We start from the raw sequence: 43,811 nt of genomic DNA, 5'->3' as shown, positions 1-43,811 counted from the left end.
GCTAGCCGCCGCGTGCGTCCCGGCAATCCGCCCGAACACCGCCCCGGCCATCATGCCGCCGCCCTCTCTCTCGTCATACCGGCGAATGCCGGTATCCAGAGGGGCGGGGCCCCCTACCCCACCACGCTCGCCGCTGCATGCCCCCCCAACCCTGCCCTCCGCCCGGCCCGGACAACACCCTCCCCCGCCGGGTTGTTCTTGCAAGGCGCCCAACCGGCTGCAAGTCGCATGACTGGCTACCCGCGCAACGCCAACCCGCGTGGGTATCCCTGCGCCGCCTCACCCGCTACAATGGCGCCACCCCCAGACAGGAGTGAGTCCCATGCCTGAGACGCCTGATTGGTACATGGAGTTCGTGGGCGCCGTCGTCGCACGGCTACCGCGCGACATTGACGAGGCCGCCGCCCGCCGGTGGCTCGGCTCCCCCGACCAGCTCGAGGAGGCCCTCGCCGGTGCCCTCATCGTCGCCGCCGTCGGCGCCATAGACCCAAACGCCCCCTTCGCCAACGACAAGACCGCCGAGGGCTTCGAGCTCCTCGAGGACGTGTCCGAGCCCGCCCTCCTCGGCTCCGAGAACATCGGCGAGATGCAGATTTTCGGCGACGACGAACCCTTCGCCGTCGGTGACGACGTTGTCGACCGGGTCCGCGCGATGTCCCCCAAGCTCGGTCAGCGCCACTGCGAGTACCTGCTGGCCCACCCCGAGATGATCCCGGAGGAGTACAACCGCTACCCCCTCGTCTTCGGCGGCACCCTCTGGCGTGACGGCGCCGGCAACCACCTCGTCCCGTGCCTGCACCGCAGCCGCGGCGAGTGGACCATTATCTTCGGCATCATGGAGATGGGCATGGACAGCACCGACCGCATGGCCGTCCCCGTGGGTGAGGCCCCGACTGCCGCGACCGCCACCCCTGAAGCCCCCGCCGCAGCCGCCGTCGACGACTCCTACAACCCCAACGCCCCCTTCGTCAACGACAAGACCACTGAGGGCTTTGAGCTGCTGGAGGACGTGTCGGAGCCGGCGGAGTTTTCCACGGAGACCATCGGCGAAACGCAGGTCTTCGGCGATGATGAGCCCTTCATGGTGGGTGACGACGTAGTTGACCGCGTGCGGTCTATGTCGCCCAAGCTCGGGCAACGCCACTGCGAGTTCCTGCACGCCCACCCGGACATGATCCCGGAGGCGTACAACCGCTACACCCTCGTCTTCGCCGGGACCCTCTGGCGAGACCAGGCGGGTAACCACCTCGTCCCGTGCCTGCACCGCAGCCAGGGCGAGTGGAAGATCATCTTCGGCATCCTGGAGATGGGCATGGACAACACAGACCGCATGGCCACTCCCCTGTAGCGGAAGGCGTCGGGAGCCCTACGCCACCGGCGCCAGCGCCACGCCAACGCCGATCATGCTGTCCCGCGTGACCAGGGCGACAAGCTCTTCCTCGGTCATGTCCTCGGTCCCCGGCGGCCGCTGCGGCAGCACCAGGTAGCGCAGGTCCGCTGCGCTGTCCACGACGCGCACCTCGGTGTCGCCAACGTCCAGCCCGAACTCACGCATCACCCCCCGCGGGTTCACCACCGCCCGCGAGCGGTAGGCAAAGCTCTTGTACCAGTCCGGCGGCAACCCAAGCAGCGACGTCGGGTAGCAGGAACAGAGGGTGCAGACCACCAGATGGTGAACGGCGTCGGTGTTCTCCAGCACGGCCAGCTTGGCGGAGCCCACCAGCGGGTAGCCCAGCTCCAGCAGGGCGCCCTCCGGGTCCGACAGCAGCCGGCGCTTGTAGTCCGGGTCCGTCCACGCCCGGGCCACCACCCGAGCCCCGTCCACCGGCGACCGCGCCTCTTGGAAGTCGATGAGCCGCTGCACCTCCGTCCGATCGACGATGCCCTTCTCGGCCAGCAGCTCCTCCATCGCGAGGACCCGCCGGGCGCGCTCGCTCAGTTCGACGTCCTCCAGCATGCCCTCATGCTCGTGGCCGTCGTGGCTGTGGCCATGCCCGTGGTGGGTGTGAGTGCTCATGCCCTTCCTCCATCACTGCCCGGCGCGTCGGCCGGCTCTAGCCAGTGCTCATAAACGTCAACGAGCAGCCTGTCGCCCGAAGGCCCGTTGGCTCGCTCGCCCCAGAGGTCCCTCATATCAAACTCGACAAGGTACAGGTCGCGCTCCGGTTCTCCGTCGGCGCCGTAGGCCAGCGTCTCCGGGTTGGGGTACAGCCCGGACAGCGCATACACCCGCCCTACCCTGCCCTTGATGTAGGCGGGCGTCCGGTGGTGAGCGTCCATCTGGGCGTCGCCCACCCGCACTAGGTCGCCGGGCTGAAAGCGCGCCATGCTAGCCCCACTTCTCCCGGAGCCCCTCGGCTCGCGCGTCTATCTCCTCCTGCGTCACCAGCCCCTTTTCCACCAGCAGCGTCTCCAGCGACGCCGACCAGCGCTCGTAGTACGAGAGCCTCTCGTACTCCTGCGGCGCGATGGACTCGATGCCGCGCCGCAGCTCGTCGGTGGTGATCAGCCGCTTCTCCCGCAGCACCCCGACCATCGCGTGCGTGTGCCGCTCCCAATCGGAGAGGATGTGCTGCGACTGGTCGATGGGGTCGTCGTTGGGCCTGCCGCCCATGTCGTGAACGCCGCTCATGGCGCCCTCCGTTAAGCGATGTTGCCCGCACTGTAGGCTGACACGGGCAGCTTGTCCATTCCCGCAGCGAGGTCGCAAAATGGGTCCAGCGACAGCAATCAACGCCGACACGGCGAACTGGCGGTGAATTCTGAACTAGTTGGCTGCCGAGCCTGTACGAATGTGCGAACAGAGGATCCCTCCTGCAATGCTCCATGGGGAGGCATGGGGACAGTGTAGTCGAGGGTGGCTTCACTGCCCGTAACCTCAATCCGCTTGACGAAGTTGCGGATCAGGGCCTTCCGCTCCGGGAAGTCCGCTCGCTGAAGCAATGTATGGAAGTCCTGTACATAGCCCTTGACCTCCTTAGCTGTCGGTAGCTCCCGCTTACGCTCCTGCAAATGCGCCTGTGCCTCGTCCCGTGCGGCGTTGAGCTGGTCCTGGCGGGCGCGCAGAGCCAGGATGCGCGGAGAAAGGGCCTCCAGCGTCAAGTGCCCGCTCTCTAGAGCTTCGTAGAGCCGCTCCAGCCTGCTCTCGACGTCGGCCAGTTCCGCGTCGAGGGCCTTCAGGCTCCCTGCCGCCTCGTGGGCGATGGCGTCGATGTCCTCGGCCACCAGGGCCACCAGCTTGGTGATGGTCTCCTCGGTGAGGATACGCTCCCGCACCTTAGCGACGATGAAGGCTTCCAGTTTGGCGGCGTTCAGGTACCTGGCCTTGCAGGTGCCGGCGCCCTGGCGGTGGAGGGTTGTGCAGACGTAGTAAGCGTACCTGCCGCTCTTGGCCGCCTGCCCGGTGAAGGACCTGCCGCAGTGGCCGCAGCGCAGCAGCCCGCTCAGGAGGAAAGGGCTCCCCACGGAGGCGGGGCGCTGGACAGCGGGCGCCCGGTCATGGAGGGCCCGCTGGACGGCGTCGAAGGTCTCGCGGGAGACCAGTGCGGGCCAGGTTCCCTCAACTCGAACGGGGTCGCTGGCCTTGACCCCCTTGAGCATCCGGCCCCAGACGGCGGTGCCGGTGTAGACCTCGTTGGTGAGGAGGTAGTGGAGGGTGGTCCGGTGCCAGCGGCGGCCCTTGATGGTGATGCCCCGCCGGTTGAAGTCGGCGCAGAGTTCCTTCAAACCATGACCCCGGAGCGCCTTCTCGAAGGCGTCCTTGACGACGGGCGCGGCGTCGGGGTCGACCTCCAGGCTCGGACGCTCCTTCGCCCCATCTGTGACCTTGATCTTCCGGTACCCGAACGGGGCCACAGGGCCCAGGTAGAAGCCCCGGGACGCGGACTCGCGCATGCCCCGGGCTACCTCCTGTGCAAGGTTCTCCGAATAGAACTCGTCCACGCTCTCGATGATGGCCTCCATGAGCTTGCCGGTGGGGGTGTCGTCGGCGTGCTCGGTGATGGAGGTGACACGGATGCCCCGACGGCGGAGCATGGCCTTGAAGGCGACGGCGTGCTCCCGCTTGCGGGTGAAGCGGGAGAACTTCCAGACAAGGATCTCCTGGAAGGGGTCGTTGGGCTTGCCCGCTTCGTCGAGCATGATGCGGAATTGGCCCCGGTCGGCGCCGCGCCCGCTCTCCGCCTCATCCACGTACTCCCGGGCCACGACGTAGCCGTTCTTCTTGGCGTAATCCCGCAGGGCCCGCAGCTGGGCGGACACGGAGAGGTCCACGTCCTGGCGGTCGCTGGACACGCGAGCGTACAGGGCGACGGGGGTCAGAGGCTGGCGTTTGCTCATGGTCAATTCTCCTTTGGCTAACGTATACGGGTCACTCGAAGTGCCGGATAGATGTTGTACCTCTTGCCATCAATTGCTATGAGGGCTGTGTCTTTGCCGGGAAACCTGTTGTCTGAAATCTGTGTAGTCATGTTGCGGATGGTGACATCTCTTTGAGATTGAACTGGAAATTCCGGTTGCCGGTCCAACTCCTGCCTTCTTGCCAGCAGGTCAGCAAGCATGCTTTGCCGATCAAGTGGCGATGGGAGACCTCCGAAAGCTTGCGGGGCGAGATGGCGACGCAGATGCCCAAGCCCGTGGGGATATCCTCGAAGTTCCAGCGTGGCCAGACGCCCTCGATTGGCAAGTGACGGCTGCCGGGCAAGTCCACGCCAGTGAAGAGGCCTATGATGCAATCGCCGGGTTCGATTGTCTTCACAAGGTAGCGCTTCGGTGGCGGGAACCCGGGTATGTGCAACTTCGGCACGAGTCGTGCCAAAAGGTCGCGTTCCGCGAGCTCGGCCCGCTGTTGCTCGGCCTGTGCGGACTGCGCATTCGTAGCCTGCTCGTCTTTTCGCTGACAATCCGTGCACAAGGGGCTTGGCGTGTTCAGCGCGTCTTTGGCGGAGGCGCCGTGCAGGTACTGGTGCAAAGTTTGCCAATCCGGATAGACGCGAAAGACGGGAATCTCTTGCTGCTCATACACCTTGCGTGTCACGTCATCAAGGTCGTGCCAGACGACCACTTCTGTCACGGCCCTTGTGCCGTCTACGTTGTAGACCGCTACGTCTGGTAAGGTCCGCCGCTTCTGCTCTATTCCGTCTTGCTGCTGGAGCATTTTCTCCGCTAGAACCGTTGCGCCGGGGGTAGCAAGATCCTGTTCAATAGGCTGTCCACACCGAAGGCACTCCCATTCAACCAAGTACGGTTGATTTGCCCGGATGGCCGTTTCGATGCCCTTGGCAATGGCGGCGACTGCGGCCCTATGAAGTGCGCGGTCGCGGTCGCACGGGTTTTGCGCCTCATGTCTGAAGTGCCAATTTCGCTGAGGGCCCTGGATGGGGATCATTCGTGCGTCGCAGCCGAAGCAGTACGCGGCAACTCCCTTGACGGCTGCGTCGATATGCACCAGCTGATCGTCGTCGGCGTAAGCAATTGGGTACTGGACCTCGGTAGTCATCGTTCACCTAGCGCTACAGTGATTAAAGTTTCGGTCAGATTCAGCGAGTGGATACCGCGGCCCTCTTCGCCGTACTTGCGAGCGCCCAAGTAGCCATTTCTGTTGGCGCAGTCTTGCAGTATTCGCAGCTGCGCCAACGAAGACAGATTCAAGTCTTGGCGCTCGCTAATCACGCGGGCGTAGAGGGCGGCGGGGGCTAATAGCTTGAGCTTGGTCACGGAGGTCCCCCTTCACTAATTTTCCTGTTTGGCCGGACGCTGAGCGGACACTGCTCAGGTTCCCCATTAAGTGATCTGCCATATTGTATCCCATGTGGACTTGTCATAATGCACACCGACGCACCGTCGCGCAACCCTATTTCCCGCCAGTTTCTAGGCTTCCTGCGGCGCAAGGGCGAAAGTTGGCTCCAAGTGATCGGGGTTGCGCCACACGGCACCCAGCGGCCCATACTGCTCTAGGGCCTCGGTGTGCGTCACCCAGAGGGGGAGCTTCACCCGCCACGCGCGCATCTCCCGGCGGGCCACTGCGTGAAAGCGGGCCTCGGCCAGGGCATCGTCGAAGACGATGAGGACCAGGGGGACGACGCCGTGGTCGTCGACGGGCCGCTTCTCAGCGTAGTAGCGGAGGTAGGGGGCGAGGCGCGCCGCCATGGTCCCCGGCCGCACAGCCCGCCGCTCCCACTCCAGGAAGAAGGCCTGCCGCTTCCCGACGGCGCGAAGGACGCCGAAAGCGTCGGGGTGGATGGAGCGCAGTTCGTTCCCGTGGCGGAAGTGCCGGGTCGCCCGGTGGGGCGGGTCCATCTGCCGGAACCGCCAACCTGCGGTGCGGGCCTGCTCCGCCATGCGGGCTAGGAAGCGGTGCACGGCGGTGGTGTGGGCCAGGTGGCGGGCCAGGAGCCGGCTGCGCCGCCCCTCGACGTTCCGCCAGCTGAAGGGCGCATTCGGCTTCAGCGACTCCCCGCTCCACTGGCCCTGCAGCCGTGGCGCCGCCGTGCGGTCCCGCCGGGCCAGCACGGCGAGTCCCTTTCAGGTCGGGGCCAACCGCTCCCGCCCTTCTATAGGATAGCGACACGCAAGGGCCGCGCGGGTAAGGGTGACGGTGAGCTGGGACGTCCGGACCTTGGTGACCCCCAGCATGCCGCTCAGGTCGTCGGCGGTGAGCCACGGCCAGTCGGCCACGAGGTCGAGGGCCCGCTTCTCCGCGGGCTTCAGGAGGGCGGGCAGCAGGTGCTCCGGCGCCCGGTCGGGGAGGTCGGGGACATCGAGGTCGTCTAGGAGTCTCTCCCGCGCCAAGGGCTGCTCCTGGGGCAAGAGGCCGTACGTCCCAGCCAGCGGCAGGGCCTCGGCGAGGCTCAGGTCCCGGGGCATGGACCGGAGCTGCCAGACCCGGTCCTGGGCGGTGGCCCACGGGATGTTGGCCTCCTCCGTCAGGAGGACGGCGTCGCGGGACGGGAGGAGCAGCCGGCGGGCGTGGTGGAGCCGGACCTCGTCGGGGACCAGCACCAGGAGCAGGTCGAAATAGGGCGCCTCCAGGAGCCGCCACACCCGCTTGGAGAAACCGGTCTTGTCGGCCGTGGGCCCCTGCCGGAGCAGCCCGACGACGCGGCCGTCGGGGAGAACGGCGGCGGCGTCCAAGGGGTTGGCGCGGTACCACTGGAACTCCCGGATTCCGTCCGCGGCGCCGGCGATCATGCACGCCAGGCGGTAGAGCACGGCGACGGCGTCGAGGCGGCCCAAGAGGAGCCGCTGCCAGTGGCCGGAGACGGGGTGCTGGCGGAGCACCTGGTCGAGCGACACGAAGTCCGCGTGGGCTAGGTACCGCAGCCCCGCCGGGGTGACGCACAGGCGGCGGGTGGACGTGATGGCCTCGGTGGCGTGGCGAACGGAGGCTACAAATCCACGGCCTTCGAGCCGCGCCACGGCATCGTAGGTGGTGCGGTCGGCGTTGCCCGAGAGCAGGGCCAGCTCCAGCCGGTCCAGGAAGGGCATGGCGGCGAGGTGGCGCAGCAGCTTGATGTCCCGTGGGTTGTGTCGCATGGCAGGTCTTGTCACCTCCTCTCGGTGATTGACGGCTGGCTTTCTTGCCACCGGGCTTTCTCCAACGCAGTGCGACGTCACAACGTGCAAGCGTCAGTGTGCGGGGTCGCAGCGAGGCAATGAATCCAATGGAAGGGGGTGCAGTGGCGCACCCCCGCAGAAAGCCAGACCGCAAGCACATTTGAGGCGGGTTGGCCGGTAGTACAGAGAAACGAAGTTGGTCGCAAGCGGACCTGGGAGTGGTGGCGTAGCTGGGAAGTCGAGGGGCGGGGCCCCGGGACGGGGGCCCGCCGACTCCGTGCGTCTAGGGGCGATGGCGGGGATCTGCAAGTTTGCTCCTACGACTTGCAGCATGTTGGAGGGGAGCGGAGTGGCAGGGAGAGTAGCTGGAAGTAGCAGGTCGCAGAGGAGGCGGTGGAACGGGAGGGCAGATTCCAGCAGGGTCGCCGTCCAGTGTCGAAAGGCGCCGACGGGTGGACGTTAGATGGAGTGCTGAAGTCTGGCATCGGTCACGGGTGGCTCTGGTGTGCGGAGCCCGGGGATGGACGGGAGCGGGGCAGAGCGGCGAAAGGGGTGCTGCCCGGAGCGCGGGCATGATTGCGCCCAGGAGGGGAAGGAAGGGTACGTGAGGCAGAACGAGTGGGAGTCATGGAAGGGCAGGGACCACCGAGGCTAGTTGTCGACGGGTGGCACGAGAACGGCGCCCGGTGAGTCTTGCGGGTCCTTCGACCCCACGTCAGCAACCTCCTCGAGGTGGGCGCGGGCGATCAATCGGGCGAGGATGCGGAGGCCGCGTTCCCAGGTCTCCCGGTCTTCAGCCGCGAATTCGATGGTGATGCCAGGGTCCCTTGGCATGGATTGGGCTCCAAGTCTGTAGAGTGCTTCGCCTGCGCAACGCGCCTGCGGGCATTTCCCAGTGTCCGGCCATGCACGTTGTGACGTAACGCAGCGGAAGGGAGTGCGTCCAAGCACCTGGTGAGCTTCCATTTGCCCCGGCGCGAACGCTACAATCTGGCGCACGCCACGCTGTCGCGGGAGGGAAGATATGCCACCACGTAACGATCCACCACCAACCGGGAGTTGCGACGGCGGGTGTGGGGGTAGAACTAATCGCTCCTTTGTTGCCACGCATGATCGAATTGCTGAGTCGTTCGTCATCAAGATGGAGTACGGGAGCATTGCAGCATTCTCGGTTGCACACGGGTATGGTCCGACAGGCCGAATGGCTCACTAACACCGCGCTCGACTCGAAGCTGCGTACCAAGAGGAGCACGCCCACATGACTACCACCCGCCGTCGCAAGATTGCTAACTCGAACGCAGCGCCGGTCGCCGACGCTGCACCCGAGACCCAACTGTGGCGCATGGCCGACGCCCTTCGCGGCAGCATGGACGCCGCCGAGTACAAGCACGTCGTCCTCGGCCTTGTCTTTCTGAAGTACATCTCGGACGCCTTTGAGGAGGCGCACGCGCGGCTGGTGGCTGACCAAGCCCAGGGCGCCGATCCGGAGCACCCGGACGAGTACCGCGCACAGCAGGTCTTTTGGGTGCCCGGCGAGGCGCGTTGGCCCAATCTGCAGGCACACGCGCGTCAACCCACCATCGGGCAGGCTGTCGACGCCGCAATGACTGCCATTGAGCGGGAGAATGAAGCGTTGAAGGACGTGCTGCCCAAGGACTACGCCCGGCCCGCCCTCGACAAGGAGCGACTTGGCCGCGTCGTGGACCTGGTCAGCAACATCCAAGTGGGCGGCGCCGAGGCCCGCGCGACCGACGTCCTCGGCCGCGTCTACGAGTACTTCCTCGAGCAGTTCGCGCTGGCTGAGGGACGCAAGGGCGGTGAGTTCTACACGCCACGCTCGGTCGTCCGGCTGCTCGTCGAGATGCTGGAGCCGTATAACGGGCGCGTGTACGACCCGTGCTGCGGCTCGTCCGGCATGTTCGTGCAGTCGATGGAGTTCATCCGCGCCCACGCCACGGGGAACGGCAACGGCGGCCGCGCACGCCGGGACCTCTCCATCTACGGACAGGAGTCCAACTACACCACTTGGCGGCTGGCAAGGATGAACCTGGCCCTCCGGGGTATCGAGGGGCAAATTGCCCAGGGCGATAGCTTCCACGACGACCGTCACCCCGACCTGCGCGCTGACTTCATCCTGGCCAATCCGCCCTTCAACGTCTCCGACTGGGGCGGCGAGCGCCTCCGAAGCGACCGCAGGTGGGAGTTCGGCGTGCCGCCGGTGGGCAACGCCAACTTCGCGTGGGTGCAGCATTTCCTGCATCATCTGTCGCCGCGCGGCATCGCCGGCTTTGTGCTGGCCAATGGCTCGATGTCGTCGAAACAGTCGGGCGAGGGTGAGATTCGAAAGGCTATCATCGAGGCGGACTTGGTTGACTGCATCATTGCGCTGCCGGGGCAGCTATTCCGGTCGACGCAGATCCCCGCGTGCCTGTGGTTTCTGTCGAAGGGCCGGCGGAACGGCGAGCGCCGCGCCCGGCCTGGCGAGACGCTCTTCATCGACGCCCGCAAGTTGGGCCACATGATCGACCGGACGCGCCGCGACCTCGCTGCCGAGGACATCGCCCACATCGCCGCGACGTACCACGCGTGGCGCGACGGCGGCGAGCCCGCCTACGCCGACGTCCTCGGCTTCTGCAAGAGCGCGATGCTGGAGGAGGTCCGTGGCCACGGCCACGTGCTCACTCCCGGCCGCTACGTCGGCGCCGCTCCTCAGGAGGACGACGGCGAGCCCTTCGCGGACAAGATGGCCCGCCTCGCCGCCCAGTGGCGCGACCAACAGGCCGAGGCCGCTCGCCTCGACGCCGCCATCGCGGAGAACCTGACCAAGCTTGGATTCGGGAAGTGATCGCGCTCAGGGAACATTGACACTCTCATTGATAGGTAATTACGATAATTACACGTTTCTACTCATACGGGAGGCGAAGAGCATGAGCCAACCGCCGCACATCAGGGAAGTCAAGCTGATCTCCGTCGGCAACTCCAAGGGCATCCGCCTTGCCAAGGAGCTGTTGGATAAGTATGGCTGGGACGACCGTTTGATTCTGGAAGAGCGGGAAGAGAGTGTGGTCCTGCGGGGCGAGAAGACGCAGAACCTGTCCTGGGAGGAGACGTTCCGCGCCATGGCCGCCGAGCGAGAGGACTGGAGCGACTTCGACACTACCGTTGCCGATGGCTTGGACTGATGGTCGTCTTCCCGCGGCGCTATGCAGTCTACATCGCGGACCTCAACCCGGCCGTGGGCAGCGAGATCCGCAAGGTCAGGCCCGTTGTCGTCGTAAGCCGGGATGAGATGAACCGGCACCTGGACACGGTGGTGATATGTCCGCTCACGTCCAGCCTGCACCCGCGCTGGCGGGGCCGCCTCCAGGTGCAATGTGCAGGGCAGGAAGCGGAGATCGCCGTCGACCAGATTCGCACCATCAGCAAGCAGCGTCTCGGACGCCGAATCGACCGCCTCTCCGCCGCCGACGCTGCGAGCCTGCGCCGCATCATAGGCGAGATGTACGCCGAGTAGTTTGGGGGAGGTGAGCGACGTTGGACGGGTGGAGCAAGGCACGCTTCAGCGATGCGGTAGTGATTGATCCTTCAGTCTCTCTCCAGCGAGGAGATGAGTATCCATTTGTAGACATGGCCGCCGTGATCTATGGCTCTCGAAGTGCCTATGCATCTGAGGCAAGAGAGTTCAAGGGAGGCGGTTCGCGCTTCACAGACGGCGATACACTCATGGCTCGGATTACTCCCTGCCTTGAGAACGGCAAAATCGCTCGTTACCGGGCCAATGGGGCGCCAACAGAAGCCCACGGCTCAACAGAGTTCATTGTCATTCGGGGTCGTTCAGGCGTCACAGACAATGATTTCGCATACTACTTGACGCAATGGGATGAAGTTCGGAGCTATGCCATCGGGCAAATGACCGGCACCTCGGGGCGACAGCGTGTACCTGTAGATTCACTGAACCATCTCACCATCCCCCTTCCACCCCTACCAGAGCAGCGGGCCATCGCGCACGTGCTGGGCTCGCTGGACGACAAGATCGAGCTGAACCGCCGCATGTCCGAGACTCTGGAGGCGATGGCCCGCGCCCTCTTCCGCTCCTGGTTCGTCGACTTCGAGCCGGTCCGCGCGAAGATGGAGGGCCGCTGGCGCCCCGGCGAGTCGCTCCTAGGTCTCCCGGCGGAGCACTTCCACCTTTTCCCGGACACCTTCGTCCCCTCCCCCCTCGGCGACATCCCGGAGGGGTGGGAGGTGCGGAGCTTGGGGGAGGTGGTGGTTATTCACGATAACAAGCGAATTCCCTTGAACAGTCGTCAGCGTGCTGAGCGTCAGGGGCCTTATCCTTACTACGGCGCAGCCGGTATCATGGATCACGTTGACGGCTACCTGTTTGATGATGTCTATGTGCTGATCGGAGAAGATGGTTCAGTGGTCGATAAGGAGGGTTATCCAGTAGTGCAATATGTCTGGGGGCAGTTTTGGGTCAACAACCATGCGCATGTACTTCATGCGAAGCACGGTGTTGGTTTGGAGCAGCTTTATCTGTTCCTGAAACAAACCAACGTTGTGCCTTTCGTGACGGGAGCAGTCCAACCGAAGCTAAGTCAGACGAATCTCTGTGCCATCCCCTTTTTGCTTCCGACAGAGGAAGTGTGCTCAGCCTTTGCAGATACAGCAGCGCGACTATTTCAACAGGTACGCATCAAGGCTGATGAATCGCGCACATTGGCCGCCAAGCGTGACGAGCTACTGCCGCAGTTGTTGGCGGGAAAGGTGCGGGTGTGAACGAATATTCGGGTATGCCAGACAAATCCACCGCACTAGAGACTCTTCGTGTACTTAGCGCCTTGTTGGATGAGATAGGCTCTCCCAAGTGGGAAGTTGAGGAAACATACGCTCTTGTTTCCCGTTTCAAGGAAGTCGTGTCAAATGTACATAGTCGGTTGAGATTGGCAGGGACATCCTTAATTACAGTGGACTGGATTCAAGCGATTGAGGGCAATTCGCAAGCCCTCATTGATTTGGCACAGAGTCTCAAGGACTCCGCCCCGGCTCTCAATCTCGACCTCCCTTCTACCAACAATCAACTGGACGATCTCGTGAATGCTGCAGCACCTTTGCCAGCCATCCCCTTGCGGACGACAAGGCAGGTTGTTGAACGTGCGCTTAGGCAGTTCGATGAGCAAGTCACAGCAGAACGGAGAGAAATTTCATCCCTAGCTGCTGAAGTCCAATCCCAGATAGCAGGCTCGCGTGATGAATTAGAGCGCACCAAATCAGACATTGACAATTACTTGACCAACCAGCGTGGGGAGATTGAGGGGCAAGTTGAGCAAATGGGCAACTCGCTAAATGAGCTTGCAGGCAGAACAAGTGAGGCTGTTGAACGGCTCGAGCGAGATGTGACCAACAACCAAGAAGTCTTTCGACAATCCCAAGAGTCTAGGGAGCAAGCGTTTATGGAGGCCCAGGCTGCACGTCACGAGAGGTTTGAAGGTAGCACTAAATCAACACTCACTGAGCTAGAAGGTTACAGGGATCAAGCAAGAGACATGCTGGCAGAAGTTGGGGGTGCCGGTAGCGCTCAACACTACGCAAAGCAGCGCGACGCTCAAAAGAGAAGCGCGGATATATGGCGTAGGATTGGTCTAGGTACACTTGTATTGCTTGTCTTGGCCGCTATAGGGGTGTTTGTCGAGGCTGCAATTGTAGATCGAGAGTTTTCAGTTGTCTGGTTAGTGGCGCGTTCTGGTGCTTTAGCCTCCATTTTGCTATTTTCCACCTACGCCTTGCGCCAATCAGGTCAGCATAGGCGGCGGGAGGAAGAGATTGACAGGGTTGCTAATGAATTGACCCTCTTGTGGCCCTTTATGAGTCGATTGCCTGATGAGGATCGCAAGGAACTTATGCTAGGCATCACTCCCCTGTACTTCAAGGGAGGACTGCCAATGCGTGACCAAACTGAACATGCAAGTTGGCTCGACAGCATACGGAGTGCTGTTGGGCGTCGGCAGGATCGGTCATCAAATAGTGAGCGACTTTAGCGCTGCTTTTCAATTGGTCAACGTATATGACGACCGTAGAGTGGGCGGTGGTGATGGCTACCAAGAGCGTATTCATCAGCTTTGACTACGATAATGACAAAGACCTTCCGGGAAATCTTGTGGCCCAAGCCGTGAGGCCTGACTCGCCGTTCAGCATCACGGACTGGTCGGTGAGAGCTCCGATAGATGAGAACTGGAGGAGGGAGGTGCGCGACCGCATTCGCAGGGTTGACCTTGTTATAGTTATCTGTGGAGAACACACACATGATGCAGCAGGCGTAGCAGGGGAAGTCACCATTACGCAGGAGGAGAACAAGCCGTACTTCCTGCTAAAGGGGCGCAGGAGAAAAACCTGCACAAAACCCAGGAACGCACTATGGAGCGACGAGATGCACAGAGGGACTCGGGAGAATTTGAAGAGAATCATGGAGAGCGTGTGAGAGCCAAATGGACGAAAAGCCAGCCCAACGTCTGATTCACAAAAGGGAAGAGTCCTACGGCGAGTCATTCACGGCAGACCTCTTGGAACAGTACAAGCTCTATGTGCAGTCGGCTGACAACGCAAGCGGGCGCCGCATTGCATCCAACCGCTATCTGCTCACGCTCAACGCTGCTCTGGTTGCTGCGTATGGTTTCCAGTCCGCTTTCACCGAGCAAGTAGTTTTTGTCGCTCCTCTAGCTGTGGCTGGCATTGCGCTCTCCCTGCTGTGGTATAGCACCATCAAGTCCTTTCGCGACTTGAACAGCATCAAGTTCAAGATCATCCATGAGATGGAAACGTATTTGCCCGCTGCGCTGTATGCCTACGAATGGCAGTTGGCCGAAGAGGGACGGGGCAAGTCCTACTGGCCGACGACGCATATTGAAAAATGGATGCCCATACTCTTTCTTGTGCTCCATGGTATGGCGCTGGCGGTGAGCATTGCATTCGCGATTTACGGTCTGCCGGATTGGGCAAAGTAGAATAGCCGAATGACCACCGTCAACGAAAACACCGTGGAGCAGGCCGCGCTCTCGTGGCTGCGGGAGCTGGGGTGGGAGGTGGCCCACGGGCCGGAAATCGCGTCCGACGGACCATCGCCGGAGCGTGACGACTATAGGGATGTCGTCTTGGGGCGCCGCCTGCGTGGTGCCCTTGCGCGGCTGAACCCCGGCCTGCCCCCAGACGCGCTGGACGACGCCTACCGCAAGCTCACCCGGCTGGAGGGTGCGTCACTGGAGGCCCGCAACCGCGCCTTCCATCGCATGCTCACAGCCGGCGTCACTGTGGAGTTCCTCGCGGAGGGCCGCGTACAGGGCGCGCAGGCCACCGTCATCGACGCCGACAAACCCTTCGCCAACGACCTCCTCGCCGTCAACCAGTTCACCGTCACGGAGAACCGCCACACGCGCCGCCCGGACATCGTCCTCTTCGTCAACGGCCTGCCCCTGGCCGTCATGGAGCTCAAGAACCCCCTGGACGAGGACGCCACCATCTGGGCGGCCTGGCAGCAACTCCAGACCTACAAGGCCGAGCTGCCCTCCCTCTTCTCGATGAACGAGCTGCTGGTGGTCTCCGACGGCACGACGGCGCGCATCGGGTCGCTGACCGCCGGGCGTGAGTGGTTCAAGCCGTGGCGGACCGTCTCCGGCGAGAGTCTGGCCGAGGGCGCCGTCTCGGAGCTGGAGGTGATGGTGCAGGGCGTCTTCTCGCCGGACCGCCTGCTGCCGTTGGTGCACGATTTCATCGTGTTTGAGGACGACGGCGGGCCGCTGGTCAAGAAGGTGGCCGGGTACCACCAATTCCACGCCGTCCGCGCCGCCGTCGACGAGACGCTGCGAGCTGCCGCGCTCCAGCGCGAGGGCGCCGCCGTCGCCGAGGGTGACGGAGAAGGCCGCTACGAGTCGGGCCGCAAGCCCGGCGGAGAGGACGGCGACCATCGCATCGGCGTTGTGTGGCACACGCAGGGCTCGGGCAAGAGCCTGACAATGGCCTTCTACGCTGGCGCAATCGCCCGGGAGCCCGCCATGCGCAACCCCACCGTCGTCGTCCTCACGGACCGCAATGACCTGGACGACCAGCTCTTCACCACTTTTTCCCGCTGCCAGGACCTGCTGCGTCAAACGCCCTCGCAGGCGGAGAGCCGCGCGGACTTGAGGACCAAGCTCTCCGTTGCCGCTGGCGGCGTGGTCTTCACCACCATCCAGAAGTTCTTCCCGGAGGAGCGCGGCGACACCTACCCGATGCTCTCTGACCGCAGCAACATCGTTGTCATTGCCGACGAGGCTCACCGCAGCCAGTACGACTTCATCGACGGCTTCGCGCGGCACATGAGGGACGCCTTGCCCAACGCCTCCTTCGTGGGCTTCACCGGCACCCCCATCGAGCTGCAGGACGCCAACACCCGCGCCGTCTTCGGCGACTACATCAGCATCTACGACATCCGGCGCTCGGTGCAGGATGGCGCGACGGTGCCCATCTACTACGAGAGCCGCCTCGCCAAGCTCGCCCTCGACGAGAAGCAGCGGCCGCGCATCGACCCAGACTTTGAGGACGCCACCGAGGGTGAAGAGGTCGAACGCCGGGAGCGGCTCAAGACCAAATGGGCACAGCTGGAGGCGGTCGTCGGCGCGGCGCCGCGGGTACGGCAGATCGCCGAGGACCTCATCGCCCACCTCGAGCAGCGGCTGGAGGCCATGCACGGCAAGGCGATGGTGGTGTGCATGAGCCGCCGCATCTGCATCGACCTCTACCGGGAGTTGGTGCGCCTCCGCCCGGAGTGGCACGACCTTGACGACGCTAGGGGTGCCGCCAAGGTGGTGATGACCGGCTCGGCCACAGATCGAACGGATTGGCAACCGCATATCCGCAACAAGCCGCGCCGGGAGGCCCTTGCCAAGCGCTTCCGTGACCCGGAAGACCCTTTTCGGATCGTGCTAGTGCGGGACATGTGGCTCACCGGATTCGACGCGCCGTGCTTGCACACCATGTACCTCGACAAGCCCATGCGCGGCCACGGGCTCTTCCAGGCCATCACCCGCGTCAATCGCGTCTTCGGCGACAAGCCCGGAGGCCTCGTGGTGGACTACCTCGGACTGGCGCAGGACATCCGCGAGGCTACCCACACCTACACGGAGAGCGGCGGCGAAGGCAAGGCGACCGTCGATCAGGGCGAGGCCGTCGCCGTCATGCTGGAGAAGTACGAAGTCTGCTGCGCCATATTCCACGGCTTCGACTGGTCGGGGTGGGCAACGGGTACGGGCCAGCAACGTCTCGCCATGCTTCCCCCTGCCCAAGAGCACGTGCTGGGGCGGGAAGACGGCAAGGACCGCTTCACAACGGCAGTGCGGGAGCTGTCGCAGGCCTTTGCGCTGGCGTCAACGCACGACGAGGCCCGGCGCATCCGTGACGATGTCGCCTTCTTCCAGGCAGTGCGTACCGCCCTCACCAAGCGCGCAGAAGCTCTGGCAAAGCCCGAAGACGAATTGGAACTGGCAGTGCGACAGATCATCTCGCGTGCCGTGGCGTCTGAGGGCGTAGTGGACATCTTCGCAGCGGCGGGGCTGGACAAGCCCGACATTTCAGTTCTCTCAGAGGAATTCCTCGCCGAGGTTCAGGGCATGCCCCATCGCAACCTGGCGGTGGAGTTGCTACAAAAGCTCCTTCGAGGCGAGGTGGCCGCTCGCCGACGCCAGAACGTCGTGCAGGCCCGCTCCTTCGCTGAAATGCTGGAGCAGTCGCTTCGACGCTACCAGAACCGCGCGATCGAAGCGGCGCAGGTAATCGAGGAACTCATCCAACTAGCACGCGAAATGCGAGAGGCCAACGCTCGCGGTGAGCGACTTGGCCTCTCGGAAGACGAACTTGCCTTCTACGACGCCCTGGAGACCAATGACAGCGCTGTCCAGGTCCTCGGCGACGACACCCTCCGTGACATCGCTCGGGAACTCGTCGACACCGTGCGCCGCAACGTCACCATCGACTGGACGGTGCGCGAGACCGTGCGGGCCCAACTGCGGGTCCTCGTCCGCCGCATCCTTCGCAGGCACGGTTACCCGCCTGACAAGCAGGAGAAGGCAACGCAGACGGTGCTGGAGCAAGCGGAAGTGCTGTCGGAGGCGTGGGCAGCGGCAGGCTGATTTGGCTGAAGCCGACTCTTCGCGGAACCATTGAACTTCAACGGACTGTGGGCTTTTGCGTATTGACATCAATTGTGACCTTGAGGCTCTTGCTATAGCGTAAGCGCCGTAGCGATAATAAACCCCAGTCCATCGACTAGGTCAAGATTCTGCGTTCGGCATAGTGTCCAAACGAGTCCGCACTGGGGCAACAGGGGAGAGGTCTCCCTTTGAATTGAATGCTTGACTCTCCCAATATAGCATCCTTCCGCTAGCTCGCGTGGCTCTTGTATAGGACCATGGACTGGTTAATTCATGGATCTGCCTAGGAGTTGCGATTGTGGGTTGGGCTTCGGCCGGAACACTAGTGACCAACTAAGGTGAAGATGTTCAATTGGCCGACATTTGCCCGCAAGGAGAGTACTGGATGCTGAACCGCATTGAAATATCTGAGGAAGTGCGTGCCTTCCTCTTGAGTCCGTCCAAGATGCCTACTGGGATTCTTGTCGGCAAGGAGTATTACACCCTTAGCGATCCGATTGCGTCGGGATACAAGAGTGTCGTTTGGAAGGCAGTTGACAAGTTTGGCCGACCTCGTGCTCTCAAGCTGGCAATCTTTGAGGACTATCAAGATAGGTCTTTCCTTGAAGAGGTAAGGCGTACTGCACCTCTTGAACAATATGAGTCGTTTGCTCGGCTCATAGACGCTGGTTTGGTTCAGATTGAGGTGCCAGGAAGTTCCGGAGAGTTTGTAGGATTTGTAGAAGAGTGGATAGACGGCTTCACCCTCGAAGAGTACCTTCGTAGTGCTGACCCTGAAATCTCATCGTCCTTCTTTGTCACGTATGTAGATGCTCTCACTTTGGCTTTGTCAGCGCTTCAGGCGAATAAACTTAGGCATGATGACCTACACGCTCGAAATGTGATGATTGCTTCGCCTCCGCCCGGTGAAATCGCTGGAGGCTATAAGGTCAAGATCATCGACACTGGGAGCCTCAAGCCGGCCGACCAACCACTTTCCAAACCAAAAGACGACCATAGACATTTTGTGGATCATTTAGTAGCCATCTGCAATGCAATCCATTCCAGGCGTAGTATGCCTGTCAGAGAGCGAATGTTCATTTTGGAAGTGGAGAAGCTCTTTGCAAGCATGCTGGATGAAGATCCTTCCGTAAGTCTGCGGGACCCGGCGCAGATAAAACATCAGTTTCATTTGGCGATGACCCGTTCAAACTCAGCTATGGCGAACTCGGCACACCAGTTGAGAGCCCCCTTCGAATTCCTGTCAGCCGAGCATATTGCTGATGATCGATTGTTGGTTGAGATGTTTGCAAAGTCTTGTCCTTGGCTGGAAAAAGTAGTTAGTCCAGATCCATGTCTCCTTACAGGACCAAGGGGTTGCGGCAAATCAACGATTTTCCGGTGGATGAGCCTCAAGGCACATCTCCACGATGCTGTCGCGAATTTTGATGACTTCAATTTGGCTGGGTTCTATGTGTCATGTGCTACCGATCTACAGAACCGCTTTGACTGGATTACGACGCCTGACATGGCCCAAGCGTACAGCAAGGAAATCGTCCATTATTTCAATCTGCTGCTAACTCGCCAGGTTGTCGGCACGCTAGATTCAATGGTTGGGCAAGAGGAGCAAACGAATTATTGGGGATACGGAGCTTCGCAAGAAAGGGAACTTCAGGAGTTCATTTATAGGCACCTTGAGACGGACTCGCCTTTTCGCATCCAGGGAGTGGGACTAACGAAGCAGACCCTCGAGACAATCGAGAGAGAGATGTTCAACTCCCACTCTCACATGATCAAGGGACAATCGATTCCGTCAACTTTGCCGGCCACATTCCTTGGAGACTTGAGCAGTTTCATCTGCAAGCTCATGCCGCGGTTCGAGGAGAAGAGGATAGCCTTCCTAATTGACGACTATTCTACTCATCGCTTGCCGGCTCCGGTGCAACATGTGCTGAACCGGGTCATTTGGGAGCGTCGTGCCTCTCACATCTTCAAACTCTCGTCAGAAAAGCACGGCGCCGAACTCACGGATCCCTCGGGGGCTTCTGCGGACTTGGCACGCGACATGGTGGAGATAGACTGTGGCCGAGAGTATTTAGCGCTCGATGATGCTAGGAAGACCCGGCTAGGATATTCATTTGCGGTAGAGCTTTTGAACAATCGCCTTAAGCAGGCTGGCTACGTTGGGACCGCGGAGAGTCTAATAGGAGATTCCTCGTGGGCGGAGGGAACTTTGGCCAAGGCACTCGTCAATAGGCAGCCAGGACGGCAGCTGGATCAATATCATGGACTCGATTGCGTTGCTGCTGTTTGTTCAGGGGATGTTTCGACACTCTTGTTCATCTACAGGCGGATGTTCGAAAGTGCGGGAGTGAATAAGGACACTACGACACGAATCTCGAAGACGATCCAAAGCCGGTCAATTCGCAGTGTTTCGCGCGAACTGCTTGAGGCGGTCAACATATACTTCCCCTATGGTCCCGAGATGTATGGCATTGTCGCAAGTTTCGGTAAGTTGGTGAGGGCCATACTTGAACAAGGACGCGAGCAGAAGAAGGGCGACACGACGGTCCCGTCAGAATGCCCCAGGATTGAAATCGACCAGCTCGAAGGACATATAGTTGTACAATTATCGGGGCACCAGCAGAGCATTTGGAAGGAGCTCGTAAGGCGAGCGATTTTCATCGATATGGAGCCGGGTCTGTCTCGTCACGGGAACGTTACGACATTCCGCTCTCAGTTGAGGCGGGTCTATTTGCCGGCATTTGGTGCCTCCCTGGCCAAGAACACTGCAATCAAGGAAGACTCAGAATGGTTCCGGTTCTTCCTGACGAACCCTTCAGAGGCCTGCCAATTGGAATTGGATAAATGGCCAAAGGAAGGATCTGATGGGGTACAGATTCGAATGATGGGAATCGATGGCCTAGGTGAGGAAGAGTGACTCTATGGCTCATGTGCGCCGGGTGGAACTCAGTGAAATCATTGGGGAATTGCCTGAACTAGCGATTTTTGACCCACGCTCCGTGGTTTCCAGCGTACCTGATGACCTTTTCCTTTGCGCGCTCGGATTCGAGCCTCGATGCTTGGCTTTACCACAGCTACTTGCTGAAAGCGGGTACAGAAGTGAGAGAGCATTTTTCTTTGAGTACGACACCAACGCAGTAGACAACGATGTTAATCGCCGAGAGCTCACGAAATGCTTACACACAATGGCAAATAGCGTTCAAGCGTTACCATTGAAGGATCCTGACTTCCCGAATGAAATGCGTCGGCTACTAGAGTCGCTCTCAGGGAACGGTGCTGGAACAGGACCCAAAATCACTTTTGATTGCAGTGTCGCTGCAAATCGGATTGTGGTAACAACAATGGCTCTATTGTGCGAGACAGATGCTGATCTTCGAGTGTTGTATTCGGAGGCGGCCACTTACCACCCTACTAGGGAGGAATATGAGGCCCAGCCAGCCAATTGGCGTGAAGAATCCCTCTTGGGGCTAGCACGGGGGGTGAGCGATGTAAGGCCTAGTAGAGAGATTCCCGGACAACACTTTGATCCGCTACCCGACGCAATAATCCTCTTCCCCACCTTTAAGCCGGAGCGCAGCCAAGCGGTAATTGACTACGTGGATCCCGCATTAATCGGCACACGAGGCGAGCAAATCATTTGGCTAGTCGGCATTCCCCACCTAGGGGGGAACGACTGGAGAATCAGTGCTTTGAAGGAGATAAACGGCCTAACTAGTGAGGATGTGCAGCACGAAGTTAGTACATTTCATTATCAGGAAACACTGAAGGAACTAGATTCGATATACAATCAATTGGCGGGTACGTATAAGCTGACTCTATCTCCTCTTGGATCAAAGATGCAAGCATTGGGAAGTTCGCTGTTTTCTTACCTCCACCCGGATGTTCGTATAGTCTTTGCTGTCCCGAAAGAATATAATGCAGCCCAGTATTCGGGCGGATGTCGCGAAATGTGGTCTATTGATTTCGGGTCATTGCCGAAGCTTCGGGAGCGGCTAACGAGAGTCGGCATGTTGGTTGTAGATGATTAGTGTCTATGAGCAGCACGATTGAGGCAGCGGTATGAGAACTAGAGAGTTGAAGCGGACGATCCTGCGTTCACTGAAAGAGCAAGGTTTTCGAGTATCGGGTATCCATCTTCTGCCGCCCGACGATCTGAATAAGGAAGGCTACCGGAGACTCCATCGGACAGCAGTTGCCCATAAATTGGAAGCAAGTAGACCAGCGCTAATCAAATACCAGGACGAACTCCAAGAGATGATTGCCTCAGGTAGGGAAGTAGTGCCAGAGCGCATCCACCCGACACTGGTTGAGGTAAAGCCCGGATCTAGAGATGAGCTGTTGTTTCGCTACGTAACGTTGCATTGGAGTATTCCAGTTTCCTCGGGTTATGGCCGGAGACTACGCTTTTTGGTTGTTGATGATTTCAATGGGAAACTCATTGGAGCTCTAGGGTTAGGGGATCCAGTATTTGATCTCAGATACCGAGACCGCTGGATAGGGTGGACTAGGGAGGACCGACGAGAAAGACTCCACCAAATCATGGACGCCTTTGTGTTAGGTGCAGTACCTCCATACTCTTATATCCTCTGCGGGAAACTGGTGGCAATGCTGGTCGGCAGTAATCAAGTTCGAGAGGCCTTCCATGAGAAGTACTCCGGTCGTACTTCCCGCATTCGCAAGCGGCCGTTGGCTAGCCAACTGGTCGCGATTACAACTACTTCTGCGTTGGGTCGATCCTCTATCTACAACCGATTGCGATTTCGAGGAAGGAATGTCTTTCAGAGCGTCGGTTACACGCAAGGTTCGGGGGAATTCCATTTTGCGAATGGCCTTTATACAGCACTGTCTGATTTTGCGGCTCGACACTGTGATGCAACTGCAAAACATAGCCTTTGGGGGAACGGCTTTCGAAACCGACGAGAAATCGTGAAGAAGTCTCTACCTAGGCTGGGCCTACCCAGTGAATGGGTCTATCACGGTGTCCAGCGCGAGATCTTCATCGTACCAATAGCGGAAAACGCTAAGCAGGTATTGCGTGGAGAAGAAACTCAACCAGTCTGGTTTGATCAATCATCTGACGATTTGTCACAGTGGTGTAAAGAGAGGTGGATCGTCCCTAGAGCACACTGGGACCAGCGTTACCAGGAATTTGACCCGGATTCATACCGCCTATGGAGTTAACGAGTTTACCCCATCTCACTCACAAATCCAATCCCATGGACGAGTGACTCTAGCCGGAGCGAAGACATAGGCAAATTATGACGTGTGTTTGCCGCACTAGGCGTCAATTTGGAAGCGCAGCATGAAGGTTCTGGTATTCGTCTGGTGTGGCTGCCCGGCCTGGATTCGAACCAGGGTCAGGGGATCCAAAGTCCCCTGTGCTACCGCTGCACCACCGGGCATGGGAGGGTGTGTATTTTCAGTCTAGCCCGTCGAGCAATGGGGGTCTAGCGAGCGAAGTGGACTCCGGCGCTATCCGATGCCCAGCGACTTGGAGTAGTCCACCATCGCCCGCATCGTCGCCTCCACCTCGGCAGTGTCGGCGAGCGTGTATTCCGCGGCCGTATCCTCCGCCGGCGGACCGACCCGCGCCGCGATGCCTGTCTCCCGCGCCACGGGAAAGGCGTCCTCGTCAGTTACGTCGTCGCCGATGTAGATGGGGAAGATCCCGCCCACGCGGTGGGGAATTGAGTCCAGCAACTCAATCAGCCATCGCAGCGCCGAGCCCTTGTGCCAGACCAGCGGAGGCAGCAGGTTCACTACCTCCTTGCCCGGGATAATGCGCGCCTGTCCGGCGCTGGCTACTGGGTTGACAACCTCTCGGATGGCCCGTTGCACCGGCTCCCGCTGCTCGCCGGCCACCAGCCGGTAGTGGACGCTCAGCGACAGCCCATTGTGCTCGAAGATCACGCCGGGTATCCCGCCGATCAAGGCTTCCAGCGCCTCCCCCAGCCGAGCCGCGGTGTCGCGAAAGGCCTCTGCCTCCGGGGGCACATGCTGAAACCCCGGACCGGCAATTTCTAGCCCGTGGTGCCCTGCGTAGGCGATGTCGCTCAACCCGACGCGCTCTCGCAAGTCATCAACCCTGCGCCCGCTGATGACCGCAACGGCAAATCTGGGCCGGCTGTTCAGCTCGCGGAGGAGTTCTCGCCGCTCCTCGGTAATGAACGCATCCTCGGGCCGCGCCACGATGTCTGAAAGCGTGCCGTCAAAGTCGAGCGCCACCAGGATCTGCCCCCTGGTGGCGATGCCCTGGTAGACGAGGTCCATGTGGTCGCGAAGAGGAGGCATAGCATGCACTAGACGCCGCCCAGGACCATCTCGCGGAGGAAGCGCCCGGCCCAGGCGTAGATGTTGTTGCGCCGTACGGTGCTCCGCATGCGCCGCATCCGCTCCCGCTTCTGGTGGTCGGGCATCTGGAGCGCCTCATGGAGCCTTTGGGCCATGTCGCGGATGTCGTAGGGATTGATGAGCAGCGCCTCCGGCAGCTCGCGAGCAGCGCCCGTGAAGCGGCTCAGCACCAGCACGCCGCTCTCGTCGAAGCGGCTGGCAACGTACTCCTTCGCCACGAGGTTCATGCCGTCATGGAGGGAGCTGACCACGCAGACGTCGGCCAGCCGGAAGAGAGCCATCAGGTCAGGCCGGTCAACCGGGTTGCGCCACAGGACGACCGGCTGCCAGTCAGAGGTGCGGTGGCGGTCGTTGATCTCTTGGGCGAGCTTCTCCACCTCGGTGTTCAGCGCCTGGTAGTGGGCGATCTGGATGCGGCTGACCTCGCCAACCTGTAGAAAGATGAGCTTTCCCTTGTACTCCGGGTGCTCCTGTAGCAGCAGGTCGACGGCCATCAGCCGCTCCGGGATCCCCTTGGTGTAGTCAAAGCGGTCCAGCCCGAGCAGCACATGCTCAAAGCGGTCCAGGTCGAAGAGGCTCCGGAACTCGTCCATCCATTGCCCGGTCTGTGGCGACTGCGCAGTCGCCTCCTCTTCGTCGAAGTCGACGCTGATAGGGATGTCGACGACGCGGGTGGTGTGACCGCCGCGGATGATCTCCCAGCGCTCGCGGTCGTGGCGGGCCTCCAGCGTCTGCTCCACCGTCGCCAGAAAGTTGGCTCCGTGATAGCGAATATGGAAGCCGATAATGTCCGCTGAAAGGAGGCCTTCCAGCAGCTCTGCGCCAAACGGGCAGGTGCGGAAGATCTCCGGGTTGGGCCACGGGATGTGCCAGAAGATGCCAGTGGTCAAGTCCGGGCGTGCCTCGCGAAGGTATTTGGGCACGAGGCAGAGATGGTAGTCCTGAACCCAAACGTATGCGGGGCCGTCGCCCACTTCCTCCAGAACCGCCTCAGCAAAGCGGCGGTTCACCTTCTGGTACTGCTGCCAATCTCGGAGGGTGAAGCGGGGCCGAAGGAACACGACGTGGCAGAGGGGCCACAATCCTTGATTGGAGATACCCTCGTAGTAGCCAGCGACCTCGGAGGGCTGGAGCCAGACGCGCTTCAACGTGTACGAGGGATGGTCCGGCGGCACAGAGACGCGACCGGACGTGTCAGCTGCAAGGCGGTCGGCCTCGCCTGTGCCCTGAGCAACCCAAAGACCGCCCTCGACTGCCCGGAGCACCGGATCGAGGGCGGAAACGAGTCCGCCGGCGGGGCGGCGCCACGTCAGACCGTCGGGCTTATCAGGGTCGGGGGAGTGAACGTACGGCTCGCGGTTGGACACGACGACGAGCGGTGCGTCGGAGAAGAGGTCGCTGGCAACAGAGTGGAGCCGCTCCTGGGACCACTGACCCAATTCCGGGGGAGCCTCCGAGAAGGCCGGGTACATGGTGCTAGGGTCGACCACAGTACGCCTCCGCTCTCCAAGCTGCAGTCCGGGTGAATCCCGCACGGCAGACTCGCTTCATTGTGCGAGCGTACGTGTCAAAGGTCAAACGGGTGCACGGGTGAGCCCTTAGGTTGGCGCTGAAGGGAATTAGGCATGCTGTGTCGGCAAACATTAAGACGCGGCGCTTATGTTGGGAATGAGGGCGAGGCGAATTTAGAGCCTGCTATCGCACTCAACCCACCAAACGGAGGGTCGGCGTGATCGAGCATGGCAATGCAACGATGCCAAGGAAGACTGATCGGATACGCATATTTGTCGCGGAGATCATTGACTTTATCCTGTGGTCAAATTCCTGTGTTCCACTGACATCGCATCCAAATTGTCCGGCGCCATCAATATCGCAGCGATCGGCGGCGCAGCGTCAGGTATGGGGAGCCTCCCTTCACTGGTCGCAATTGCCGGTCCTGCGAAATGGGCGGGGTTCCGGCAAGCGGCTAGGGGGTGCGACCGAGCATTTCGCGGTGCGGACGTGCCTCCGGACGCCGCCTTCGTCGAAGGTTGACAGTCCCCTACGAACTCCCTACAATACAACTTTGCGCTTAAATGGCGACGGATATTTTGTGGACTTGGAGCATTGCAGTGCCCACAATCAATCAGTTGATCAAGAATGGCAGGACAAAGGTCCGGACCAAGAGCCGGGCTCCTGCGATGCATTGGCGCCAGAACGCGTTGAAGAATCGCGTCGTTTGGAACAACGTGGGTTCTCCCCAGCGACGAGGTGTTTGCGTTCAGGTCCGCACGGTGACGCCAAAGAAGCCAAACTCTGCGCTGCGCAAGGTTGCGAGGGTGCGGTTGACCAACGGGTTTGAAGTAACGGCGTACATTCCTGGCGAAGGGCACAACCTGCAGGAGCACTCGGTGGTGCTGGTGCGGGGTGGCCGTGTCCGAGACCTGCCTGGTGTGCGATACCACATCGTCCGAGGGGTGCTCGACACAGGCGGGGTGAACGGTAGGCGTCAGGGGCGCAGCAAGTACGGCGCGCGGGCGCCGCGGGCGTCATAGCCCGCAATAGAACGGCCGAGAGAGACGGACACGACTCATGCGAAGGCGTAAAGCAGAGCAACGAACGGTCCCGCCGGACCCGCAATACGACAACGTCGAGTTGGCGCGGTTCATCAATCGCATAATGCTTAAGGGCAAGAAGACGGTTGCACAGCGTATCGTCTACTCCGCCATGGAAATTGTGGAACAACAGGCGCATCGACCGCCGCTGGAAATCTTCCAGGAGGCGTTGCGCAACGCGACGCCACTATTGCAGGTCAAGGCCCGCCGTGTCGGTGGCGCCACCTATCAGATCCCCATTGAGGTGCCAGCACGGAGAGGAAGCGCACTGGCAATGCGGTGGATCATCAACAGCGCTCGTGGCCGCAAGGGCCGTCCCATGCACCAGAAGCTGGCCCAGGAGTTCTTGGACGCTTCACGGGGCGACGGGGCTGCAGTAAAGCGGCGCGAGGACCTGCACCGCATGGCGGAGGCCAACCGCGCCTTCGTACACTACCGGTGGTGATGATCGCGTAACTTCGCAGTATCGGAGACGGCGCAACCGCGCGCCGGGAAAGGGCCCCTTGGATCGCATTCGCAACATAGGATTCATTGCGCATATCGACGCTGGCAAGACGACGGTCACTGAACGTGTGCTCTTTTTCGCGGGCCGGACCCACCGGCTCGGCAACGTCGACGACGGCAATACCGTCATGGACTGGATGCCGCAGGAGCGCGAGCGCGGCATAACCATCACCGCGGCCGCCACGGCCTGCGAGTGGAACGGACACGACGTCAATATCATCGACACCCCCGGCCACGTGGACTTCACCGCAGAAGTAGAGCGGAGTCTGCGAGTGCTCGACGGCGGCGTCGTCATCTTCGACGCGGTGGCTGGCGTGCAGCCGCAGTCCGAGACTGTGTGGCGACAGGCCAACAAGTACGAGGTGCCTCGTATCTGCCTTGTGAACAAGATGGACCGTCCGGGCGCTGACTTTGCCCGAACTGTCGACATGATCCGTGATCGGCTCTCGGCTCGCCCGGTTCCCGTGCAGTTGCCAATTGGTGCGGAGAACACCTTCCGAGGAATGGTCGACTTGGTGCGGCAGAAGGCGCTGCTCTATAGTGACGAGGTTGGCGCGCCTACAGAGGCGCCCATTCCCGCCGAATTGCAGGACGAGGCCGCCAAATATCGTGACCTGTTGATGGAGCGTGTGGCAGAGACCGACGACGCACTCCTAGAGAAGTACCTTGAAGGCGAGGACTTCTCGGAGGACGAATTGGTCGCCGCGCTTCGCAGGGCCACCTTGAGCAACATCCTCGTTCCAGTCCTCTGCGGCACAGCGCTCCGAAATCGAGGCATTCACCCGCTACTAGACGCGGTCATCGACTATCTGCCTTCCCCGTTGGACGTGCCGTCGGTAGAGGGCATGGACCCGCGCACTCAGGAGCCCATCATTCGGGCTACGGACCCGTCGGAATCGCTGGCTGCGCTGGCCTTCAAGGTCGCTGCGGACCCGTACATCGGGCGCTTGGTTTTCGTGCGGGTGTACTCGGGGCAGCTCAAGGCTGGCTCCTATGTCTACAACGCGTCCAAGGAGACGGATGAGCGCATCGCACGCCTTGTACTCATGCACGCGAACCACCGTGAGGACGTACCCGCGCTGAACGCTGGGCAGATTGGCGCGGTGGTGGGCCTGAAGAACACCTTTACCGGCGAGACTGTCTGCGACGGCAGTGCGCCGGTGGTGCTGGAGCCCCCGAGCTTCCCGGACCCGGTCATCTCTGTATCCGTGGAGCCGCGGACGCAGGCAGACCAAGAGCGATTGGAGGAGTCCCTCCGCAAGCTGGCGGACGAGGACCCCACATTTGTGGTGCGTTACGACAAGGAGAGTGGACAGACCATCATCTCCGGCATGGGTGAGCTTCACTTGGACGTGCTAGTCGACCGGCTGCGTCGCGAATTCAACGTTCAGGCGCAGGTGGGCCGTCCGCGAGTGTCCTACCGCGAGGCCATCAGGCAGCATGTACGTGTCGAAGGCCGCTTCGTGCGTCAGACTGGTGGCCACGGCCAATTCGGCCACGTGTGGCTGGAGATCGAGCCGTTGGAGAGCGGCGGCGGTTTTGTCTTCGAGGACAAGATCGTTGGTGGCGTCGTGCCGAGGGAGTACATAAACCCTGTGCGTGCGGGTGTACAGGAAGCACTGGACAGCGGAGCGATAGCGGGCTATCCTGTGGTGGATATCAAGGTCTCCTTGGTAGACGGCAGTTATCACCCCGTCGATTCCTCCGAGATCGCTTTTAAGATTGCTGGTTCTATGGCTGTGAAGGAGGGCTTGCGGAAAGCAAAGCCCGTCCTCATGGAGCCATACATTCAGACGGAAGTCGTCACCCCGGGTGAGTTTCTGGGCGAGGTCCTTGGAGACCTTTCCGGGAAGCGGGCGCGGGTGCAGAACATCGAAGGTGTTGGGGATGTCCAGACCATTCGCGCGCTGGTTCCCCTGGCCGAGATGTTCGGGTACGCCACAACCGTCCGGTCGCTTACTCAGGGCAGAGCGAGTCATTCCATGGAGTTCCACCACTACGAAGAGGTGCCGGATTCCGTGGCGCAGCAGATGCTTGTCCGTGTCTAACGTGGTGTAAGGTAGGTTTTTGCCATGCCCGGCCAGAAAATTCGCATCATCCTGAAGGCGTTTGACCATCGGGCGCTGGACCTGTCCGCACAGCAGATCGTGGAGACTGCGGAGCGCACGGGTGCAGTCGTTGCCGGGCCTGTTCCGCTGCCGACGCACAAGCAGCGCTTCTGCGTCATTCGATCACCGCATATCGATAAAGACTCGCGGGAGCACTTTGAGCTTCGGACTCACAAGCGGCTGGTGGACATCCTGGAGTCTACGGGCCGCACCTTGGAAGCGCTCTCCCGGCTGAACGTTGCAGCCGGCGTCGACATCACTATCAAGACATAGCTCGCAGAGTAACCCGAATAACGGAGCCATTCGCTGGCTCCGTTTTCTACTGAGGGGCATAGGAGAACATGGCGGTAGACGGCATCTTGGGCAAGAAGATCGGCATGACCCAGATCTTCCGTGAAGACGGAAGGTTGGTGGGCGTGACGGCCGTGCAGGCCGGCCCATGCACCATCACGCAGATCCGGGTGCCGGAGAAGGATGAATACACCGCCGTGCAGCTGGGCTTTCACGAAGTCCGGAACCTTCGGAGCCCTGAACGAGGCCATCTGCGCAGAGCCGGTCGTCTCTACCGACATCTGCGCGAGGTGCCGGCCAGCGACCTGACAGGCATTGAGGTAGGCGACCCCGTCGGCGCAGAGATCTTCACCGAGGGCGAGTACGTTGACGCCATCGGGAAATCTAAGGGCCGCGGTTTCACCGGTGGCGTGAAGCGTCATAACTTCGGGGGTGGACCCAAGACGCACGGTCAGTCAGACCGCCACCGCGCGCCGGGATCCATTGGCTCCGGTACGTACCCCGGCCGAATTTGGAAGGGGACCAAGATGGCCGGCCACTACGGCGCCGAGCGCGTCACGGTGCGCAACTTGGAGATAGTTAAGGTGGATGCTGAGCGCAATCTTGTGTTTGTAAGGGGAGCAATCCCCGGGCCGTCGCAGGGCCTCGTGATCCTGCGACGAACGAACAAGGCTGGATAGCAGGTATGGAACTACCACTGAAGAACATGCAGGGCGCGACGGTCGGCAGCATTGAAGTGAGCGATACTGTCTTCGACACGCCCCTAAACACGGCAGTAATACACCAGGTGATGGTGGGGCAGCTTGCCAACAAGCGAGCAGGCACCCACAGCACCAAGACCCGTGCCGAGGTCAGCGGCGGCGGCCGCAAGCCTTGGCGGCAGAAGGGCACGGGGCGCGCCAGGCATGGCAGCACCCGGTCTCCACAGTGGCGGCACGGCGGTGTTACCTTCGGGCCCAAGCCAAGGGACTACACGCAGCGAACGCCCAAGAAGATGCGGCGACTCGCCATCCGGTCACTGTTGTCGCAGAAGGTGCGTGACGGCGAAGTGACAGTGGTTGAGGATTTCCGCCTGCCCGAGCCCAAGACCCGCCAGGTGTTGCAGGCGCTGCAGGGACTGGAGATTTCCTCGAAGTGCTTGGTGGTGAACGAGGCCGTTTCCCAGAAGGGGCTTTGGCAAGCCTGCCACAACTTGAAGCGTGTGAAGTCCGTCCCGGCCTCGACGCTCAACACGGTGGACCTCCTGAACTTCACCCACTTGGTTCTCAGCGTGGCGGCCGTACGGCGAATTGAGGAGCTGTGGGCGCAGGAGACGTCTCGGCGTCCTGCGCTGTCAGCGAACGCCGAGGGAGAGGCAGACGTCGGTCTGGGAGAGACCGGTGAGGAGCAGTCGTCATGACCATGGCACAGTTGACGGGTGTGCTCATCGGCCCCGTGGTTACGGAAAAGAGCACACGTCTGCAAGACGAGAACAAATACACCTTCCGAGTGGCACTCCACGCCAACAAGACCATCGTCAAGCAGGCGGTGGAGACGTTATTTGGAGTGAAGGTCGAGAAGGTGACTGTGGTGCGCCTGCCGGGCAAGATGAAGCGGTTCGGCCCACGTATGAGCAAGGGGCCGGACAAGAAGAAGGCCATCGTGACGCTGCGGCAGGGCGATCGCATCACAGTGTTTGAGGGCGTGTAGGCATGGGTCTCAAGCAATTCAAGCCGATCACGCCGGGCATGCGCCAGCTGGTGCGGCCCGACTTTAGCGAGATTACGAAGAGCAAGCCGGAGCGCTCGCTGCTGCGGCCTTTGCGAAAGCACGGCGGCCGAAACCGGCAGGGGCGTCTCACGGTTCGCCACCGCGGCGGTGGCCACAAGCGCATGTACCGCGTCATCGACTTCAAACGGCGCGACAAGGCGGGCGTCCCCGGCGTGGTGCACAGCATCGAGTACGATCCGAACCGCTCGGCGCGCATTGCGCTCATCCACTACCGCGATGGCGACAAGCGCTACATTTTGTGGCCGGTGGGTGTGAAGGTGGGAGACCCCATCATGTCGGGGTCAAACGCCGAAATCCGTGCCGGCAATGCGATGTCCCTGAGGTCCATGCCGCTGGGTACGGTCGTCCACAATATTGAACTGCAGCCCGGGCGAGGCGCACAGATGGTGCGCAGCGCTGGAGGCAGTGCCCAGGTGATGGCTCGCGAGGAGCGTTACACGCAGCTCCGGCTCCCCTCCGGCGAGATCCGGCGCGTACTGAGCGAGAACTACGCGACGATCGGGCAGGTGGGCAATTCGGAGCACGCCGCAACGTCGATTGGGAAGGCCGGGCGCAACCGGTGGCTGGGCAAGCGGCCCGAGGTGCGCGGCAAGGTGATGAACCCGCGCGACCATCCCCACGGCGGCGGTGAGGGCCGTAACCCCATCGGATTGCGATATGCCAAGACCAAGTGGGGCAAGCCAGCCCTGGGTGTGAAGACACGCCGCAACAAGGAAACCAGCCGGTTTATCGTGCGACGAAGAAGGATAGGTTATGGGCAGGTCCGTTAAGAAGGGGCCTTACGTCCACCCCAAGCTACAACGGAAGGTGGACGCGGCCCAGCGAACACAAGAGAAGGTGGTCATCCGCACATGGTCAAGGGCTTCCATGATCATGCCGGACATGGTGGGCCTCACCATCGCTGTACACGACGGGCGCCGGCACGTGCCGGTATATATGACGGAGAACATGGTAGGGCACCGTCTTGGCGAGTTCGCGCCCACTAGGACATTCAGAGGCCATGCGGGCCGCAGCGAGCGGACCACCAGGCCGCGGGGCTAGGGGGAGGATCCGTGGCGGTACAGGCAACACACAGGAACTTCGGCATGTCGCCGCAGAAGGTGCGGCGAGTGTTGGGCATGGTGCGAGGTAAACCGGTCTACCAGGCGTTGGCCGCGCTCCAGTACGTGCCCAGCCCTACTGCCGTCGCGGTGTCGAAGGTAATCCGGTCCGCCGTGGCAAACGCGGAGAACAACAGATTCATGATTCCGGAAACGCTGAAGGTGGTGGCGGCCTACGCGGACGACGCCCCCCGGCTGCGCCGCTACCGGCCGCAGTCCCGAGGGCGCATTAGTCCCATCAAACGAAGGTCCTGCCACATCACCGTTGTCGTGGACCGGGGGAGTTAGGCTGTGGGACATAAGACGCACCCTATTGGTTTCCGTCTCGGCATAATCAAGGACTGGGACAGCCGGTGGTTCGCCGCCAAAAAGCAGGACTATCGCAACACGCTGCAGGAAGACCTGCGGCTGCGCAACGCGATCCTGACCCGCTACCCGGAGGCCGGCATCCCGCAGGTGGAGATTGAGCGGGGGCCCCAGGACGTTTCAGTAGTCATCTGGACCGCCCGTCCCGGCATCGTCATTGGCCGCCAGGGTCAGCGGGTGGAGGAGATGCGGCAGGCGCTGGAGGCCCTGACGGAGCGGCGTGTCCGGATTTCCGTGCAGGAGGTCCGGCAGCCGGAAACAGTGGCTGCTCTGGTGGCCCGCAGCTGCGCCGAGCAGCTCGAGCGCCGCGTGGCGCACCGCCGCGCCATGCAGCAGACGGCGACGCGATCCATGCAAGCGGGCGTTCAGGGCGTCAAGATCATCGTGAGCGGACGGTTGGGTGGCGCTGACATCGCTCGACGGGAGAAGGTCATGATGGGGCGGGTGCCCCTCCACACCATCCGCGCGGACGTCGACTTCGCCATCAGCGAGGCAAGCACGACGATGGGCCGCATCGGAGTAAAAGTGTGGGTCTACAAGGGCGACATAGTTCCGTTGCGCGAGCAGGAGGCGGCTGAGGACCTTGGCCCTATAGAAGTAACGATGCGAGCTGAGGACGAGGCTGCAGACCAGAAGGTTATCGACCGAGCGGAGGCCGCCGCAGAAGGAGAGCCCGATGCAGCAACCTAAGCGGCTCAAGTACCGCAAGGTGCACCGGGGACGCCGTAAGGGTGCGGCAACCTCCGGTGCAACCCTGCACTTTGGCGACTACGGCCTCAAGACCTTAGACACAGCTTGGCTCACGGCTCGACAGATAGAGGCGGCGCGCCGCGCTGTCGTGCGCTATCTCCGCCGCGGTGGCCAGCTGTGGATTCGTGTATTTGCAGACAAGCCCGTGACCAAGAAACCTTTGGAGACCCGGATGGGCAAGGGCAAGGGCGGCGTCGACCACTACGTGGCCGTCGCCAAACGCGGTCGGATGCTCTTCGAGCTTTCCGGCGTGTCTGAGGAGCAGGCGAAGGAAGGACTGAGGCTGGCCGCGGCCAAGCTTCCGGTGCAGACCAAGATCGTAACCCGGGAGGACTACTTCCTCCATACGGTGAACTAGGAATCGAGCAGGCCCATGCGCGTAGACGAAGTTCGAGAGAAGAGCACGGACGATCTCCAAGAGGAGCTGGATGAGTCCTACCGGGAACTGATGAACCTTCGGTTCCGGTGGATGACGCATCAGTTGCCCAGCGTGAGCGAGATGAAGCGAGTCAAGAAGACCATCGCGCGCATCAAGACGGTGATGCGTGAGCGGGAGTTGGGGATTCACTAGATGGCAATGAATCGGAGAAGCTACGTCGGGCGGGTAATCAGCGCCAAGATGCAGAACACCTTGGTGGTGGCCGTAGACCGCGTGCGCCACCACGCCGTGTACGGAAAGGCGCTGCGCCGCAAGACAATGCTCTACGTCCACGATCCGCTGGGCGAGTCGCAGTACGGCGACCTAGTGCGGGTGATCGAGTGCCGCCCGGTGTCCAAGACCAAGCGGTTCCGCCTGCAGGCTGTACTACAGCGACATGAAATGCTGCGCCCGGAGGAAGTCGCGGAGGCAGAGGCCGTGATGGCAGAGGCCGTTGAGGTAATCGAGGCGCCGGTTGCGGTGGCCGACACTGAGAAATCGCCCGATCCCGCGGCTGACGTCGAGACCGTGGTGGCCACCCACGAGGCGGAGGGCGAAGACGAGGCCGTGACCGCTGAGGCCGAGGTCGATGATGACGCACCCGTCGTAGCAGATGAGGTAGACGAGGTCGAAGATCCAGAGTCCATCCGCGATGAAGCCCTGGACGAGCAGCCAGAAAGCCCCAGTTCTGAGGACGCGCAGGAATTGGTGAGTGAAGAACCCAGCGAGGAACCTGTAGCCGAACTGGACGCAGACGAACCAGTCGAAGCTGAGAGTGCAACTGCAGAGACTGAGGCAGAGGTCGCGGACGCGGAGCCCGAAAGCATTGATGCTGAGGTCGCGGAAGTGGAGCCTGAAAACATAGAAGCTGAGGCAGGAGTCACAGAATCTGAGCCTGAGAGCGCTGAAGTTGAGGCAGCCGCGGAGGAGCCCGTGACTGAGACGGAAGAGGCGTCCTCAAAGGACGGGGAAGCTCCCCGGAAGGAGGACGCATGATTCAGCATATGTCACGGTTGGCTGTTGCGGACAACTCCGGGGCCAAGCAGGTGATGTGCATTGGTATCCCCGGTTCGAGCCGCAGACGCTACGCAGGGCTCGGCGACATCATCACGTGCTCGATCAAGGACGCCATCCCCAACGCGCCCGACGCGGTGCGGGCGGGGAAGGTCGTCAAGGCCGTCATTGTCCGGGTTGTGAAGAACACACGTCGGCCCGACGGCACCCACATCCGCTTTGACGAGAACGCGGCAGTCATGCTGACGGACGCGCTGAACCCCATAGGCACGCGCATTTTCGGGCCGGTGGCCCGCGAGCTGCGGGAGAAGGGGTTCATGCGCATCGTTTCCCTGGCGCCGGAAGTCTTTTAGGGTATCCAGGCGGGAGAGAAGGAAGAGGTCATGGCGCAGAAGATCAGAAGGGGCGACACGGTGGTCGTCACAAAGGGCAAGGACCGCGGCAAGCAGAGTATTGTGCAGCGTGTTTTCCCCAGTGAGGGTAAGCTCTATGTGGAAGGCCTCAACATGGTGAAGCGCCACCGCAGGGCCCAGCCCGGCATCAGCCAAGCAGGAATCATTACCATGGAAGCGCCGCTAGCGCTCTCCAACGTCAAGGTGGTGTGTCCGCTTTGCAACACAGCCGCCCGGATGGGATTCACGTTTCTGAACGATGGCAAGAAAGTACGGCTATGCAAGAAGTGCAACCAACCGATCGAATAGAAGAACCGCAAGAGTCCTCCAGCGGAGGCGGCAGGGCCCGGGGGCGCAACCGCGCCCAGACGCAGGCCACTGCGAAGCCCTCTGCGCAGGGCCGAGTGCTGCCCAGGCTGCTGGCGCGCTACCGTGAGGAGCTGGCCCCGCAGATGCAGCAGGAGTTTTCCTACGCCAACGCTATGGAGATTCCGAAGGTCGAGAAAGTTGTCATCAACGTCGGACTGGGTGAGGCCTTGACCAATGGGCGCGCCATGGACGCCACCATGGGAGACATCGCGGCGATCACGGGCCAACGGCCCATCTCACGGAAGGCGCGCCGCTCCGTGGCGGGCTTCAAACTGCGTGAGGGCCAGGCAGTTGGTGTCATGGTCACGCTGCGCGGCGACCGGATGTACACGTTCCTCGACAAGCTGTTTAACACCGCGCTGCCCCGTATCCGCGACTTCCGCGGGGTGTCCCGATCGGCCTTCGATGGACGTGGGAACTACGCGCTTGGCTTGCGCGAGCAGATTGTGTTTCCAGAGATCGACTACAACCAAATAGACCGGCTTCGCGGAATGCAGGTCAACATTATCACCACTGCCAAGACGGACCAGGAGGCGCTGCGGCTCCTCGACTTGATGGGGATGCCCTTCGCCCGGGTGCAGGAGCGCACGGCCGTCGAGGTGTAGGGCGGCGCGGGACGAGAAGGATAGGAGCGGAGAATTGGCCAAGACCAGCAAGATAGCCAAGTGGCGGTTGCCGGTAAAGTTTTCCACGCGGCAGCAAAATCGGTGCCAGTTGTGTGGGCGCCCGCGGGCGTATATCCGCCAGTTCGGCCTCTGCCGCATCTGCTTCCGCACGCTGGCGCTTCGGGGCGAGATCCCCGGAGTCCGTAAGGCTAGTTGGTAGGAGGACCCGTGAGCGGAGTAACCGACCCCATTGCGGACATGCTGACCCGGGTGCGCAACGCCGGCATGGCGCGGCACGACTCGGTGCTTGTCCCACTTTCCAAAGCAAAGCAGGCGGTCGCCGACATCCTCAAGGATGAAGGATTCATCCGTGATGTGGACACCGTTCGAAGCGGGCCGTGGCGCATGCTACGGCTGCGGCTGCTGTACACAGGCCGTGCTCAGACAGCCATCCGTGGGCTGAAGCGTGTGAGTCGCCCGGGCCTGCGAGTCTACGTGGGCCGTGGTGAGATTCCTCGCGTGTACGGCGGGCTTGGCGTCGCCATCCTCTCGACGTCACAGGGGGTGATGACCGGGCACGAGGCCAGGAACCGGGGCATTGGAGGAGAAGTCCTCTGCTACGTTTGGTAGAGGACGGTGTGCTATGGTTGAGAAGACGAAGGAAAAGCGGCGCATCGTCGCTCGAATTGGGTCCATGCCCATCGTGGTTCCGAGGGGCGTTGACGTGACCCTTGGGTCGGCCAACGACGTGACGGTGAAGGGCCCGCGAGGCACCCTGCAACAGCAGTTCCACCCAGACGTGACCATTGACCAGCAGGACGGGGTCATTATCATCGACCGTCCGTCCGACCATCAGCGTGTCCGGGCGCTTCAAGGGCTAACGCGGGCGTTATTGAACAACATGGTGGTCGGTGTGACCGAGGGGTTCCAGAAGAACCTGGAACTGGTAGGCACCGGTTACCGCGTACAGCAGTCAGGGGCAAACATTATCCTCCAAGTCGGCTACAGCCATCCGGTGGACATTGAGGCGCCAGAGGGGATCACTTTGACCGTCGAGGGACCAACGCGACTGTCAGTCGCAGGGTGTGATAAGCAGATGGTGGGGCAGATCGCCGCCTCTATCCGCGCAGTGCGCAAGCCTGACGCCTATAAGGGCAAAGGTATCCGCTACAGTGGCGAAATTGTTCGGCTCAAGCCCGGCAAGAGCGCTGGACGCTAGGCCCGAGGAAGATATTGTGGTTAAAGCAGTACGATTGCAGGCATTGCGGTTCAAGGGGAAGGCCAAGACGGCTCGCGCGAAACGCGTGGTTCGCCATATCCGAGTGCGTAGGAAGGTGCAAGGTGTGACCGAGCGTCCGCGCATGGCGGTCTTCCGCAGCAGCCGGCATATCTCCGTGCAAGTCATTGACGACAGCGTCGGCCACACCCTAGCCTCAGCGTCCGACATGGACGCTGAGCTTAGGGCCGAGTGTCAGGGCAAACCGAAGACTGAGGTTGCTCGCTTGGTTGGCGCGGTGGCGGCGAGCCGCAGCAAGGCCTCCGGCGTGACGAGAGTTGTGTTCGATCGCGGCGGTTACGCCTACCACGGCCGCGTTCAAGCGCTGGCGGAAGCGGCGCGTGAAGGAGGGTTGGAGTTTTAATGCCAAAGTTAACTCCCTACGACCTGGCCCCTCGTGTGCCGCCGGAGCATGCCGGTAACCTGACGGAGCGGGTGCTGATGATCCGCCGAATCGCCAAGGTGACGGCTGGTGGCAAGAATATGCGCTTCAACGCCATGGTTGCTGTTGGCGACGGCCGCAACATAGTCGGGATTGGCTTGGGAAAGGCAGCGGCTGTGCCAGACGCGGTCCGCAAAGGCGTGGCTATCGCTCGGCGCAACCTCATTGAGGTGCCCCTGCGTGGGACGACTATCCCCCACGACATTGTCACGAAGTATCGATCGTCGCAGGTGGTGCTAAGGCCCGCGGTGGACGGCACGGGGGTCGTGGCAGGCGCTACGGTGCGCGCGGTGGTGGACTTGGCGGGCATCAAGGACATCCTGACCAAGGCCGTGGGCAACACAAACCCAATCAACCTGTCAAAGGCGACGATGGACGCGCTGGCCTCATTGCGTGATCCGCAGGTCGAGGTCGAGCGACGCCGGGCCCGGCGGACGCCGCAGCCTGCGCAACAACAGCAGCAAGGGAGTTAGGGGAGCTCAATGGCACGGCTGCGTATAACGTGGAAGAAGAGCGGTATTGGCTTTGAACGCAACCAGCAGGCGACCATCCGGTCCCTTGGTCTGCGCCGGCTCAACCAGACGGTGGAACGCGAGGACACCCCTGTGGTGCGTGGCATGCTTCACAAGGTGCGCCACATGGTGCAGGTTGACGAAGTAGAGGATTAAGGCAGGAGACAGGCAGTGAAGCAACACGAGATTCCCTCGCCCAAAGGCGCACGTCGGTCGCGTACTCGCGTGGGGCGCGGCAACGGAAGCAAGGGCAATTACTCAGGGAGAGGCATGAAGGGGCAGAGGTCCCGTTCCGGCCCCGGGCCGCGTCCGGGGTTTGAAGGCGGTCAGCTGCCGTTGGTATTGAAGCTACCAACTCGACGCGGTTTCACCAACATCTTCCGTACGGACTATGCCGTAGTGAATCTGGGCGCGCTGGACGAGCGATTCGAGAGCGGCGCTCAGGTTACGCCAGAGGCCATGGTGCAAGTGGGCCTGCTGCGCAACCTGAAGCAACCGGTCAAGGTGCTGGCCAAGGGCGAGGTCACCAAGCCTCTCTCGGTGACAGCACACCGGTTCTCGGCGCAGGCGCGCGAGCAACTCGTTGCAGCAGGTGGCTCGGCGGAGCAACTGCCGGGCAAGAAGCGGGAGAAGGACAATGCAGGCGACGTCAGCTAGGCCTGCGTCCGGGCGGCCCCAGCTGCTGCAGGCCCTCATAGACGCTTTCAAGATCCCCGACCTGCGGATGAAGTTGCTCTTCACCCTGGCCATGCTCGTCGTGTTCAGATTTGTGGCGCACGTGCCAGTGCCGGGGGTGGACCGCGACGCCTTGGCCGCTGTTTTCAGCGGCGGTCAGTTCGGTGACATTCTCGGGTTCCTGGACCTGTTCAGCGGCGGTGCGCTGCGCAACCTTAGCGTAGCCGCATTGGGTGTCTATCCCTACATTACGTCGTCCATCATCATGCAGTTGTTGGTGCCCGTAATCCCGCAACTGAAGGCACTCTCCAAGGAGGGCGACTACGGGCGTCAGAAGATCAACCAGATGACCCACTACTTCACTGTGCCTATCGCGCTGGCGCAGGGTTATGGGCAGATCATCCTGCTGCAGCGGGCTGGAATCTTCGCAGGCGTTGACATTACAGGCGGCGCGTTCCCGGCCATCATCCCGATGGTAATCTCGATGGCGGCGGGCACCGTCTTCCTAGTCTGGCTCGGCGAGCAAATCACGGAGCGGGGCATTGGCAATGGTATCTCCATCATCATTTTTGCCGGCATCGTTGCGGGGTTGCCGCAAATTGTACAGCAAGGTTTCATCAGCCGCGTCGACCCGACGGGGCTCATCACACTCGCGGTGATCACACTGGCGATCATCTACCTCATCGTGGTGTTTACGGAAGCCCAACGGCGTATCCCTGTGCAGTACGGGCGGACGGTGTTCCGCGGAGGGTCTGTTAGACGTGCGCAAGGAACGTCGTATATCCCGCTGCGAATCAACTCAGCTGGCATGATCCCGCTCATCTTCGCCTTCGCCATCATCATTCTTCCGGGCACCGTGGCGAGTTACTTCGCCAACCCGTCCGATCCCAGCTTTGTCTCGCGATTTGCCCAGGGCATGGTCGGTGTCTTTGACGGAACCAGTTTCATTTACTGGGTAATCCTCTTTGTATTGGTGGTGATCTTCGCCCTCTTCTATACCATGATCACCTTCTCCCAAATGAACCTGGCAGAGAATCTGCAGAAACAGGGCGGCTTCATCCCGGGTATCCGACCCGGCCGGCCGACGGAGGAGTACCTGCAACGTACGCTCATCCGCGTCAGCTGGGGTGGAGCCCTCTTTCTGGGCTTCGTGGCCATTATCCCGTACTTTGCGACACTGCTCACTGACGTGCAGGCGCTGAGGCTGAGTAGCACCGCGCTTCTGATCCTTGTGGGAGTGGGCCTCGATACTATGCGACAACTGGAGGCGCAGCTTCTGATGCGCCGCTACGAGGGATTCATAAGATGACGGTCATGCTCGGCTTCAGCCGGGAGTCGACGCCATGCTTCTAGTGTTACTAGGGGCGCCGGGCGCAGGAAAGGGCACGCAGGCAGATATCCTGACAGACAAGAAGGGACTGGCTCACGTGTCCTCAGGCGATCTGCTGCGCACACACCGTCAGCAGAAGACGGAGTTGGGGCAACTGGCGCAGTCGTACATGGACCGGGGCGACTTGGTGCCCGACGACCTGGTAATCCGCATGGTATTGGACAAGCTGTCGGAGGAAACAGAGGGTCCAGGCGTAGTGCTCGACGGTTTCCCGCGCACAGCTCCGCAGGCGGAGGCGTTGGACGAAGCGCTGGGAGGCAAGGGTATCGACAAGGTGTTGCATGTAGTGGTACCCGAAGACGAGTTGGTGCGGCGGCTGAGCAATCGCTACATCTGCCGCGGTTGCTCACGACCGTACACCGCCGAGGCCGTGGGCACAGCCTGCGAGTCTTGCGGCGGCGAACTCTACCAGCGGGAAGACGACATGCCGGAGGCGGTTCGCAACCGCCTGCAGGTGTTCTCCGCCCAGACTTACCCGCTGATCGATTACTACAAGGGCAGGGGCAAACTTGTCGAGGTAAATGGTTTGCAGGACGTCGACGCTGTGACGACAGACGTGCTGCAGGCGCTGGAGGCCTAGCGGCGGGAACGCCGCAGGTGCAAAATTCGCGCCAAATCGGTAGAATGGTATTTTGCGCCTTTCGGGAGAGGTGAGCCTGTGGAATCACCGGAAGCGGCACGGCGTCCGTCCATCAAGTCGCCCCGTGAGCTCGAGGCGATGCGGGAAGCGGGCCAAGTGGTGGCGAGGATGATCGCCGCTATCACGCGCGCCGTAGAGCCAGGGATGACAACGCAAGACCTTGACGACGTAGCCGTGCAGGAGCTGCAACGGCATGATGCCAAGCCGGCGTTCTTGGGCTACTTGGGCTTCCCGGCGACGATCTGCACGTCGGTGAACGAGGAAATCGTCCACGGCATTCCGGGGAAGCGAGTGCTGAAGGAAGGCGACCTGGTAAAGTGCGACGTCGGCGCCATCGTCGACGGAATGCACGGCGACGCAGCGGTGACGCTGCCCGTGGGTGAAGTCTCCGGGGAGGCGCTACAGCTCATTGAGGTAACGCGCGAGTCGTTGAATGAGGCCATCGCGCAGGTTAGGGCTGGCGCTCGCCTCGGCGACATCGGCGAGGCGGTGCAAAAGTACGCCGAGGTCCGCGGGTATGGCGTCGTTCGGGAGTACGTTGGACACGGCATCGGGCGCAGGCTCCATGAGGAGCCGCAGGTGCCTAACTACGGTGTGGCGGGCCGGGGGCAGATGCTCCGCGCGGGCATGGCCATCGCTGTTGAGCCCATGCTGAACGTGGGTACGTGGCGGACCCGGACACTGGAGGACGGCTGGACGGTGGTGACCGCCGATGGGCGCCTCTCGGCGCACTTTGAGCACACCATGGCCGTGGGTGAGGACGGAGCCGAGGTAATGACCCGGCTTCGGGATTAGGTGCGCCGGTACCACCGGCAAGGGGTTGCATGCCGAAGAAAGAGTCTATTGAAGTTGAAGGTACGGTTGAGGAGGCGCTCCCCAACGCGGTGTTCCGCGTGAAGTTGGCAAACGAACACGAAGTGCTTGCCCATGCCTCCGGCAGGATACGGATGCACTACATCCGTATCCTGCCGGGAGACCGTGTGCTGGTGGAGCTCTCACCGTACGACCTGAGCCGAGGTCGTGTAACCTACCGATTCCGGTAGCTGGAGCGGGCGCAAGGAGTCAATATGCAGGTCCAACCATCCATAAAAAAGCGGTGTGAGCAGTGCAAGATCATCAAGCGCAAGGGTGTCGTACGGATTATTTGCATCAACAAGCGGCACAAGCAGCGTCAGGGCTAGAGCCTGAAACAGGAGGGACCAATGGCACTGGTATCAGGCGTCAACATACCGGACCACAAGCGAATTGAGATAGCGTTGCGAGCCATCTACGGCATCGGCGCTACTAGGGCGAAGGAAATTGCGTCCGAGGCCAACATTGAGGATAACCCGCGCGTCCGCGACCTCGCGGAGGACCAACTCTCCCGCATCCGCGAGGTGGTCGACCGCCAATACAAGGTCGAGGGTGACCTGCGGCGCGAGGTACAGATGAACATCCGCCGGAAGATTGAGATCCGGAGCTTCCAGGGTATTCGCCATGTGCGAGGCCTGCCTGTGAATGGCCAGCGGTCGCGCACCAACGCCCGGACGCGTAAGGGCCCCAAGAAGACGGTGGCCGGACGCCGCCGCGCGAGTGCCAAGAAATAGTAACGCAGAAGCGCCCGCGATGTTCGGGGCGCCGATGGACAAAGGAGGCCCATGGCCAGGAGGGGAGTCCGCCGCAGGGAACGAAAATCTGTACCCGTCGGACGGGCATACATCAAGGCAACATTCAACAACACGCTCGTGACCCTGACGGACACGCAGGGTGGTGTGCTGGCGTGGGGTACGGCCGGCACCGCCGGCTACAAAGGTTCACGCAAGGGCACAGCCTTTGCCGCGGGCCGCGCCGCCGAGATCGCTGCACGCAAGAGCATGGAGCACGGGCTCCGTCGAGTGGAGGTCTACCTCAAGGGTCCCGGCCCCGGCCGTGAGGCCGCTATTCGTTCCCTGCAGGGAGCTGGACTGATGATTTCTGGCATTCGAGACGTGACGCCCACTCCACACAACGGGTGCCGTCCGCCGAAGAAGCGCCGGGTGTAGGAGAGCATATGGGACGATATACCGGCCCCGTGTGCCGACAATGTCGGCAAGTGGGCGAGAAACTCTACCTGAAGGGGGAACGGTGTTACACCCCCAGATGCGCTATTGAGAAGCGCCGTAACACTCCCGGGGCGTCGCGTCCCTCCCGACGCCGGCCTTCGGACTACGCCGTGCGGCTGCGCGAGAAGCAGAAGCTGCGTTACACCTACGGCCTTCGGGAGCATCAGTTCCTGCGCAATGTGGTGCAGGCGCAAAAGCGCCCCGGGATTACGGGCCAGTACCTGCTGCAGCTCTTGGAACGTCGGCTGGACAACGTGATATACAGGTTGAACTTCTCAGATTCCCGCGCACAGGCCAGACAGATGGTTCTGCATGGCCACTACACGGTGAATGGCCGCAAGGTGGACATCCCCTCCTTCGTGGTGAAGGCAGGCGATGAAATCGGCTGGAAGGACTCCAGCGTGCAGCGAGAGTTTGCCCTGACAATC

General features: G+C 61.5%; 53 protein-coding genes, 1 tRNA gene and 1 pseudogene (1 of these 55 only partly in view). 44 read left to right on the top strand and 11 right to left on the bottom strand.

The genetic code is table 11. From position 1 onward, the window contains the following. The first annotated feature begins 322 nt into the window (after nt 1-322). A complete protein-coding gene (locus tag OXC99_01040) occupies nt 323-1,348 on the top strand; it encodes a hypothetical protein (GenBank protein MCY4623584.1) in 1,026 nt (341 codons plus the stop codon). Nucleotides 1,349-1,366: 18 nt separating this feature from the next. Here the strand turns inward: OXC99_01040 and nthA are convergent, their stop codons facing one another. The 8 genes and pseudogenes from nthA to OXC99_01000 all read right to left on the bottom strand — a co-directional run bounded on the left by nthA (nt 1,367) and on the right by OXC99_01000 (nt 8,388). Then, nucleotides 1,367-2,017: a nitrile hydratase subunit alpha gene (nthA, locus tag OXC99_01035; GenBank protein ID MCY4623583.1), complete on the bottom strand. Its 651-nt coding sequence runs from the start codon at nt 2,015-2,017 to the stop codon at nt 1,367-1,369. Then, nucleotides 2,014-2,614, bottom strand: a pseudogene (locus tag OXC99_01030) (nitrile hydratase subunit beta). The gene nthA and the pseudogene OXC99_01030 overlap by 4 nt, the downstream one beginning before the upstream one ends. Nucleotides 2,615-2,730: 116 nt before the next feature. Continuing rightward, the gene (locus OXC99_01025; GenBank protein ID MCY4623582.1) at nt 2,731-4,338 is read right to left on the bottom strand and encodes a recombinase family protein; all 1,608 of its coding nucleotides are present in this window, start codon (nt 4,336-4,338) and stop codon (nt 2,731-2,733) included. A 127-nt stretch (nt 4,339-4,465) separates the two neighbouring features. Continuing rightward, nucleotides 4,466-5,497, bottom strand: a complete 1,032-nt coding sequence (locus OXC99_01020) for a hypothetical protein (protein MCY4623581.1) — start codon at nt 5,495-5,497, stop codon at nt 4,466-4,468. Continuing rightward, nucleotides 5,494-5,715, bottom strand: coding sequence for a hypothetical protein (locus OXC99_01015; GenBank protein ID MCY4623580.1), 222 nt, complete (start codon nt 5,713-5,715; stop codon nt 5,494-5,496). The genes OXC99_01020 and OXC99_01015 overlap by 4 nt, the downstream gene beginning before the upstream one ends. A 153-nt stretch (nt 5,716-5,868) precedes the next feature. Beyond that, on the bottom strand, nt 5,869-6,510 hold the full coding sequence (locus OXC99_01010; protein ID MCY4623579.1) for a replication-relaxation family protein: 642 nt from the start codon (nt 6,508-6,510) through the stop codon (nt 5,869-5,871). A gap of 12 nt (nt 6,511-6,522) precedes the next feature. Beyond that, the gene (locus OXC99_01005; GenBank protein ID MCY4623578.1) at nt 6,523-7,533 is read right to left on the bottom strand and encodes a hypothetical protein; all 1,011 of its coding nucleotides are present in this window, start codon (nt 7,531-7,533) and stop codon (nt 6,523-6,525) included. Between the two features lie 672 nt (nt 7,534-8,205). Next, nucleotides 8,206-8,388, bottom strand: coding sequence for a hypothetical protein (locus OXC99_01000; GenBank protein ID MCY4623577.1), 183 nt, complete (start codon nt 8,386-8,388; stop codon nt 8,206-8,208). 424 nt (nt 8,389-8,812) lie between these two features. Between OXC99_01000 and OXC99_00995 the strand changes: the two genes are divergently transcribed. The 11 genes from OXC99_00995 (at nt 8,813) to OXC99_00945 (ending at nt 22,916) form a co-directional block, all read left to right on the top strand. Next, nucleotides 8,813-10,399, top strand: coding sequence for a class I SAM-dependent DNA methyltransferase (locus OXC99_00995; GenBank protein ID MCY4623576.1), 1,587 nt, complete (start codon nt 8,813-8,815; stop codon nt 10,397-10,399). Nucleotides 10,400-10,481: 82 nt separating this feature from the next. After that, nucleotides 10,482-10,736, top strand: coding sequence for an AbrB/MazE/SpoVT family DNA-binding domain-containing protein (locus OXC99_00990; protein MCY4623575.1), 255 nt, complete (start codon nt 10,482-10,484; stop codon nt 10,734-10,736). Beyond that, nucleotides 10,736-11,068 (top strand): type II toxin-antitoxin system PemK/MazF family toxin, encoded by a 333-nt coding sequence (locus OXC99_00985; GenBank protein MCY4623574.1) that lies wholly within the window; start codon nt 10,736-10,738, stop codon nt 11,066-11,068. Before OXC99_00990 ends, OXC99_00985 begins: the two co-directional genes overlap by 1 nt. A gap of 20 nt (nt 11,069-11,088) precedes the next feature. After that, nucleotides 11,089-12,333 carry a restriction endonuclease subunit S gene (locus OXC99_00980; protein ID MCY4623573.1) on the top strand — a complete coding sequence of 415 codons (1,245 nt, stop codon included), beginning with the start codon at nt 11,089-11,091 and terminating at the stop codon, nt 12,331-12,333. A gap of 65 nt (nt 12,334-12,398) precedes the next feature. Continuing rightward, nucleotides 12,399-13,592, top strand: coding sequence for a hypothetical protein (locus tag OXC99_00975; GenBank protein ID MCY4623572.1), 1,194 nt, complete (start codon nt 12,399-12,401; stop codon nt 13,590-13,592). Between the two features lie 26 nt (nt 13,593-13,618). Further along, entirely contained in the window at nt 13,619-14,032 is a 414-nt protein-coding gene (locus OXC99_00970) for a TIR domain-containing protein (protein MCY4623571.1), read from the top strand. Nucleotides 14,033-14,039: 7 nt separating this feature from the next. Continuing rightward, a complete protein-coding gene (locus OXC99_00965; GenBank protein MCY4623570.1) occupies nt 14,040-14,555 on the top strand; it encodes a hypothetical protein in 516 nt (171 codons plus the stop codon). A gap of 9 nt (nt 14,556-14,564) precedes the next feature. After that, nucleotides 14,565-17,711: a type I restriction endonuclease subunit R gene (locus OXC99_00960; protein ID MCY4623569.1), complete on the top strand. Its 3,147-nt coding sequence runs from the start codon at nt 14,565-14,567 to the stop codon at nt 17,709-17,711. A 406-nt stretch (nt 17,712-18,117) separates the two neighbouring features. Then, entirely contained in the window at nt 18,118-20,652 is a 2,535-nt protein-coding gene (locus OXC99_00955; GenBank protein ID MCY4623568.1) for a protein kinase, read from the top strand. Between the two features lie 4 nt (nt 20,653-20,656). Next, a complete protein-coding gene (locus OXC99_00950) occupies nt 20,657-21,763 on the top strand; it encodes a hypothetical protein (GenBank protein ID MCY4623567.1) in 1,107 nt (368 codons plus the stop codon). Nucleotides 21,764-21,809: 46 nt separating this feature from the next. Next, on the top strand, nt 21,810-22,916 hold the full coding sequence (locus OXC99_00945; protein MCY4623566.1) for a DUF4338 domain-containing protein: 1,107 nt from the start codon (nt 21,810-21,812) through the stop codon (nt 22,914-22,916). A 147-nt stretch (nt 22,917-23,063) separates the two neighbouring features. On the opposite strand, the gene OXC99_00940 is transcribed toward OXC99_00945, so the two are convergent. The 3 genes from OXC99_00940 to OXC99_00930 form a co-directional block, all read right to left on the bottom strand. Beyond that, nucleotides 23,064-23,137: transfer RNA gene (locus OXC99_00940), tRNA-Gln, on the bottom strand. Nucleotides 23,138-23,207: 70 nt separating this feature from the next. Continuing rightward, nucleotides 23,208-24,026, bottom strand: a complete 819-nt coding sequence (gene otsB / locus OXC99_00935; protein MCY4623565.1) for a trehalose-phosphatase — start codon at nt 24,024-24,026, stop codon at nt 23,208-23,210. A gap of 8 nt (nt 24,027-24,034) precedes the next feature. After that, entirely contained in the window at nt 24,035-25,576 is a 1,542-nt protein-coding gene (locus OXC99_00930) for a trehalose-6-phosphate synthase (protein MCY4623564.1), read from the bottom strand. Between the two features lie 621 nt (nt 25,577-26,197). Here OXC99_00930 and rpsL point away from each other — a divergent pair. The 32 genes from rpsL to rpsD form a co-directional block, all read left to right on the top strand. Continuing rightward, nucleotides 26,198-26,620, top strand: a complete 423-nt coding sequence (gene rpsL / locus OXC99_00925; GenBank protein MCY4623563.1) for a 30S ribosomal protein S12 — start codon at nt 26,198-26,200, stop codon at nt 26,618-26,620. A 37-nt stretch (nt 26,621-26,657) separates the two neighbouring features. Continuing rightward, nucleotides 26,658-27,125 carry a 30S ribosomal protein S7 gene (gene rpsG / locus OXC99_00920; protein MCY4623562.1) on the top strand — a complete coding sequence of 156 codons (468 nt, stop codon included), beginning with the start codon at nt 26,658-26,660 and terminating at the stop codon, nt 27,123-27,125. A 58-nt stretch (nt 27,126-27,183) separates the two neighbouring features. Next, nucleotides 27,184-29,232 carry an elongation factor G gene (gene fusA, locus OXC99_00915; protein ID MCY4623561.1) on the top strand — a complete coding sequence of 683 codons (2,049 nt, stop codon included), beginning with the start codon at nt 27,184-27,186 and terminating at the stop codon, nt 29,230-29,232. A gap of 24 nt (nt 29,233-29,256) precedes the next feature. After that, nucleotides 29,257-29,565, top strand: coding sequence for a 30S ribosomal protein S10 (gene rpsJ / locus OXC99_00910; protein ID MCY4623560.1), 309 nt, complete (start codon nt 29,257-29,259; stop codon nt 29,563-29,565). Between the two features lie 68 nt (nt 29,566-29,633). Next, the gene (gene rplC, locus OXC99_00905; protein ID MCY4623559.1) at nt 29,634-30,263 is read left to right on the top strand and encodes a 50S ribosomal protein L3; all 630 of its coding nucleotides are present in this window, start codon (nt 29,634-29,636) and stop codon (nt 30,261-30,263) included. Nucleotides 30,264-30,268: 5 nt separating this feature from the next. Then, a complete protein-coding gene (gene rplD, locus OXC99_00900; protein MCY4623558.1) occupies nt 30,269-30,982 on the top strand; it encodes a 50S ribosomal protein L4 in 714 nt (237 codons plus the stop codon). A 2-nt stretch (nt 30,983-30,984) separates the two neighbouring features. Then, nucleotides 30,985-31,272, top strand: coding sequence for a 50S ribosomal protein L23 (gene rplW, locus OXC99_00895; GenBank protein MCY4623557.1), 288 nt, complete (start codon nt 30,985-30,987; stop codon nt 31,270-31,272). Nucleotides 31,273-31,274: 2 nt separating this feature from the next. Continuing rightward, nucleotides 31,275-32,123: a 50S ribosomal protein L2 gene (rplB, locus tag OXC99_00890; protein MCY4623556.1), complete on the top strand. Its 849-nt coding sequence runs from the start codon at nt 31,275-31,277 to the stop codon at nt 32,121-32,123. After that, nucleotides 32,107-32,394 carry a 30S ribosomal protein S19 gene (rpsS, locus tag OXC99_00885; GenBank protein MCY4623555.1) on the top strand — a complete coding sequence of 96 codons (288 nt, stop codon included), beginning with the start codon at nt 32,107-32,109 and terminating at the stop codon, nt 32,392-32,394. The genes rplB and rpsS overlap by 17 nt, the downstream gene beginning before the upstream one ends. 11 nt (nt 32,395-32,405) lie before the next feature. Next, nucleotides 32,406-32,741: a 50S ribosomal protein L22 gene (rplV, locus tag OXC99_00880; protein ID MCY4623554.1), complete on the top strand. Its 336-nt coding sequence runs from the start codon at nt 32,406-32,408 to the stop codon at nt 32,739-32,741. 3 nt (nt 32,742-32,744) lie between these two features. Next, the gene (rpsC, locus tag OXC99_00875; GenBank protein ID MCY4623553.1) at nt 32,745-33,509 is read left to right on the top strand and encodes a 30S ribosomal protein S3; all 765 of its coding nucleotides are present in this window, start codon (nt 32,745-32,747) and stop codon (nt 33,507-33,509) included. Further along, nucleotides 33,496-33,927, top strand: coding sequence for a 50S ribosomal protein L16 (gene rplP, locus OXC99_00870; protein MCY4623552.1), 432 nt, complete (start codon nt 33,496-33,498; stop codon nt 33,925-33,927). Before rpsC ends, rplP begins: the two co-directional genes overlap by 14 nt. A 15-nt stretch (nt 33,928-33,942) precedes the next feature. Then, nucleotides 33,943-34,140 carry a 50S ribosomal protein L29 gene (gene rpmC / locus OXC99_00865; protein MCY4623551.1) on the top strand — a complete coding sequence of 66 codons (198 nt, stop codon included), beginning with the start codon at nt 33,943-33,945 and terminating at the stop codon, nt 34,138-34,140. Continuing rightward, a complete protein-coding gene (gene rpsQ, locus OXC99_00860) occupies nt 34,141-34,983 on the top strand; it encodes a 30S ribosomal protein S17 (protein ID MCY4623550.1) in 843 nt (280 codons plus the stop codon). Further along, nucleotides 34,980-35,354, top strand: a complete 375-nt coding sequence (gene rplN / locus OXC99_00855; protein ID MCY4623549.1) for a 50S ribosomal protein L14 — start codon at nt 34,980-34,982, stop codon at nt 35,352-35,354. The genes rpsQ and rplN overlap by 4 nt, the downstream gene beginning before the upstream one ends. A gap of 30 nt (nt 35,355-35,384) precedes the next feature. Further along, on the top strand, nt 35,385-35,702 hold the full coding sequence (gene rplX / locus OXC99_00850; GenBank protein ID MCY4623548.1) for a 50S ribosomal protein L24: 318 nt from the start codon (nt 35,385-35,387) through the stop codon (nt 35,700-35,702). Between the two features lie 98 nt (nt 35,703-35,800). Further along, a complete protein-coding gene (rplE, locus tag OXC99_00845) occupies nt 35,801-36,367 on the top strand; it encodes a 50S ribosomal protein L5 (GenBank protein ID MCY4623547.1) in 567 nt (188 codons plus the stop codon). Nucleotides 36,368-36,401: 34 nt separating this feature from the next. Next, a complete protein-coding gene (locus OXC99_00840; protein ID MCY4623546.1) occupies nt 36,402-36,587 on the top strand; it encodes a type Z 30S ribosomal protein S14 in 186 nt (61 codons plus the stop codon). Nucleotides 36,588-36,595: 8 nt separating this feature from the next. Next, nucleotides 36,596-36,997, top strand: coding sequence for a 30S ribosomal protein S8 (gene rpsH / locus OXC99_00835; GenBank protein MCY4623545.1), 402 nt, complete (start codon nt 36,596-36,598; stop codon nt 36,995-36,997). Nucleotides 36,998-37,010: 13 nt separating this feature from the next. Beyond that, nucleotides 37,011-37,586 carry a 50S ribosomal protein L6 gene (gene rplF / locus OXC99_00830; protein MCY4623544.1) on the top strand — a complete coding sequence of 192 codons (576 nt, stop codon included), beginning with the start codon at nt 37,011-37,013 and terminating at the stop codon, nt 37,584-37,586. 43 nt (nt 37,587-37,629) lie between these two features. Next, nucleotides 37,630-38,007, top strand: a complete 378-nt coding sequence (gene rplR, locus OXC99_00825) for a 50S ribosomal protein L18 (GenBank protein MCY4623543.1) — start codon at nt 37,630-37,632, stop codon at nt 38,005-38,007. Beyond that, nucleotides 38,007-38,558 carry a 30S ribosomal protein S5 gene (gene rpsE, locus OXC99_00820; protein ID MCY4623542.1) on the top strand — a complete coding sequence of 184 codons (552 nt, stop codon included), beginning with the start codon at nt 38,007-38,009 and terminating at the stop codon, nt 38,556-38,558. Before rplR ends, rpsE begins: the two co-directional genes overlap by 1 nt. Before the next feature lie 9 nt (nt 38,559-38,567). Further along, complete coding sequence (gene rpmD, locus OXC99_00815) at nt 38,568-38,753, top strand: 50S ribosomal protein L30 (GenBank protein ID MCY4623541.1); 186 nt, start codon at nt 38,568-38,570, stop codon at nt 38,751-38,753. Between the two features lie 15 nt (nt 38,754-38,768). Next, complete coding sequence (gene rplO, locus OXC99_00810; protein ID MCY4623540.1) at nt 38,769-39,254, top strand: 50S ribosomal protein L15; 486 nt, start codon at nt 38,769-38,771, stop codon at nt 39,252-39,254. Next, nucleotides 39,235-40,581: a preprotein translocase subunit SecY gene (gene secY / locus OXC99_00805; protein MCY4623539.1), complete on the top strand. Its 1,347-nt coding sequence runs from the start codon at nt 39,235-39,237 to the stop codon at nt 40,579-40,581. Before rplO ends, secY begins: the two co-directional genes overlap by 20 nt. A 34-nt stretch (nt 40,582-40,615) precedes the next feature. After that, on the top strand, nt 40,616-41,242 hold the full coding sequence (locus tag OXC99_00800; protein MCY4623538.1) for an adenylate kinase: 627 nt from the start codon (nt 40,616-40,618) through the stop codon (nt 41,240-41,242). 78 nt (nt 41,243-41,320) lie between these two features. Next, on the top strand, nt 41,321-42,097 hold the full coding sequence (gene map, locus OXC99_00795; protein ID MCY4623537.1) for a type I methionyl aminopeptidase: 777 nt from the start codon (nt 41,321-41,323) through the stop codon (nt 42,095-42,097). Nucleotides 42,098-42,126: 29 nt separating this feature from the next. Next, nucleotides 42,127-42,345 (top strand): translation initiation factor IF-1, encoded by a 219-nt coding sequence (infA, locus tag OXC99_00790; GenBank protein ID MCY4623536.1) that lies wholly within the window; start codon nt 42,127-42,129, stop codon nt 42,343-42,345. Nucleotides 42,346-42,369: 24 nt separating this feature from the next. Then, nucleotides 42,370-42,483, top strand: coding sequence for a 50S ribosomal protein L36 (rpmJ, locus tag OXC99_00785; GenBank protein MCY4623535.1), 114 nt, complete (start codon nt 42,370-42,372; stop codon nt 42,481-42,483). A 21-nt stretch (nt 42,484-42,504) separates the two neighbouring features. Then, nucleotides 42,505-42,888, top strand: coding sequence for a 30S ribosomal protein S13 (gene rpsM, locus OXC99_00780; GenBank protein MCY4623534.1), 384 nt, complete (start codon nt 42,505-42,507; stop codon nt 42,886-42,888). Nucleotides 42,889-42,939: 51 nt separating this feature from the next. After that, nucleotides 42,940-43,323, top strand: a complete 384-nt coding sequence (rpsK, locus tag OXC99_00775) for a 30S ribosomal protein S11 (protein MCY4623533.1) — start codon at nt 42,940-42,942, stop codon at nt 43,321-43,323. Nucleotides 43,324-43,331: 8 nt separating this feature from the next. Continuing rightward, on the top strand, nt 43,332-43,811 hold the 5' portion of the coding sequence (rpsD, locus tag OXC99_00770) for a 30S ribosomal protein S4 (GenBank protein ID MCY4623532.1). Its footprint extends 147 nt past the window's final position; only the first 480 of its 627 coding nucleotides appear in the window; it begins with the start codon at nt 43,332-43,334; its stop codon lies off the right edge, out of view.

The sequence above is a fragment of the Chloroflexota bacterium genome (assembly GCA_026713825.1).
In the GTDB taxonomy this organism is placed as follows: domain Bacteria; phylum Chloroflexota; class Dehalococcoidia; order Lucifugimonadales; family UBA1127; genus UBA1127.
The sequence above is the reverse complement of the archived record's forward strand: the minus strand, read 5'-3'. Positions and strand labels throughout refer to the sequence as shown.

Excerpts from the sequence above, each read along its gene's own strand:
- rpsS (MCY4623555.1), top strand. The coding sequence starts at position 32,107 with ATGGGCAGGTCCGTTAAGAAGGGGCCTTACGTCCACCCCAAGCTACAA.
- OXC99_00995 (MCY4623576.1), top strand. The coding sequence starts at position 8,813 with ATGACTACCACCCGCCGTCGCAAGATTGCTAACTCGAACGCAGCGCCG.
- OXC99_00800 (MCY4623538.1), top strand. The coding sequence starts at position 40,616 with ATGCTTCTAGTGTTACTAGGGGCGCCGGGCGCAGGAAAGGGCACGCAG.
- rplB (MCY4623556.1), top strand. The coding sequence starts at position 31,275 with ATGGGTCTCAAGCAATTCAAGCCGATCACGCCGGGCATGCGCCAGCTG.
- rpsM (MCY4623534.1), top strand. The coding sequence starts at position 42,505 with ATGGCACTGGTATCAGGCGTCAACATACCGGACCACAAGCGAATTGAG.
- rpsQ (MCY4623550.1), top strand. The coding sequence starts at position 34,141 with ATGGCAATGAATCGGAGAAGCTACGTCGGGCGGGTAATCAGCGCCAAG.
- OXC99_01005 (MCY4623578.1), bottom strand. The coding sequence starts at position 7,533 with ATGCGACACAACCCACGGGACATCAAGCTGCTGCGCCACCTCGCCGCC.
- OXC99_00965 (MCY4623570.1), top strand. The coding sequence starts at position 14,040 with ATGGACGAAAAGCCAGCCCAACGTCTGATTCACAAAAGGGAAGAGTCC.
- rplP (MCY4623552.1), top strand. The coding sequence starts at position 33,496 with ATGCAGCAACCTAAGCGGCTCAAGTACCGCAAGGTGCACCGGGGACGC.
- rpsG (MCY4623562.1), top strand. The coding sequence starts at position 26,658 with ATGCGAAGGCGTAAAGCAGAGCAACGAACGGTCCCGCCGGACCCGCAA.
- rpmJ (MCY4623535.1), top strand. The coding sequence starts at position 42,370 with ATGCAGGTCCAACCATCCATAAAAAAGCGGTGTGAGCAGTGCAAGATC.
- rpmC (MCY4623551.1), top strand. The coding sequence starts at position 33,943 with ATGCGCGTAGACGAAGTTCGAGAGAAGAGCACGGACGATCTCCAAGAG.
- otsB (MCY4623565.1), bottom strand. The coding sequence starts at position 24,026 with ATGCCTCCTCTTCGCGACCACATGGACCTCGTCTACCAGGGCATCGCC.
- rpsK (MCY4623533.1), top strand. The coding sequence starts at position 42,940 with ATGGCCAGGAGGGGAGTCCGCCGCAGGGAACGAAAATCTGTACCCGTC.
- OXC99_00985 (MCY4623574.1), top strand. The coding sequence starts at position 10,736 with ATGGTCGTCTTCCCGCGGCGCTATGCAGTCTACATCGCGGACCTCAAC.
- infA (MCY4623536.1), top strand. The coding sequence starts at position 42,127 with ATGCCGAAGAAAGAGTCTATTGAAGTTGAAGGTACGGTTGAGGAGGCG.
- nthA (MCY4623583.1), bottom strand. The coding sequence starts at position 2,017 with ATGAGCACTCACACCCACCACGGGCATGGCCACAGCCACGACGGCCAC.
- rplC (MCY4623559.1), top strand. The coding sequence starts at position 29,634 with ATGGCGGTAGACGGCATCTTGGGCAAGAAGATCGGCATGACCCAGATC.
- rpsJ (MCY4623560.1), top strand. The coding sequence starts at position 29,257 with ATGCCCGGCCAGAAAATTCGCATCATCCTGAAGGCGTTTGACCATCGG.
- OXC99_00970 (MCY4623571.1), top strand. The coding sequence starts at position 13,619 with ATGACGACCGTAGAGTGGGCGGTGGTGATGGCTACCAAGAGCGTATTC.
- secY (MCY4623539.1), top strand. The coding sequence starts at position 39,235 with ATGCAGGCGACGTCAGCTAGGCCTGCGTCCGGGCGGCCCCAGCTGCTG.
- rplF (MCY4623544.1), top strand. The coding sequence starts at position 37,011 with ATGGTTGAGAAGACGAAGGAAAAGCGGCGCATCGTCGCTCGAATTGGG.
- rplW (MCY4623557.1), top strand. The coding sequence starts at position 30,985 with ATGGCACAGTTGACGGGTGTGCTCATCGGCCCCGTGGTTACGGAAAAG.
- OXC99_01020 (MCY4623581.1), bottom strand. The coding sequence starts at position 5,497 with ATGACTACCGAGGTCCAGTACCCAATTGCTTACGCCGACGACGATCAG.
- rplD (MCY4623558.1), top strand. The coding sequence starts at position 30,269 with ATGGAACTACCACTGAAGAACATGCAGGGCGCGACGGTCGGCAGCATT.
- OXC99_00955 (MCY4623568.1), top strand. The coding sequence starts at position 18,118 with ATGCTGAACCGCATTGAAATATCTGAGGAAGTGCGTGCCTTCCTCTTG.
- OXC99_01040 (MCY4623584.1), top strand. The coding sequence starts at position 323 with ATGCCTGAGACGCCTGATTGGTACATGGAGTTCGTGGGCGCCGTCGTC.
- OXC99_00950 (MCY4623567.1), top strand. The coding sequence starts at position 20,657 with ATGGCTCATGTGCGCCGGGTGGAACTCAGTGAAATCATTGGGGAATTG.
- OXC99_01000 (MCY4623577.1), bottom strand. The coding sequence starts at position 8,388 with ATGCCAAGGGACCCTGGCATCACCATCGAATTCGCGGCTGAAGACCGG.
- rpsE (MCY4623542.1), top strand. The coding sequence starts at position 38,007 with ATGCCAAAGTTAACTCCCTACGACCTGGCCCCTCGTGTGCCGCCGGAG.
- rplN (MCY4623549.1), top strand. The coding sequence starts at position 34,980 with ATGATTCAGCATATGTCACGGTTGGCTGTTGCGGACAACTCCGGGGCC.
- OXC99_00960 (MCY4623569.1), top strand. The coding sequence starts at position 14,565 with ATGACCACCGTCAACGAAAACACCGTGGAGCAGGCCGCGCTCTCGTGG.
- rpmD (MCY4623541.1), top strand. The coding sequence starts at position 38,568 with ATGGCACGGCTGCGTATAACGTGGAAGAAGAGCGGTATTGGCTTTGAA.
- OXC99_00990 (MCY4623575.1), top strand. The coding sequence starts at position 10,482 with ATGAGCCAACCGCCGCACATCAGGGAAGTCAAGCTGATCTCCGTCGGC.
- rplX (MCY4623548.1), top strand. The coding sequence starts at position 35,385 with ATGGCGCAGAAGATCAGAAGGGGCGACACGGTGGTCGTCACAAAGGGC.
- OXC99_01025 (MCY4623582.1), bottom strand. The coding sequence starts at position 4,338 with ATGAGCAAACGCCAGCCTCTGACCCCCGTCGCCCTGTACGCTCGCGTG.